49 protein-coding genes and 1 riboswitch (2 of these 50 only partly in view) are annotated in these 55,954 nt (G+C 69.7%); of the genes, 13 read left to right on the top strand and 36 right to left on the bottom strand.

From position 1 onward, the window contains the following. Positions 1-678, bottom strand: the 5' portion of a protein-coding gene (locus AC1DF3_RS03555) for a TorF family putative porin (protein ID WP_286535353.1). It extends 186 nt beyond the left edge of the window; the window shows 678 of its 864 coding nt (coding positions 1-678); the start codon lies at positions 676-678; its stop codon lies off the left edge, out of view. A gap of 165 nt (positions 679-843) precedes the next feature. On the opposite strand from AC1DF3_RS03555, the gene AC1DF3_RS03550 reads away from it, so the two are divergent. Continuing rightward, positions 844-2,388, top strand: a complete 1,545-nt coding sequence (locus AC1DF3_RS03550) for a YifB family Mg chelatase-like AAA ATPase (RefSeq protein ID WP_478138835.1) — start codon at positions 844-846, stop codon at positions 2,386-2,388. A gap of 14 nt (positions 2,389-2,402) precedes the next feature. Here the strand turns inward: AC1DF3_RS03550 and AC1DF3_RS03545 are convergent, their stop codons facing one another. Next, complete coding sequence (locus AC1DF3_RS03545; RefSeq protein ID WP_286521720.1) at positions 2,403-2,534, bottom strand: hypothetical protein; 132 nt, start codon at positions 2,532-2,534, stop codon at positions 2,403-2,405. 86 nt (positions 2,535-2,620) lie between these two features. Between AC1DF3_RS03545 and AC1DF3_RS03540 the strand changes: the two genes are divergently transcribed. The 4 genes from AC1DF3_RS03540 to AC1DF3_RS03525 all read left to right on the top strand — a co-directional run bounded on the left by AC1DF3_RS03540 (position 2,621) and on the right by AC1DF3_RS03525 (position 6,603). After that, entirely contained in the window at positions 2,621-3,646 is a 1,026-nt protein-coding gene (locus tag AC1DF3_RS03540; RefSeq protein ID WP_478138834.1) for a M14 family zinc carboxypeptidase, read from the top strand. Then, positions 3,643-4,410: an alpha/beta fold hydrolase gene (locus AC1DF3_RS03535; RefSeq protein WP_478138833.1), complete on the top strand. Its 768-nt coding sequence runs from the start codon at positions 3,643-3,645 to the stop codon at positions 4,408-4,410. Before AC1DF3_RS03540 ends, AC1DF3_RS03535 begins: the two co-directional genes overlap by 4 nt. A gap of 211 nt (positions 4,411-4,621) precedes the next feature. Then, complete coding sequence (gene aqpZ, locus AC1DF3_RS03530) at positions 4,622-5,365, top strand: aquaporin Z (RefSeq protein ID WP_478138832.1); 744 nt, start codon at positions 4,622-4,624, stop codon at positions 5,363-5,365. 29 nt (positions 5,366-5,394) lie between these two features. Further along, positions 5,395-6,603, top strand: a complete 1,209-nt coding sequence (locus tag AC1DF3_RS03525) for an MFS transporter (protein WP_478138831.1) — start codon at positions 5,395-5,397, stop codon at positions 6,601-6,603. On the opposite strand, the gene AC1DF3_RS03520 is transcribed toward AC1DF3_RS03525, so the two are convergent. From AC1DF3_RS03520 to AC1DF3_RS03465, 12 genes are all read right to left on the bottom strand, one after another. Then, positions 6,596-7,780 carry a fumarylacetoacetate hydrolase family protein gene (locus tag AC1DF3_RS03520; protein WP_286535181.1) on the bottom strand — a complete coding sequence of 395 codons (1,185 nt, stop codon included), beginning with the start codon at positions 7,778-7,780 and terminating at the stop codon, positions 6,596-6,598. The genes AC1DF3_RS03525 and AC1DF3_RS03520 overlap by 8 nt on opposite strands. A 63-nt stretch (positions 7,781-7,843) precedes the next feature. Continuing rightward, positions 7,844-11,542 (bottom strand): molybdopterin cofactor-binding domain-containing protein, encoded by a 3,699-nt coding sequence (locus tag AC1DF3_RS03515; RefSeq protein ID WP_478138830.1) that lies wholly within the window; start codon positions 11,540-11,542, stop codon positions 7,844-7,846. Further along, on the bottom strand, positions 11,539-12,018 hold the full coding sequence (locus AC1DF3_RS03510; protein ID WP_286535183.1) for a (2Fe-2S)-binding protein: 480 nt from the start codon (positions 12,016-12,018) through the stop codon (positions 11,539-11,541). Before AC1DF3_RS03510 ends, AC1DF3_RS03515 begins: the two co-directional genes overlap by 4 nt. A 13-nt stretch (positions 12,019-12,031) precedes the next feature. Next, entirely contained in the window at positions 12,032-12,748 is a 717-nt protein-coding gene (pncA, locus tag AC1DF3_RS03505; RefSeq protein ID WP_286535184.1) for a bifunctional nicotinamidase/pyrazinamidase, read from the bottom strand. 28 nt (positions 12,749-12,776) lie between these two features. Continuing rightward, positions 12,777-13,511 (bottom strand): ABC transporter ATP-binding protein, encoded by a 735-nt coding sequence (locus AC1DF3_RS03500; protein ID WP_286521712.1) that lies wholly within the window; start codon positions 13,509-13,511, stop codon positions 12,777-12,779. Further along, positions 13,508-14,311: an ABC transporter ATP-binding protein gene (locus AC1DF3_RS03495; protein WP_286535185.1), complete on the bottom strand. Its 804-nt coding sequence runs from the start codon at positions 14,309-14,311 to the stop codon at positions 13,508-13,510. Before AC1DF3_RS03495 ends, AC1DF3_RS03500 begins: the two co-directional genes overlap by 4 nt. Further along, positions 14,308-16,224: an ABC transporter permease gene (locus tag AC1DF3_RS03490; RefSeq protein WP_478138829.1), complete on the bottom strand. Its 1,917-nt coding sequence runs from the start codon at positions 16,222-16,224 to the stop codon at positions 14,308-14,310. The genes AC1DF3_RS03495 and AC1DF3_RS03490 overlap by 4 nt, the downstream gene beginning before the upstream one ends. 18 nt (positions 16,225-16,242) lie before the next feature. Next, positions 16,243-17,454 carry an ABC transporter substrate-binding protein gene (locus tag AC1DF3_RS03485; RefSeq protein WP_301804547.1) on the bottom strand — a complete coding sequence of 404 codons (1,212 nt, stop codon included), beginning with the start codon at positions 17,452-17,454 and terminating at the stop codon, positions 16,243-16,245. A 132-nt stretch (positions 17,455-17,586) separates the two neighbouring features. Beyond that, entirely contained in the window at positions 17,587-18,171 is a 585-nt protein-coding gene (locus AC1DF3_RS03480; RefSeq protein WP_286535189.1) for an amino acid synthesis family protein, read from the bottom strand. A gap of 25 nt (positions 18,172-18,196) precedes the next feature. Next, complete coding sequence (locus tag AC1DF3_RS03475) at positions 18,197-18,838, bottom strand: amino acid synthesis family protein (RefSeq protein WP_286372132.1); 642 nt, start codon at positions 18,836-18,838, stop codon at positions 18,197-18,199. 21 nt (positions 18,839-18,859) lie between these two features. Further along, the gene (locus AC1DF3_RS03470; protein ID WP_478138828.1) at positions 18,860-19,786 is read right to left on the bottom strand and encodes a UPF0280 family protein; all 927 of its coding nucleotides are present in this window, start codon (positions 19,784-19,786) and stop codon (positions 18,860-18,862) included. A gap of 5 nt (positions 19,787-19,791) precedes the next feature. Next, the gene (locus tag AC1DF3_RS03465; RefSeq protein ID WP_286535191.1) at positions 19,792-21,417 is read right to left on the bottom strand and encodes a 6-hydroxynicotinate reductase; all 1,626 of its coding nucleotides are present in this window, start codon (positions 21,415-21,417) and stop codon (positions 19,792-19,794) included. Between the two features lie 249 nt (positions 21,418-21,666). Between AC1DF3_RS03465 and AC1DF3_RS03460 the strand changes: the two genes are divergently transcribed. From AC1DF3_RS03460 to AC1DF3_RS03450, 3 genes are read left to right on the top strand one after another with little or no spacing between them, the layout of a single operon-like run. Further along, a complete protein-coding gene (locus tag AC1DF3_RS03460) occupies positions 21,667-22,440 on the top strand; it encodes a ferredoxin--NADP reductase (RefSeq protein WP_286535192.1) in 774 nt (257 codons plus the stop codon). Positions 22,441-22,453: 13 nt separating this feature from the next. Beyond that, complete coding sequence (locus tag AC1DF3_RS03455) at positions 22,454-23,224, top strand: TetR/AcrR family transcriptional regulator (RefSeq protein WP_286535193.1); 771 nt, start codon at positions 22,454-22,456, stop codon at positions 23,222-23,224. After that, positions 23,170-24,369, top strand: coding sequence for an amidohydrolase family protein (locus AC1DF3_RS03450; RefSeq protein WP_478138827.1), 1,200 nt, complete (start codon positions 23,170-23,172; stop codon positions 24,367-24,369). Before AC1DF3_RS03455 ends, AC1DF3_RS03450 begins: the two co-directional genes overlap by 55 nt. Positions 24,370-24,383: 14 nt before the next feature. Here AC1DF3_RS03450 and AC1DF3_RS03445 read toward each other — a convergent pair whose 3' ends face one another. From AC1DF3_RS03445 to AC1DF3_RS03415, 7 genes are all read right to left on the bottom strand, one after another. After that, positions 24,384-24,794: a hypothetical protein gene (locus AC1DF3_RS03445; RefSeq protein ID WP_286535195.1), complete on the bottom strand. Its 411-nt coding sequence runs from the start codon at positions 24,792-24,794 to the stop codon at positions 24,384-24,386. After that, the gene (locus tag AC1DF3_RS03440; RefSeq protein WP_286535196.1) at positions 24,791-25,078 is read right to left on the bottom strand and encodes a hypothetical protein; all 288 of its coding nucleotides are present in this window, start codon (positions 25,076-25,078) and stop codon (positions 24,791-24,793) included. Before AC1DF3_RS03440 ends, AC1DF3_RS03445 begins: the two co-directional genes overlap by 4 nt. A 118-nt stretch (positions 25,079-25,196) precedes the next feature. Beyond that, complete coding sequence (locus AC1DF3_RS03435; protein ID WP_478138826.1) at positions 25,197-25,598, bottom strand: GtrA family protein; 402 nt, start codon at positions 25,596-25,598, stop codon at positions 25,197-25,199. Next, a complete protein-coding gene (locus AC1DF3_RS03430) occupies positions 25,595-26,560 on the bottom strand; it encodes a glycosyltransferase family 2 protein (protein WP_286535198.1) in 966 nt (321 codons plus the stop codon). Before AC1DF3_RS03430 ends, AC1DF3_RS03435 begins: the two co-directional genes overlap by 4 nt. Beyond that, positions 26,553-28,319 (bottom strand): phospholipid carrier-dependent glycosyltransferase, encoded by a 1,767-nt coding sequence (locus AC1DF3_RS03425; protein WP_478138824.1) that lies wholly within the window; start codon positions 28,317-28,319, stop codon positions 26,553-26,555. Before AC1DF3_RS03425 ends, AC1DF3_RS03430 begins: the two co-directional genes overlap by 8 nt. A gap of 55 nt (positions 28,320-28,374) precedes the next feature. Then, complete coding sequence (gene metH / locus AC1DF3_RS03420) at positions 28,375-31,128, bottom strand: methionine synthase (protein ID WP_478138823.1); 2,754 nt, start codon at positions 31,126-31,128, stop codon at positions 28,375-28,377. Between the two features lie 21 nt (positions 31,129-31,149). After that, positions 31,150-31,242: riboswitch (S-adenosyl-L-homocysteine riboswitch) on the bottom strand. Positions 31,243-31,250: 8 nt separating this feature from the next. Next, the gene (locus tag AC1DF3_RS03415) at positions 31,251-31,688 is read right to left on the bottom strand and encodes a PACE efflux transporter (RefSeq protein WP_286535202.1); all 438 of its coding nucleotides are present in this window, start codon (positions 31,686-31,688) and stop codon (positions 31,251-31,253) included. Positions 31,689-31,790: 102 nt separating this feature from the next. Here AC1DF3_RS03415 and AC1DF3_RS03410 point away from each other — a divergent pair, with 102 nt between their 5' ends. Further along, positions 31,791-32,678, top strand: a complete 888-nt coding sequence (locus AC1DF3_RS03410; protein ID WP_286535204.1) for a LysR family transcriptional regulator — start codon at positions 31,791-31,793, stop codon at positions 32,676-32,678. A gap of 12 nt (positions 32,679-32,690) precedes the next feature. Here AC1DF3_RS03410 and AC1DF3_RS03405 read toward each other — a convergent pair whose 3' ends face one another. The 13 genes from AC1DF3_RS03405 to AC1DF3_RS03345 all read right to left on the bottom strand — a co-directional run bounded on the left by AC1DF3_RS03405 (position 32,691) and on the right by AC1DF3_RS03345 (position 46,804). Next, on the bottom strand, positions 32,691-33,551 hold the full coding sequence (locus AC1DF3_RS03405) for an SH3 domain-containing protein (RefSeq protein ID WP_478138822.1): 861 nt from the start codon (positions 33,549-33,551) through the stop codon (positions 32,691-32,693). Positions 33,552-33,709: 158 nt separating this feature from the next. Beyond that, positions 33,710-34,756: a homocysteine S-methyltransferase family protein gene (locus tag AC1DF3_RS03400; protein ID WP_286535206.1), complete on the bottom strand. Its 1,047-nt coding sequence runs from the start codon at positions 34,754-34,756 to the stop codon at positions 33,710-33,712. Positions 34,757-34,805: 49 nt separating this feature from the next. After that, complete coding sequence (locus AC1DF3_RS03395; RefSeq protein WP_478138821.1) at positions 34,806-35,939, bottom strand: histidinol-phosphate transaminase; 1,134 nt, start codon at positions 35,937-35,939, stop codon at positions 34,806-34,808. After that, entirely contained in the window at positions 35,936-36,757 is an 822-nt protein-coding gene (hutG, locus tag AC1DF3_RS03390) for an N-formylglutamate deformylase (RefSeq protein ID WP_478138820.1), read from the bottom strand. The genes AC1DF3_RS03395 and hutG overlap by 4 nt, the downstream gene beginning before the upstream one ends. Before the next feature lie 5 nt (positions 36,758-36,762). After that, a complete protein-coding gene (locus AC1DF3_RS03385; RefSeq protein WP_478138819.1) occupies positions 36,763-38,148 on the bottom strand; it encodes a formimidoylglutamate deiminase in 1,386 nt (461 codons plus the stop codon). Then, positions 38,145-39,389: an imidazolonepropionase gene (gene hutI, locus AC1DF3_RS03380; protein ID WP_478138818.1), complete on the bottom strand. Its 1,245-nt coding sequence runs from the start codon at positions 39,387-39,389 to the stop codon at positions 38,145-38,147. Before hutI ends, AC1DF3_RS03385 begins: the two co-directional genes overlap by 4 nt. Positions 39,390-39,394: 5 nt before the next feature. Beyond that, positions 39,395-39,988, bottom strand: coding sequence for a HutD/Ves family protein (locus AC1DF3_RS03375; RefSeq protein ID WP_478138817.1), 594 nt, complete (start codon positions 39,986-39,988; stop codon positions 39,395-39,397). A 12-nt stretch (positions 39,989-40,000) separates the two neighbouring features. Further along, positions 40,001-41,719, bottom strand: a complete 1,719-nt coding sequence (hutU, locus tag AC1DF3_RS03370; RefSeq protein ID WP_478138816.1) for a urocanate hydratase — start codon at positions 41,717-41,719, stop codon at positions 40,001-40,003. 35 nt (positions 41,720-41,754) lie between these two features. Further along, positions 41,755-43,305, bottom strand: a complete 1,551-nt coding sequence (gene hutH / locus AC1DF3_RS03365; protein WP_478138815.1) for a histidine ammonia-lyase — start codon at positions 43,303-43,305, stop codon at positions 41,755-41,757. 57 nt (positions 43,306-43,362) lie between these two features. Then, positions 43,363-44,160 carry a histidine utilization repressor gene (gene hutC / locus AC1DF3_RS03360; RefSeq protein ID WP_286535213.1) on the bottom strand — a complete coding sequence of 266 codons (798 nt, stop codon included), beginning with the start codon at positions 44,158-44,160 and terminating at the stop codon, positions 43,363-43,365. 23 nt (positions 44,161-44,183) lie between these two features. Beyond that, complete coding sequence (locus AC1DF3_RS03355) at positions 44,184-44,963, bottom strand: ABC transporter ATP-binding protein (protein ID WP_286508603.1); 780 nt, start codon at positions 44,961-44,963, stop codon at positions 44,184-44,186. Further along, the gene (locus tag AC1DF3_RS03350; RefSeq protein WP_478138921.1) at positions 44,963-45,805 is read right to left on the bottom strand and encodes an ABC transporter permease; all 843 of its coding nucleotides are present in this window, start codon (positions 45,803-45,805) and stop codon (positions 44,963-44,965) included. Before AC1DF3_RS03350 ends, AC1DF3_RS03355 begins: the two co-directional genes overlap by 1 nt. 33 nt (positions 45,806-45,838) lie before the next feature. Continuing rightward, positions 45,839-46,804, bottom strand: a complete 966-nt coding sequence (locus AC1DF3_RS03345) for an ABC transporter substrate-binding protein (protein ID WP_478138814.1) — start codon at positions 46,802-46,804, stop codon at positions 45,839-45,841. A 298-nt stretch (positions 46,805-47,102) separates the two neighbouring features. Between AC1DF3_RS03345 and AC1DF3_RS03340 the strand changes: the two genes are divergently transcribed. Beyond that, positions 47,103-47,564 (top strand): PaaI family thioesterase, encoded by a 462-nt coding sequence (locus AC1DF3_RS03340; RefSeq protein ID WP_478138813.1) that lies wholly within the window; start codon positions 47,103-47,105, stop codon positions 47,562-47,564. A 93-nt stretch (positions 47,565-47,657) separates the two neighbouring features. After that, positions 47,658-49,550: a DNA helicase RecQ gene (gene recQ, locus AC1DF3_RS03335; RefSeq protein ID WP_286535362.1), complete on the top strand. Its 1,893-nt coding sequence runs from the start codon at positions 47,658-47,660 to the stop codon at positions 49,548-49,550. Here the strand turns inward: recQ and AC1DF3_RS03330 are convergent. After that, positions 49,547-51,091, bottom strand: coding sequence for a S41 family peptidase (locus AC1DF3_RS03330; RefSeq protein WP_478138812.1), 1,545 nt, complete (start codon positions 51,089-51,091; stop codon positions 49,547-49,549). The two genes, recQ and AC1DF3_RS03330, sit on opposite strands and share 4 nt — an antisense overlap. Before the next feature lie 78 nt (positions 51,092-51,169). Further along, positions 51,170-53,491, bottom strand: a complete 2,322-nt coding sequence (locus AC1DF3_RS03325; RefSeq protein WP_286535217.1) for an ATP-binding protein — start codon at positions 53,489-53,491, stop codon at positions 51,170-51,172. Positions 53,492-53,612: 121 nt separating this feature from the next. Here AC1DF3_RS03325 and AC1DF3_RS03320 point away from each other — a divergent pair, with 121 nt between their 5' ends. Together AC1DF3_RS03320 and AC1DF3_RS03315 are read left to right on the top strand one after the other, a co-directional pair. Next, entirely contained in the window at positions 53,613-54,812 is a 1,200-nt protein-coding gene (locus tag AC1DF3_RS03320) for a threonine ammonia-lyase (RefSeq protein ID WP_286521677.1), read from the top strand. Between the two features lie 107 nt (positions 54,813-54,919). Beyond that, positions 54,920-55,954 carry the 5' portion of a capsule biosynthesis protein gene (locus AC1DF3_RS03315; RefSeq protein ID WP_478138811.1) on the top strand. Its footprint extends 243 nt past the window's final position, so 1,035 of the gene's 1,278 nt are visible here — the first part of the coding sequence; its start codon is at positions 54,920-54,922; its stop codon lies off the right edge, out of view.

Raw genomic sequence — 55,954 nt, 5'->3', positions numbered from 1 at the left:
GCCCACGTTGTAGTCCAGGTAGTCCTTGTAGCCCAGGCTCTTGATGTCGCTGGTGAAGAAGGTGTAGCCGATGGCCGTCTTGAAGGTCAGCTTGGGCATGATCTCCTTCGTGTAGGCCAGGTTCAGGTAGCCGGTGTTCTGGCCGTCCAGGTTCGAGCCACGCTGGTTGCCGGCGTAGTTGAAGTAGTCGTTGGAGACGGTCCAGGAGTACTTGGCAGTGAAGGCGCCGAACCTCTCGTCGGACCAGGTGCCCGCGCCGTAGATCTCGGTGGTATTGCCCGCGGTATTGCCGGGGTAGTAGTACTGATAGACGCCGACGTCCCAGTCGATCGGGCCGCCCTTGAATTTGTAGCCGCCGTAGAAGTCCATCTCGACCGAGTTGCCGGGCAGCCAGTTGACGCTGGAGTTCCAGTTGCCGACATAGAAGCCGCTGTCCCCGAAGGCATAGTCGATGCCGCCCTGGATGGCGGGCTTGAACCAGCTGGTCTTGGCAAGGCCGTTGTTGCCGATGACGTCCTGGTCCTGGCCACGGAACTTGTAGTTGGTCGTCAGCGCGACGTTGCCCGTGAGATTCGGCGCCGGTGCGGCAGCCGCGTCGGCCGCAGCCTGCGCGCTGGCGAGCATCGGCAGGGCGGCGAGCGCGCCCAAAGCCAGGATCTGGACGGATTTACGGTGCATCATCGAGCGGACTCCTCGTGTTTTGAAAAGTGGTTAGGAATCCTTCTCAAAGCAGGGAGCGTGCCAAAGCGCATCCTCCCGAGGAGGCAGGGTTCGACGCCCGATGCACTTGGTCACAATCAAGAACAAGAGATGGCACGCACCATCTTGGTGAAAGGGAGCGAAATGAGTCTGTGTTTGGTGCAGAGCCGCGCTTTGCTGGGCCTCGAAGCGGCCGAAGTCACGGTCGAGGTGCATCTGGCGAACGGATTGCCCAGTTTCACGCTGGTCGGGCTGGTCGACGTCGAGGTCAAGGAAGCCCGCGAGCGGGTCCGGTGCGCGATCCAGAATTCCGGGCTCGACTTCCCGACCAACAAGCGCATCACGGTCAACCTGGCGCCGGCCGACCTGCCGAAGGACTCCGGCCGCTTCGACCTCCCGATCGCCCTCGGCATCCTGGCGGCCAGCGGCCAGATCGAGGCCGCGCGGCTGGCAGGCCATGAATTCGCCGGCGAACTCTCCTTGTCGGGGCAGCTGCGGCCCGTGCGTGGTGCGCTTGCCATGGCGCTGGCCTTGCACCTGCGCGGCATCGGCGCGCGGCTGGTGCTGCCCGCCGAGAGTGCGCAAGAGGCCGCGCTGGTGCCGGATGCCGAGGTCTATGGGGCCCGCCACCTGCTGGACGTGGTGCGGCAGTTCCTGCCGGCCGACGCCGTGCCGCCGGCCCTCGACGGCGCCGGCGACGGCGAAGGCTGGGCCCGCGTACTGGCGGCGCCGCCCGGCCCGGCCTCGCGCCCGCCGGACCTGGGCGACGTCAAGGGGCACGCGGGCGCCAAGCGGGCGCTGGAGATCGCCGCGGCCGGCGGCCACAGCCTGCTGATGGTGGGCCCGCCCGGCTCTGGCAAGTCGATGCTGGCCCAGCGCTTCGCCGGGCTGCTGCCGGCGATGAGCGTGGACGAAGCGCTGGAGAGCGCGGCGGTCGCGAGCCTGGGCGGGCGCTTCGAGACCGGGCAATGGATGCGGCGGCCGACCGCCAGCCCGCACCACACGGCCAGCGCGGTGGCGATGGTGGGCGGCGGGTCGCCGCCGCGGCCGGGCGAGATCTCGCTGGCGCATCATGGCGTCCTGTTCCTGGACGAGTTCCCCGAGTTCTCGCGCGCCGCGCTCGAGGCCCTGCGCGAGCCGCTGGAGACCGGCACCATCACGATTTCGCGCGCCGCCCGGCGCTCGGAGTTCCCGGCGCGGTTCCAGCTGATCGCCGCGATGAACCCCTGTCCCTGCGGCTACCTGGGCTCGACGCTCAAGGCCTGCCGCTGCACGCCGGACCAGGTGGCCCGCTACCAGGGCAAGCTGAGCGGCCCGCTGCTGGACCGCATCGACCTGCACATCGAGGTGCCCGGGGTGTCGGCGCAGCAGCTGCTGGAGGCCGCGGCCGGCGAGGCAAGCGCGACGATCCGCGGCCGCGCGGTGGCGGCGCGCGAGCGTGCCCTGGCACGCCAGGGCGGGCCGAACCAGGCGCTCGCCGGCGCCGAGATCGACCGCCATGCCGCGCTGGCGCCGGCGGCGCTCCAGTTCCTGCAACTGGCCGCGACGCGGCTCGGCTGGTCGGCCCGCAGCACCCACCGGGCGCTCAAGGTGGCGCGCACCATCGCCGACCTGGCGGGTGCGGATGCGGTCGAGCCGGCGCACCTGGCCGAGGCGGTGCAGTACCGGCGGGCGCTGCAGCTGGCGTAGAAGCGCTTCGAACCCTAGCGCCCGGCGTGCAGCCGCGCCATCCAGCGCGAGCGTGCCAGGGCGACGAACTCGATCGCGCCCCAGAGCAAGGCGGAGCCGATGCCGCGAAGGAGCCGGCTGGCGGAACTGGAATGATTTCGTCGCATGGTCACGATACCGTAGCGCGGGCATGTGACGCTTTGATGGCCGCCCCCACCGCCATCCTGCGACCCACCCCCTCCGCCACGCCCGAGTGACCACGACCGAACTTCCCGAATTGATCGAGTTGCACCAGCTCGCCGAGCTGGCCGGCCCGCGCATGACGCGGCGCCGGCTGTGCGAGATCGAGGCGGACGGACAGCGCTTCCCGGTCGAGGCCTTCGTGCTGGGCAGCGCCAGCCCCGACGCGCCGGCGGTCGGCTTCTTCGGCGGCGTGCACGGCCTGGAGCGCATCGGCGCCGAAGTGACCATCGCCTATCTGCGCAGCCTGGTGATGCGACTGCCGTGGGACGACACGCTGCACCGCCAGTTGGAGACGGTGCGCCTGGTGTTCATGCCGCTGGTCAACCCGGGCGGACTGTGGCTGGGCACGCGCGCGAATCCGAATGGCGTCGACCTGATGCGCAATGCGCCGGTCGAGTCCGTCGAGCGCGTGCCCTTCCTGATCGGCGGCCAGCGCATCAGCGCCGCCATGCCGTGGTACCGGGGCCCGCTCGGCGCGCCCATGGAGGCCGAGAGCGCCGCGCTGTGCGAACTGGTGGAGACCGAACTGATGGGCCGGCCCTTCGGCATGGCGATCGACTGCCATTCGGGCTTCGGCCTCGCCGACCGCATCTGGTTTCCGTACGCCCACACGCCGCGGCCGATCGCGCACCTGGCGGAGGTGCATGCGCTGTGCGAGATCCACGACGACACCCTGCCCCACCACCGCTTCGTGCTGGAGCCGCAGAGCCGCCAGTACCTCACGCACGGCGACCTCTGGGATCACCTCTACCTGCGCGCCTGCGACCGGCCCGGCATGTTCCTTCCGTTGACGCTGGAGATGGGCTCCTGGCTCTGGATCAAGAAGAACCCGCGCCAGATCTTCTCGCGCCACGGCATCTTCAACCCGGTCATCGCCCACCGGCAGCAACGGGTGCTGCGCCGCCATGTCGCGTGGCTCGATTTCATCGTGCGCGCGGCCTGCAGCCACGCGCGCTGGGTGCCGACCGGTGCCCAGCGCGCGGACCATGCACGGCGCGCGCTGGCGCGCTGGTACGACAGCGGGGGGCCTCGATGACGACCTGGGTGCTGCTGCGCGGGCTGACGCGCGAAGTCGGCCACTGGGGCGAGTTCCCGCAGTTGCTGCGCGAGCGGCTGCCCGGCGCGCGCGTGCTGGCCATCGACCTCCCGGGCAACGGGCGCCTGAACCGCGAGACCAGCCCGCTGCGCATCGAGGCCATGGTGCAGCACTGCCGCGCGCAGCTTCGGGCCCTCGGGGTCGAGACCCCGGTCCACCTGCTCGCCATGTCGCTGGGCGGCATGGTGGCGGTCGACTGGGCCCGCCGCCATCCCCGGGAGCTGGCCGCCTGCGTGCTCGTCAACACCAGCCTGCGCCCGTTCAGCCCGTGGTACTGGCGCCTGCGTCCGGCGAACTACCACGCACTGCTCGGATTCCTGCGCCCATGGTTGAGCGATAGTCAGCGCGAGCAGACGATCCTGCGCATCACCAGCCGCCATCCGCCGCCGGACGACGACAGCGTCGGCCAATGGGTCGCGCTGCGGCGGGCGCGGCCGGTCAGCGGCGCCAACGCGCTGCGGCAACTGATCGCGGCCACCCGCTACCGCGCATCGGCAGAGCCGCCGGCCGTGCCGCTGCTGGTGCTGGCGAGCCGCTGCGACGCCCTGGTCGACGCGCGCAGTTCGCACAGCCTGGCGCGCCGATGGCAGGCGGACATCGTGGAGCATCCGACCGCCGGGCACGACCTGCCGCTGGACGACGGGCCCTGGCTCGCGCAGGCCGTCGGCGCGTGGTTGGCATCGCGTGGCGATTACAAAATTTAACGCCGTGTATCAGCGCCGCGGGCCTTCGGCACCCCTGCCGACGCCGCGGCAGCAAAGAAAACGCGAGCTTCCGTGAACAACGGCGCATCACCGCGGCCCGCTCCGCGGCGCCGGCTTTCTTGGTCCGCCCGGCTCCCTAGAATCCGGCCGCCCTCGGCCTCGGTCGACGGGCTTGTTTGTCACACATGAAGATTCAGGGATCAAAAAAAATATGGAACACAGTACCTTCAAGAAGCTGTCGGCCGAATTCATCGGCACGTTCTGGCTCGTTTTCGGCGGCTGCGGCAGCGCCGTCCTGGCCGCCGCCTTCCCAGGCCTGGGCATCGGCTTTGTCGGTGTCTCGCTGGCCTTCGGCCTCACGGTGCTGACCGGCGCCTATGCCCTCGGCCCGGTCTCCGGGGGCCACTTCAATCCCGCCGTGTCGGTGGGCCTGGTGGTGGCAGGGCGCTTCCGCGCCGCCGAGCTGCCCGGCTACATCGTCGCCCAGGTGCTCGGCGCCATCGCCGCGGCCTTCGTGCTCTACGCGATCGCCACCGGCAAGCCGGGCGCCGAGATCGGCGGCTTCGCGACCAACGGCTTCGGCGAACATTCGCCGGGCGGCTTCGGCTTCAAGGCGGCGCTGCTGACCGAGGTCGTGCTGACCGCCATCTTCCTGATCGTGATCCTCGGCGCGACGGCCAGGAACAGCGCCGCGGGCTTCGGCGGCCTGGCGATCGGCTTGTGCCTGACCTTGATCCACCTGGTCTCGATCCCGGTGACCAACACCTCGGTCAACCCGGCACGCAGCACCGGCCCGGCGCTGTTCGGCCCGGCCATCGCGGTCGACCAGCTGTGGCTGTTCTGGGTCGCGCCGATCATGGGCGCGGTCATCGGGGCGGTGATCTACAAGCTGCTGCTGGCTTCGGCGGCTGGCGAAGCACGCGCGGCGGCGTCGGCACTCGAAACCGCAGGCTGAGCGCGGACCCGGGTCGGTAGAGTCGGCCCATGGGCCTCTCCCCCTCCCCGCCGCCCCCCTACGACCGCCGCCTCGTCGGCTGGCTCTCCCTCGGCCAGCTCGTCACCTGGGGCAGCGTCTTCTACACCTTCGCGCTCCTGATGGAGCCGGTCGAGCGCGAGCTCGGCCTGAGCCGGGCCCAATCCTCGCTGGCCTTCAGCCTCGCGCTGCTGGCGGAGGGGGTCATGGCCTGGCCCGTCGGCCGCTGGATCGACCGCGGACACGAGCGCGCCGTGATGACCGGCGGCTCGGTGCTGATCGCCGCCGGACTGCTGCTGAACAGCGTGGCGCACACCGCCGCCGGCTTCTACGCGGCCTGGCTGCTGCTCGGCGCGGCGCTGTCGGCCACGCTCTACACGCCGGCCTTCGCGGTCGTCACGCGCCGCTTCCCCAACGACTTCCGGCGCGCCATCATCACGCTCACCTTCCTTGGCGGGCTGGCCAGCACGGTCTTCATTCCGCTCGATGCCTGGCTGATCGCGCAGCTGGGCTGGCGCCATGCACTGTGGGTGCTGGCCGCGGTCCACCTGCTGCTGTGCGCGCCGCTGCACGCGCGCATCCTGCGTCATGCGCCGAAGCGCAGCATCGCCGTGCCGGCGGCGGGCGCCACGGCGGCGCGGCGTCCCGTCGGCCACTACCTGCGCAGCGCACCCTTCCTGCTCATCGGCGTCTTCACCGTGCTGCTGATGGCCGTGACCGCCGCGCTGCCGCCGCACATGGTGAGCCTGCTGCGCGGCGCCGGGCTGTCGGAGACCTGGGCCATCGCGGTGCCGGCCGCGATCGGCATCGTGCAGGTGTTCGGCCGCGCCCTGCTCTACTTCTTCGAGCACCACTTCGACCTGCATCTGGCGAACCGGCTGATTCCCTGCCTGATCCCGATCGGCCTGGCGACCCTGCTGGCCGGCGCCGGGCATCCGGCCGCGGCGCTCGCCTTCGTGCTGTTCTACGGCATGGGCAACGGCATGCTGACGATCGTCAAGGGCACCGCGATCGCGCAGTACGTGAACCGCGAGCACGTGGCGACGCTGAACGGCGCCCTCGGCCTGCCGAGTGCGATCGCCCGCGCCATCGCGCCGCTGATGCTGGGCCTGCTGTGGACGCCCGCGGGCGGCTATACGGCCGGCCTGTGGATCCTGCTGGCGGCCAGCCTGGTCGCCGTGCTGGCGCTGCTCGGCGCCCAGCGGCGGCGCGTCAGATGATCCCTCTGCCGGCCAGGTTGCGCATCAAGGCGCCGATGCCGAAGGTCCAGCGCGGTGCCTGGTCCGCATGCACCACTCGGTTGTGCAGCGCGCCGAGTTCGGGCGCCGAGATCGTCACCCGGTCGCCGACCACGTGCGTGAAGCCCTGGCCCGGCCCGTGCCGGTCCTGGGTCGGCGCGAACATGGTGCCCAGGAACAGCATCAAGCCATCCGGATAGGCGTGGTGCGGGCCGATCGCCTGCGACACCAGGTCGAGCGGGTCGCGGCTGATCTTCGAAAGCGAACTCGCGCCGTCGAGCGTGAAGCCCTCGGGCCCGACCACCCGCAGCGCCACCGTGACGCGGCGCACGTCGTCGATGCCGAAGTGCTCGTCGAACAGCCGGATGAAAGGCCCGATCGCGCACGACGCGTTGTTGTCCTTGGCCTTGCCGAGCAGCAGCGCGCTGCGGCCCTCGAAGTCGCGCAGGTTGACGTCGTTGCCCAGCGCCGCGCCGAGCGTCCGGCCGCGGCTGTCGACCGCCAGCACCACCTCGGGCTCGGGGTTGTTCCAGACCGAACCCGAATGGATCCCGACGTCGGCGCCGGTGCCGACCGCGGCCAGCACCGGGGCCTTGGTGAAGATCTCGGCGTCGGGCCCGATGCCGACCTCGAGGTACTGCGACCAGGCGCCCTGCGCGATCAGCACGTCCTTGACCTTGGCGGCCTGCGGCGAGCCGGGCACGATGCCCGCCAGGTTGTCGCCCAGCACGCCGCCGAGCGCGGCGCGGATCGATTCGGCCTTGGAGGCATCGCCGCGCGACTGCTCTTCGATCACACGCTCCAGCAGGCTGGCGATGAAGGTCACGCCGCTGGCCTTGACCGCCTGCAGGTCGCAGGGCGCGAGCAGCCACGGGTGCTGCGCGTCGCGCCGGGTCTCGTCGCTGTTGGCCAGCGCCTGCTCGAGCGACGCCACGCGCTGCGTGCGCTCGTCGCGCAGGGCCTCGCGCACCGCGCCGACCGGATCGTCGAGTTCCAGCAACTGGCTTGCGGTGGCGGCGACCCGCGACAGGTCGTGCAGGCCGCCTTCGTGCACGGCGACCAGCACCGGGCCGATGTCGGGCTGCCAGAGGCGCCCGACCAGGGTGGCGCGCTCGGCATCGCGAGGCAGGGACTGGGCGGGCGAAAGCATCGAGGTCATGCGAAGGTCTCCAGGGAGCGGGCCGGCGATTTCGGCCTCTGCGCCCCGGATCGTACGGGACTCTCAGCGTCGCGGGGCGCTCGGCGTCTCGGCCCGCAGGCGGGCCACGCGCCCGGGCAGGTCCGCCCAGGCCGGTTCCTGCGGCGCGAAGCGGGCGCGCATGTAGCCGGCCAGCTCGGCGATCTGGGCATCGTCGAGCGCCTCGCGGAAGGCCGGCATGAAGCCGATGTCGCGCGCAGCCGGTTCGCGCACCCCGTCGAGGATGGTGCGCAGCAGGTTGTCGGGCCGCGCGCTCGTGAGGTTGCTGTTGAGCGCCAGCGGCGTGTTCACGCCCAGCAGCGTCGGCCCGTCGCCATCGTGGTGGCAGGCGGCGCAGGCGCTGTCGAACATGCGCTGCGCGGGCCCGAGCAGCCGGCCTTGCTGCGCCGCCGCCTCCGCCACTAGGCGCTGCGCCCGGGCCTCCGCCTCCGCCGGCGTGGTGGCGGTGTTGAAGGACGCCAGGTAGGTGGCCATGGCGCGGATGTCGGCGTCGGGCACCTGCGCCAGCTCGCGCACCACCTCGGCCATCGGACCGCCGGCGATGCCGTGCGCTTTCGCATGGCCGTGGCGCAGGTAGCCGTAGAGCGCGTCGGCGGTCCACGGCACGCCGGCGGTCGACAGCGCGGTCAGCGCCGGCGCCTCCCAGCCGTCGATCATCGCGCCCGACAGCGAGGCGCTGCCGCCCCGCTCGGCGCCGAGCGCATTGCGCGGCGTGTGGCAGGCGCCGCAGTGGCCCAGGCCGTTGACCAGGTAGGCGCCACGGTTCCATTCGGCGCTCTGGGCCGTCACCGGCCGGTAGGGCGCGGGGTCGTGGAACAGCGCGTTCCAGCCGGCCATCAGCGGGCGCAGGCCGAAGGGGAACTTGAGTGCCGCCGGCGGCGTCTCGGCGCGCACCGGCGGCAGCGACATGAAGTAGGCGTAGAGCGCCTGCAGGTCGTCGTCGCTGGTCTTGGCGAAGGCGGTGTACGGAAAGGCCGGGTACAGGTGATGGCCGTCGCGCGAGATGCCCTCGCGCATCGCCCGCTGGAAGGCCGTGAACGACCAGCGGCCGAGGCCGGTGTCGGCATCGGGCGTGAGGTTGGTGGTGTGGATGGTGCCGAAGGGCGTCTCCATCGCCCGGCCGCCCGCGTTGGGCGTGCCGCCCGGCGCCGTGTGGCAGACCGCGCAGTCGCCGAGCGCGGCCAGCCGGCGCCCGCGCTCGATCGTCGCCTCGCTGTAAGCCGGCGCACTGAAGCTGACCGGCGCGATCGCCGAGCGCCAGCCCGCGAGCCCCGCGACCACGCCGATGCCGCCGACGATGAGCGCGCCGGCGCCGGCCCACAGGCCGCGCCGCTTCGGCCATGGTGCGGAGGCCGGCAGCTGCCGCCGGGCCTCGGCGGGGGCGGTATCGGGCCCGGCCGGCGCCGGCAGCGGATTGAGCGCCGCCCGCACCACTTCGGGCGTGAACGGCGGCGAGCGGAAGCGCACGCCGGTGGCATCGAAGATCGCGTTCGCGATCGCGGCGGTGCCCGGCACCGAGGACGATTCGCCGGCGCCCAGCGACGGCTCGCCGGGCCGCTGCAGGTGCATCACCTCGATCACCGGCACTTCGCGGAAGTTGATGATCGGGTAGCTGCCCCACTCGCGGCTGGCGACCACGCCCGAAGGCGGCCGGCCGGGCAGCAGCGCCGACCCGGGCGCGGCCTGCGGCGCGAAGCGCACCTGCTCCTTGAGCGCGCGGCTGGTCGTCTGGATCACGTTGCCGTGGATCTGGTGCTCGACACCGGCCGGGTTGACCATCAGCCCGGCGTCATGGCCGACCACCACGCGCCGCACATGCACCTCGCCGGTCTTGCGGTTGACCTCGACATCGGCCACCCAGGCCGACCAGGCGGCGCCGAAGCCCGGCCACTTGCTGTGTACGTAGCGCGCATACGCGAAGCCCTGGCCGAACAGCACGTCGCCGCCCGGGCCGAGGCCGTTGTCGGCGTTCTCCTGCGGGCCCGTGCGCATGCGCCAGCCGGCCTTCTGCGCGGTCTGGCGCACCAGCTCGGCGGCGCGCGGATCGTGCAGATGGCGCAGCCGGAAAGCCACCGGGTCGACACCCGCGGCGGTCGCGAGTTCGTCGACATAGGACTCGTGGGCGAACGAGCTCGGCAGCGCCGACACCCCGCGCAGCCACGAGGCGCGCACGATCGGCGCCATGTCGTTGACCTTCACCCGCAGGTTCGGATAGCTGTAGGGCGGCCGCGCGGTGCGGTCGCCCATCTCGAAGGCCTGCGCCACCGGCTCGACGGCCCGGGTCAGCAGCAAGGCCAGCGTCGGCGCGCCGTTCGACGGGTAGGAGGTCTCGAAGTCGTAGGCCGCGACGCCGCCCTCGGCATCGAGCCCGCCCTGGACGCGCATCAGCTGCGCGGCGCCCTTGGGCTCCCAGAGGTGCTCCTGCTCGCGCGTGAGCTGCACCCGCACCGGGGCGCCGGCCGCGCGCGCCAGCAGGGCCGCGTCGGCCGCGACATCGTCGGCGCCGTTGCGGCCGTAGCAGCCGGCGGCCTCCATGCGCACCACGTCGACCGCGGTGTCGTCCAGGCCCATGAGTTTCGCGAGGTCGGCGCGCAGCACGTGCGGGTTCTGGGAGCCAGCCCAGACGCGCAGCGCGGCTCCGTCACCCGGCTGCCAGTGCGCCAGCGCGCAAGAGGGCCCGATCGACGCATGCATCTGATACGGCCAGACGTAGGTCCGCGGCATCGGCTGCGCCGCGCCCGCCAGCCCGCCGTCGACATCGCCTTCGTCGACCAGCAGGCGCTGCGTCGACGGGTTGGCGCTGATCGCGCCTTCGAGGTCGTCGAGCGGCGGCAGGCCGGGCCAGGCCTTCCAGTGCACGCGCAGTTCGCGCAGCGCCTGTTCGGCGTGCTCCTCGCGCTCGGCGACGATGCCGACGAAATCGCGGATCACGACCACGGCACGGATGCCGGGAATGTGCGCGATCGAGGCCTCGTCGACCGACTCCAGCGTGTTGCCGATGTAGTCGCCATGGTCCGCCCCCGCATACGGCGGCCGCACGACGCGGCCGTGCAGCATGCCGGGCAGGCGCATGTCGTGCACGAAGACGGTCTCGCCGGCCAGCTTGGCAGGGATATCGACGCGCGGCTGCGAACGGCCGACGATGCGGTAGTCGGCCGGGTCCTTCGGTTTCGACAACGTGTCCAGCTGCAGCACGCTGCGCCCGCCGGCCACCAGCTCGCCGATGCCGATGCCGAAGGCCGGGTCGTCGCGGTGCCGGACCCGGCCGTCGCGCAGGGTCAGCAGCGCGGGTTGCACGCCCAGTTGCTCCGCTGCCTGCGCGATCAGCCAGCCGCGCGCCTGCGCCGCCGCATGCCGCAGCGGAGCCGCGTGGATCTGGACCGAGGCGCTGGCGATCGTCGCCCCCTGGTTGGGCGCGCGCGCGGTGTCGCCGAGCACCATGCGGACCTGCGCCATCGGCAGGTCGAGCTCCTCGGCCACGATCTGCGACAGCGCGGTCTGGATGCCGGTGCCGAGGTCGACATGGCCGTTCAGCGCCGTGACGCTGCCGTCGTCCCAGACCGCGAGCAGCACCTCCGGCCCCTCGGCCGGATTGCCCGCCACCGCCGCCGGCTGGCCCGGCGACGGCGGCGGCGCCGGGGGCGTCTCGCGCACGACGACGAGAACGCCGTCGGCCTGGAGGAAATCGCTGCGCGTGCGGGGCAGGTCGGCGCGGCGCGTCACGTGCCAGCGCCTTCCGCGATCCGCAGCGCGGCACGCTGCACCGCGGCCAGGATCTCGACGTGGGTGCCGCAACGGCACAGGTTGCCCGACAGCTCGCTGCGGATGCGCGCCTCGCTCGGATTCGGCTCGCGCGCGAGCAGCGCCGCGGCCTGCATCACCATGCCGTTGAGACAGTAGCCGCACTGCGCGGCCTGGGCGTCTTCGAAGCCCTGCTGCACGGGATGCCAGTGCTCACGGGTGCCGAGGCCTTCGAGCGTGGTGATCTCGCGGCCGGCCACGCCGTGCGCCGGAATCACGCAGGCCCGCGCCGCCGTGCCGTCGACCCACACGGTGCAGGCGCCGCACTGGCCGAGGCCGCAGCCGAACTTGGGCCCGTTGAGTCCCAGGTCGTTGCGCAGCACATGCAGCAGCGAGGCCTCGTGCGACGCCCTGAGTTCGACGCTGCGTCCGTTGACCTTGAGTCCGAGCTCCGGCATCTTCCCGGGCGGCTCAGACGATGTCCGTGGACTGGATGCGCTTCACGCCCTTGGCCGCCATCTGCTTCCATGCCGCGGCCAGCGAGCCATTGAGGTCGATGGCGCGCGTCGCGTCCTCGATCACGTAGACCTCGAAGCCCGCCTTGCGTGCATCCATCGCGGTCCAGGCGACGCAGAAGTCGGTCGCCAGGCCGGTGACGAACACGGTCTTCACGCCCCGCGCCTTCAGGTAGCCGGCCAGCCCGGTGGCGGTCTTGTGGTCGGCCTCCTCGAAGGCCGAATAGCTGTCCATGTCCTTGTGGAAGCCCTTGCGGATGATGATCTGCGCGGTCGGCAGCTTCAGGTCCTTGTTGAGCGCGGCGTCGTCGGTGCCCTGCACGCAGTGGTCGGGCCACAGCACCTGCGAGCCGTAGCTGAGCTTGGTGGTCTCGAAAGGCTTCTTGCCGGCGTAGGTGCTCGCGAACGAGGCATGGCCGGGCGTGTGCCAGTCCTGCGTGACGACGATGTTCTGGAATGCATCGGCCAGCTTGTTGATGACCGGCACCACCTCGGCGCCGCCCTTCACCGGCAGCGTGCCGCCTTCGATGAAACAGTTCTGCACGTCGACCACGATCAGCGCCGCATTGGCCGCCGGCTTGATCTTCGCGGCCGCGAACAGCGGCATCGAGATGCCAAGGCCACTGACAAGGCCGAAAGCGGCCGCGGATTTCAGGACGGTTCTGCGTTGCATGGTGTCGCTCCTCGGGTTGAACAAAGACTCAGACGCTCAGGTAGGCACGGCGGACTTCGTCGTTGGCCGCCAGTTCGGCCATCGACGCCTGGTAGCGGATCTGACCCTTCTCGAGCACGTAGGCCCGGTCGGACACCAGCTCCGCGAAGTGCATGTTCTGCTCGGACAGCAGGATGCTCACGCCCTGCGCCTTCAGCTCCAGGATCATGTTCGCCATCTGCTCGACGATCACGGGCGCGACACCCTCCGAGGGCTCGTCGAGCAGCACCAGGTACGGGTTGCCCATCAGCGTGCGCGCCACGGTCAGCATCTGCTGCTCGCCGCCGCTCATGCGGCCGCCCGGGCGGTTCGGCATCTCGCCGAGGTTCGGGAACAGCTTGAACAGGCGTTCGGGGGTCCACAGCGGCGCGTCGGTGCCGTCGCTCCAGCGGCGTGCCGGCTGCCGCCCGACCTCGAGGTTCTCCATCACGCTGAGGTCGGTGAACACGCGCCGGTCCTCGGGCACGAAGCCCAGGCCCAGCCGGGCCGCCAGGTGCGGCTCGCTCTTCGAGATGTCGTGGCCGAGGAAGCGCACCGCGCCGCGGCGCTTGGCCAGCATGCCGATCAGCGCCTTGAGCGTGGTCGACTTGCCGGCGCCGTTGCGGCCCATCAGCGCCACCACTTCGCCGCGCCGGACTTCGAGATCGACGTCGTAGAGGATCTGCGCGGCGCCATACCAGGCGCACAGGGCCTTGGCTTCGAGCAAGGTCTCGTGTGAACTCATGCGTGCTCCCCGACCGCCGCGTTCACCGCAGCGGCCTTCTCTGCAATCTTCTCGAAGGTCTTGCCGCTGCCGAAGTACACCTCCTGCACCTTGGGATGGTCGCGGATCTCGAGCGGCTTGCCCTGGGCGATCAGGCGCCCGCGGGCCAGGACGATCATGCGGTCGGCGTACGCGAACACGACATCCATGCTGTGCTCGGTGAAGAGCACCGCCATGCCGCGGTCGATCACGAGCTGCTTGGTCAGCGCCATCAGCGAGTTGCGCTCCTTGGGTGCCATGCCCGCGGTGGGTTCGTCCATGAGCAGCAGCTTCGGGCTGTTGGCCATCGCGATCGCGAGCTCGACTCGCTTGACGTCGCCGTAGGCCAGCACGCTGCAGGGCCGGTCGGCTTGCGACTTCATGCCGACCTGGTCGAGCAGCGCCAGCGCCTCGTCGCGCTTGTGGTCCGAGGCGCGGCGCCAGGTCGAGAACAGCTTGTGGTCGTGCGACAGCAGCGCCATCTGCACGTTCTCGGCCACGGTGAGCGAGGCGAAGGTCTCGGCGATCTGGAAGGTGCGTCCCACGCCCAGGCGCCAGATCTCGCGCGGCTTGCGCCCCACCAGTTCCTGGCCGTCGAGCAGGATCGATCCGCGGTCGGCCTTGAGCTGGCCGTTGACCATGTTGAAGGTGGTCGACTTGCCCGCGCCGTTGGGGCCGATGAGTGCCAGCAGTTCGCCGGCCGCGAGCTCGAAGCTGATGCCGTCGACCGCCTTGACGCCGCCGAAGGACTTGCCGAGTTCGTTGACTTTGAGGAGGCTCATGCCTTCACCTCTTTCAGTTCGACCGCTTCGGCCTTGTGCCGGCGGCGATCGAAGAGCTGCTTGGCGAAGCCCGCGATGCCCTGCGGGAACAACAGCACCAGCAGCAGGATGATGCCGCCCAGCATCGCGCGCCAGTAGTCGGTGTTGCGCGCCACGGTGTCGTGCAGCCAGGTGAAGGTGACCGCGCCGACCACCGGGCCGGCCAGTGTCTGGATGCCGCCGAGCAGCACCATCACCAGCCCGTCGACCGACTTGCCGACGCTCAGCGATTCAGGCGAGATGCTGCCCTTGGAGAAGGCATAGAGCGCCCCCGCCAGGCCCGCCGCGGTGCCGGCGATCACGAAGGCGGCCCACTGCATGCGCTTGACGTCGATGCCGATCGCATCGGCACGCAGCTGCGAATCGCGGCCGGCGCGCAGCGCATAGCCGAAGGGCGAGAACAGCACGCGGCGCAGCCACCACACGCCCAGCCCGACCAGCGCCAGCGTGACCCAGTAGTAGGTCCGCTTGTCGGCCAGCCACTCGGAAGGCCAGACACCCGTGAGGCCGTTGCTGCCGCCGGTGAAGCTGTCCCACTGGTAGGTGATGGCCCAGGTGATCTGGGCGAAGGCCAAGGTGAGCATCGCGAGATAGACCCCGGACAGCCGCACCGCGAACCAGCCATAGACGAAGGCGCCCGCCGCGGCCACCAGCGGCGCGACGACCAGCGCCAGTTCCATCGGCATCCCGCTGGCGCGCACCAGCAGCGCGGCGCCGTAGGCACCGAGCCCGAAGTAGGCCGCGTGGCCGAAGGAGTGCATGCCGGCCGGGCCCATGATGAAGTGCAGGCTGGCAGCGAACAGGGCGGCGATCAGCAGGTCGATCAGCAGCACGGTGGTGTAGGGCGAGCCGGCGGTGAGCAGGGGCATCGCGACCAGCACCAGGCCGAACAGCGCGACCGCGATCACGTAGGCGCGGCTGGGCCGCCGCAGAGGCTCTTCCTGCATGCCGACGTAGCGGCTCGGCGCCTGCGGCTTGCCGAACAGGCCCCAGGGGCGCCAGACCAGCACCACGGCCATGACCAGGAAGTCGACCACCAGCGTGAGCTTCGAGAACGAGACCGGGATGCCGAACACGTCGACCACGCCGAGCCAGATGCAGATCGCCTTGATCTCGGCGATCAGCAGCGCGGCGGCGTAGGCGCCGGGGATCGAGCCCATGCCGCCGACCACCACCACCACGAAAGCCGCGCCGATGGTGTTGAGGTCCATCTCGAGCGTGGCGGGCTCGCGCGGCAGCTGCAGCGCGCCGCCCAGGCCCGCGAGCAGCGCGCCGAGCGCGAACACCGCGGTGAACAGCCAGGCCTGGTTGACGCCCAGCGCGCTGACCATCTCGCGGTCTTGCGTGGCGGCGCGCACCAGGGTGCCGAAGCGGGTGCGGGTCAGCAGCAGCCAGACCAGGCCGAGCACCACCGGACCGACCACGATCAGGAACAGGTCGTAGGAAGGAAACTGCCGCCCGAGGATCATGACCGAGCCGGCGAGGCCCGGCGCGCGCGGCCCCAGCAGCTCGTCGGGGCCCCAGAGCCACAGCACCGCGTCCTTGATGACCAGCACGAGCGCGAAGGTGGCCAGCAGTTGAAAGAGCTCGGGCGCCTTGTAGATGCGCCGCAGCAGCACCACCTCGATCAGCGCACCCAGCACGCCGACCGCGAGTGCCGCCATCACCAGCGCCGGCCAGAAGCCGAAGCCGGTGCCCAGCCGGTCGACCAGCGTGTAGGCGACGTAGATGCCGACCATGAAGAACGAGCCATGGGCGAAGTTCACGATGCGCGTGACGCCGAAGATCAGCGACAGCCCGGCCGCCACGAGGAACAGCGAGGACGCGCTCGCCAGCCCGTTGAGCAGCTGGACGATGAAACCTGAAAAGCTCATGACCCGTTCGTTCCTGGCTCAGTCGGCGGCGCGCGACTTCTTGATCTCGGCGGCGCTCGGCTGGTACTTGGCGTCGGCGCCGTCGAGATACACGTAGTCGACCATCACGCCCTTGCCGCCCTCGTTCTTGGTGCGGCCCACGAAGGCGCCCATGGTCGACTGGTTGTCCTCGGGGCGGTAGGTGATCTTGCCGAAGGGCGTGTCGACCTGCAGGCCCTTGAAGGCCGCGACCACCTTCTCGGTGTCGGTGCTCTTGGCCTTCGCGATGCCCGCCGCGGCCGACTTGATCATGCTGTAGCCGACCACCGAGCCCAGGCGCGGATAGTCCTTGAACTTGGCCTGGTAGGCCTGCTCGAATTTCTTGTGATCGGCGGTCGTGATGCCGTACCACGGGTAGCCGGTGACGATCCAGCCGTTGGGCGCCTCGTCCTTGAGCGGGTCCATGTATTCGGGCTCGCCGGTGAGCACGCTCACCACCTCGCGGTCCTTGAACAGACCGCGGGTGTTGCCCTCGCGCACGAACTTCGACAGGTCGGCACCAAAGAGCACGTTGAAGATCGCGTCGGGCTTGGCATCGGACAGCGCCTGCACCACGCTGCCGGCGTCGACCTTGCCGAGCGGCGTGGCCTGCTCGGCGACGAACTCGACATCGGGCTGGGCTGCCTTCAGCAGCGTCTTGAAGGCCGCCACGGCCGACTGGCCGTATTCGTAGTTGGGGTACACCACCGCCCAGCGCTTCTTCTTGAGCTTGGCCGCCTCGGGCACCAGCATCGCGGCCTGCATGTAGGTGCCGGGACGCAGGCGCACCGTGTAGGCGTTGCCGCCCTGCCAGGTGAGCTTGTCGGTCAGCGGCTCGCCGGCCAGGAAGAAGAACTTCTTCTGCTTGGCGAAGTCGGCCACCGCCATGCCGGTGTTCGACAGGAACGTGCCGGCCAGGATGTCGACCTTCTCGCGCGAGACCAGTTCTTCGGCCACGCGCACCGCGTCGCCCGGGTTGGCGTTGTCGTCGCGGCTGATCAGTTCGATCTTCTTGCCGTTGACGCCGCCGGCCGCATTGATCTCGTCGACCGCCAGCTCCATCCCCTTCTTGTAGGGCTCGAGGAAGGCGGGCTGCGCCTTGTAGCTGTTGATCTCGCCGATCTTGATGACGCCCTGCGCATGCGCCGGAGCGAGTGCGGTGGCGAGCGTGGCGACGGCGGCCGCGGTGAAGGCTAGGCGCATGGGATTCATCGGGAACTCCTTGGGATCGAACAGAAAGAAAATTTTGCGGCAATCAGGCCGGCGCCGGGCCGCCCCAAGGCGGCCTGCGGCCCCCTCGGGGGGCAGCGACACACGAAGTGAGGAGCGTGGGGGTCACATTCATCACCGGAGGCCGTCTTCGCCCTTGATCTCGGACACTTGCAGGCCGCCGATCCGCGGCAGCGGGCGGCCGCTATCGGTGACCGCCACCGCGACCACGATCTCGTTGGCGCGCGGCGCGTCGGACACCCGGGCCTCGATGGCATCGAAATGGCTGCGCACGAAGGCCGCGTCCTTGTGGCCCAGCGGCACGTCGATGGCGGTGCCGAGCGTGCCGCGCTTCTTGCTCGACGGCACCAGCGCGGCGCCCTTCTCGACCGCCACCCGCAGCGGCGCGCCGAGCTTCGGATGGAGGATGGCCGCGGCATGCTCGAGCTCGCCCGCCTCGCCGACGATCGCGGCCTTGCCGTAGCTCTGGGCCTGGCCGGGCGCGATGCCGAGCGCGGCGACGGCCTTCTGGCCCAGCAGCGCGCCGAGTTCCTCGCCGATCGCGATCAGCTCGTCGAGCGATTCGCTGTAGCGGCCGGCGTAGGGGTTGTCGATCACGGCGATGGCGACCGCGCGGCGCGTCGGCGGGTCGATCGCCTGGCCCATTTCCTTGCGGGTTTCGTCGACTTGGACGACGAGCTTGCGGATATTTGCACTCATGGTTGGTTCCTTGTCTCTGTCGGGTTCAGCGGAGGCCGTCCCACTTGGAAATGTTCTCGGCCCGCAGGCCGCCGACGCGATCATGCACGCGGTAGCCGGTGCTCATGGCGAGGATGAAGACGATCTCGTCGGCCGCCGGCGCGCCCGGCACGCGGACCTCGATGGCATCGAACTGGCCGCGCACGTAGCTGGCGTTGATGTTGGTCAGCGGCACGTCGAGCGCGGCGCCGGGCGGGCCCACCTTCTTGGTCGACGGCACGATCGACAGCGCATTGCCGGGCTGGCCGGTCTTCTCTTCGGCCTGGCCCTTGCGGTAGGCCTCGCGGTCGCCTTTCCAGCCGAGCAGCTCGCGCATCGCATAGCCGCCGGGCACGTGCCACAGCGCGCCGTGCTCGAGCTCGCCGGCGGCGCCGACGATGGCGCCCTTGCCGTAGGTGGCGATCTGCTCGACCGGCACGTCCATGGCGGCGCGCAGGCGGTGCGCCATGTCGACGCCGACCGGATCGAGCAGCGCCATCATCGGCAGGATGTCGGGCTCGTAGCGGCCCGCGAAGGGATTGGTCAGCACCGCGCCGATGGCGCCCCGCACCAGCGGCGTCGCGGCGCGCGGTCCGAACTCGTGGTGGATGTGCTCGACATGGGTGAAGACGCGGCGGATATCGATCATGAAAAGGTGTCCTGCTTTTCGTTAAGCAAATACTGAACCAACTGCATCGGCAGCGATGCTGCCCTCGCTCTGCGGCAGCAGCTCCGCAAACCCGGAGCTTAAGGGCTGGACGATCCGCCACTGCCCCTGGCAGACCAGCACCACGGAGGCCACGAGCCCGAGGCGCTGCAGCGCCTCGGCGCGCTCGACGCCCGCATCCAGTGCACGATGCACTTTCGAGGGCGCCAGCGTGCCGACGTCGACCGTCACCGGGATGTCGCCGAGGTCGCTGTCGTCCTTGCATTCGTTCGCCGGCCGGCGCTGGATGCCGGCATCGGCTACATCGACCGCATTGGCGATCACGGTGGCCGCGGCGTCGGCCTGGGCCGCGGTGGCGGCCAGCACCGTCACGCTGTCGGCGATGCCGAGCGAGAAGCTGCGGCCGCGCCAGCCGCTGGTGGCGACGCCGCGCACCGGATCTTCTGCGCGCAGTTCGAACTGGCCGTCGGTGGTGATGAGGCCCGGCGCGCGCAGGTCGAAGCGGGCGAGGTCGGCGAACAGGCCGATGCGCGCGCTCTGGCCGGGCGCCAGGTGCAGGGCGATGTCGCCGCCGTTGTTGATCCAGGCGCGCTCGATGCCCGGCCGGTGGTAGCAGGGGATCAGCTCCTGCGCCACCGCACCGGCGACCGCGGCCATCGGCGTGATGAAGCCGGCGCGAAACGGCGCGCAAGCCTCCCACATGCGGCGCGCGACCGGGCCGCGCAGCGGACAGTCGCCGTCGGCCACCGGCTGGCGCAGCAGGGGCAGCTCGGCCACCAGCTCGTCGAGCAGCACGGCGAAACGCCGCCACACATGCTCGTGCGCCACCGCGACCTCGACCGCATCGCCGTGGGCTTCGGCGATGAGGTCGATCGGGCCATGGTTCAGATGCCAGCGGCCACCGTCCAGCGCAGTGCGTTGTGCAGGCATGAAATTCAACCCAGCATCGGCGGCTGGCCGAGCGGCCAGGGATTGGCCGCATCCATGCGCAGCCACCGGCGCGCCAGCGGGGCGCCGTCGTCCTGCCAGGCACCGCGGGCCAGCGCCTGTTCGAGCGAGAACACATGCTCCATGTGGCCGCCCAGCGCGGCGTAGTCGTCGCGCCGCATGCTGAACTCGATCGGCGCGACGATCGCCGGAGTCGGCACGGTGCCGAAGCTGTTGTCGGGCATCCGCAGCACGTCGGCCATCACCGTGATGCCGCCGCCCGGCCACACGTAGGCCGGCGCGCCGCCGCAGGTCACGTTGACCAGTGCCCGCTTGATGGCCCGCGTGAGCAGCACCGGGTTCTCGGTCACGCCGGCGCGCAGGGACCCGCCGGCGCCGCCGAGGAACAGCACCGTGCACAGCGAGGGTTCGCAGTTCTCGCCGATGCGCTCGACGATGCGGCGCACCTCGGCCGGCATCGGCTGCTCGACCGGCTGCAACTGCTCGTCGAGCACATACCACTGCGCGTGCTCGCCGGTGGTGGACGTCATCAGCAGGCGCAGGCCCGGCCGGGCCACGCCCTCCTCCCAGCCCTCGATGATCGACAGCGGATCGTCGATGTCGGTGCCGCCCCAGCCATTGCCCGGATTCGCGACCTGGAAATAGCGCCCCGGCGTCGACTTGCGCCCGCGCATCTGGATGCCCGACGGCGCCATGTCGAGGCAGCGCCCGGCCTGGTGCTCGGTCAGCACGCCCGTGATGTGGTCGTCGACCACCACCACCTCGTCGGCGTGGCCGAACAGCTGGCGCGCGAAGATGCCGACCGCCGCCGAGCCGCAGCCCACGCGCATGCGCTGCTCCTCGACGCCATTGACGATCGGCGCGCGGCCGGCCTGGATCACCATGCTGGCGCCGCCGTCGATCACGCATTCGACCGCCTTCTTGTTGCCCAGCAGCTGCATCAGCTCGCAGGTCATGCGGCCTTCCTTCTTGCTGCCGCCCGTGAGGTGGTGCACGCCGCCCAGCGACAGCATCTGCGAGCCGTATTCGGCCGTGGTGACGTGGCCGACCACCTCGCCCTTGTAGCGGACGTTGGCCTGCTCGGCGCCGAGGAAGCGGTCGGTGTCGATCTTCACCTTGAAGCTGCAATAGCTGAAGATGCCTTCGGTGACGACCGTCACCATGTCGACCCCCTGCGCCTTCGAGGCGACGATGAACGGCGCCGGCTTGTAGTCGGGATAGGTGGTGGAGGAGCCCACGCCGGTCACGAAGACCTCGTCGGCATGCAGGAGATCGCCGTCCCAGTCGGCATCGGCCGCCGGCGCTTCGGCGTGCTCGGCCCCCTCGACCTCGTTGCCGATGCGCGCAAAAGGCACCAGCGCCGGCGATTCGCTCGCCAGCTCGCGCCGCAGCAGCACCACCGGGTCGACCCGCACCAGCACGCCGGCGCGGTTGGCGTAGCGGTCGCAGGCGCCGGTGCGGCCGTCGGAGATCTGGCACAGCACCGGGCAGGCGTTGCACTCGACCTTGCTGGTGCTCATGCGCTCGTTGCGCAGCGGCGCGCGGCCCAGGGCTTCGGGCACCACCGGCATGTCCATGCCGGGCAATCCATCTGTCTTGGTGTGTTCGGTCATCGCGGGGGTCTCGTGGCAGTCTGGGGAGGGAAGGCGAGCGGAGGTGCAACATCTGTGCCGGCCGCCCGCTGGCACCTTCTCTTGTGCTGGAACTGACGTTTGTGTAGCATTCCCTACACTTTCATGTGGTGAACGCTACATTTATTGATCTCAATGTAGCAAACGGGCCCGATGCTTGCATTGGGGTTTTCGCGGGCATCGCCGACAATTGGTGCATCCCTTGTTCGTTCATAACCATTCCTGACCCTTATGAGTGCATTCAGCGAAGAACGCGTGCTCAGCGTCCACCACTGGACCGACCGGCTGTTCACCTTCACCACCACCCGCGATCCGGCCCTGCGTTTCTCCAACGGCCACTTCACGATGATCGGCCTGAAGGTCAACAACAAGCCGCTGCTGCGGGCCTACAGCATCGTCAGCCCGAACTACGAGGAGCACCTGGAGTTCCTCAGCATCAAGGTGGAAGAAGGCCCGCTGACCTCCCGGCTGCAGCACATCCAGGTCGGCGACACGGTCATCGTGGGCCGCAAGCCCACCGGCACCCTGCTGATCGACTACACGCTGCCGGGCAAGCGGCTCTACCTGTTCGGCACCGGCACCGGCCTGGCGCCGTTCATGAGCATCATCCGCGACCCCGAGACCTACGAGAAGTACGAGCAGGTCGTCCTGGTGCACGGCGTGCGCCAGGTCGACGAGCTGGCCTACCACGACCTGGTCACCGACCATCTGCCCAAGCACGAGATCCTCGGCGAGATGATCGAGAAGCAGCTTCTCTACTACCCGACCGTGACGCGCGAGGAGTTCCGCAACATGGGCCGGATCACCGAGCTGATCGAAAGCAACAAGCTCACCGACGACCTCGGCCTGCCGGCGCTCAATGCCGCCGAAGACCGCGTCATGCTGTGCGGCAGCCCGGGCCTGCTGGTCGACCTCAAGCACATCCTCGAGGCCCGCGGCTTCAAGGAAGGCAATACCTCGACGCCGGGCGACTACGTGGTCGAGCGCGCCTTCGCCGAAAAGTAGAGCGAAGCCGCAGATGCCCGAGGCCAAGGCAGCCGCGCGCAAGAGCGCGCCCAAGCCCGCGACGCGCCGCACCGGCGTGCGCGAGGCCGCGGCGCAAGCCACCCGCGAGAGCATCCTGCGCGCGGCCACCAAGGTGTTCGCGAAGTACGGCTACGACGGCGGCAGCGTCGAGAAGATCTCGAAGGCCGCCAAGTCGTACGACCGCATGATCTACTACTACTTCGGCAGCAAGGAAGGCCTGTTCATCGCGGTGCTCGAAGGCATCTACCGGCGCATGGACGATGCCGAGGCCGCGATCGACCTCGATGCCTCGCGGCCGGTGGAGTCGCTCACGGCGGTGATCCGGTTCGTGCTCGGCTACTACCGCAGGAACCCCGAGTTCGTCACGCTGCTGAACACCGAAAACCTGCACAAGGGCCGGCACATCGCCAAGTCGCTGCGGGCGCGCGAGTACTCGTCGCGGGCCATCTCGATCATCAGCGAGATCGTCGCCGCGGGCGTCCAGCAGGGCCTGTTCCGCGACGACGTGGCACCGCGCGACCTGTACCTGCTGATCGCCTCGACCGGCTATTTCTACACGTCGAACCGGCACACGCTGACCGCGTTCCTCGGCGAGCCCCTGGAGACGCCGGAGGCGGTCGCGCATTGGGAAGACTTCGTGATCGAGACCGTGCTGCGCACCGTCGATGCCGGAGCTTCCGAGGAAGAATCCACTCACGAGGAAAAGAAATGGCAGAAGTCGCAACCGGCGCCAAGTCGGGCAAGGTCGTCATCCGGAACATAGGCCTGCTGCTGTCGGGCGACATCGACAAGCCCATCCTGGATGCCGACACCATCGTCGTCGTCGACGGGCTGATCGTCGCGGTCGGCAAGGAGAAAGACTGCGACCTCGAAGGCGCGAAGACCGTCATCGACTGCAAGAAGACCTGCGTCGCGCCGGGCCTGATCGACAGCCACGTGCATCCGGTCGCGGGCGACTGGACGCCGCGCCAGAGCCAGCTCAACTGGATCGAATCGAGCCTGAACGGCGGCGTCACCACCATGATTTCCGCCGGCGAGGTGCACTACCCCGGGCGCCCCAAGGACATCGTCGGGCTGAAGGCGCTGGCGATCACCGCGCAGCGCGCCTTCGATGCCTTCCGCCCGGCTGGCGTGAAGGTGCTGGCCGGTGCGCCGGTCATCGAGAAGGGCATGGTCGAGAGCGACTTCAAGGAACTGGCCGAAGCCGGCGTCGGCCTGCTCGGCGAGGTCGGCCTGGGCTCGGTCAAGGCCGGCTATGAAGCCAAGGAGATGGTCGCCTGGGCGCGCAAGTACGGCATCCAGAGCACGATCCACACCGGCGGGCCATCGGTGCCCGGCTCGGGCTACATCGACAAGGACACGGTGCTGGAGGCCGACGCCGACATCATCGGCCACATCAACGGCGGCCACACCTCGCTGCCGGAGGCGCATGTGTGCGAGTTGTGCGAGAAGAGCACGCGTGGCATCGAGATCGTGCACAACGGCAACGAGCGCACCGCGATCGCGGCGGCGCGGGCGGCCATCGAACTCAAATGCCCGCACCGCGTGATCCTGGGCACCGACGGCCCGGCCGGCTCCGGCGTGCAGCCGCTGGGCATCCTGCGGATGGTCTCTCTGATTTCCTCGTTCGCCAACATCCCGGCCGAGCTGGTGTTCTGCTTCGCCACCGGCAACACGGCGCGCCTGCGCCGTCTCAACTGCGGGCTGATCGAGGTCGGCCGCGACGCCGACTTCGTCTTCATGGACCGCGCTCAGCACACCGCCGGCAAGACCCTGCTGGAGAGCGTGCAGCTGGGCGACATCCCGGGCGTCGGGATGGTCATGATCGACGGCATCGTGCGCTGCGGACGCAGCCGCAACACGCCGCCGGCGACGGAGATTGCCGTGGTGGTGTCGGGGGGGCACTGAGCCGCGCCAACGGGTCACGCGCGTGCGGCCTGAAACGCCGCTTGCACGGCGCGCACGAGGGACGGATGCAGCACACCCAGTTTGGGAATCTGCCCGTGGGGAGCGGAAGGCGGCACCGAGAACCACTCGGTGCTATAGGGCAGATCCAGTGCCTGCTTGAGGTCGAACTTGGTGTCGTAGCTCAACCCCGCCGCTGCGTAGGCCGCCGGATTGCGCTCATGCAGGATGGAGAACTCGCCCCGGTGCAGCGTCGTCGTACGCTGGCTGGTCCCGTAGGCCACCCTGACCGCGAACTGCGGATCATCGTCGTCGAAAACAGCCAGAATCAGTGCCGGGCGGGGTTTCGGTCGAGGATGAATGTCGTCGGGGAAGTGGCACCAGACGATTTCGCCAGCGGTGGGCTCGCTCCACCACTGGTGGCTCATGTCGTTTCCACGTCGACCAAGCTCGAACGTATCGACCGTTTGCCGCCCTGCGGCGCCCGCTTCTTGATCTGGCGCATCTGGGCTGCCGTCAACGGACCGTCGTCGGCCTCGTACTGTGGCAGCACCCGCACGGCCATCTCGTGCAGCGCGCGGTGAATCGCCTGCGTCTCGTCGACGCCAAGGAATTCCGCCAGCCGCTTGGCGGTTTCGCGGGTCACGCCCGTGGCGCTGTCGACAGGTCGGTAGCGAAAGGCGATCTGGTTCACAGTGGCGCGGGCCGGCATGGAATGGCTCCTGAAAAGATATCTCAAAGATATCCAATTTCTCGCCCAAGGTCAACCCGCCGTCGCCCCGTTGACCGTCATGCTCGGATTGAGACCCTGAACCGCTTTCGGCCATCGCTCAACCCGCCTTGGTCGCTCCCTTGTACACCAGGAAACGCGCCGTCAGGAAGTTGACCGCCAGCCCGGCGCAGCTGCCGAACGCCACGCCGAGCGCGGGGGCCAGCGGCCCGCCCAGCCAGTGCAAGGTCAGCACGTACGCCCCGTAGTTGACCAGCGCGCCCCCCATCATCGTCAGCAGGTAGCGCAGGTACTCGCGCCCGATCGACGCGCCCGAATGCCTCCCGGCGAAGGTGAAGCGCCGGTTCAGCGCCCAGGTGACGGTGGCGGCAGCGAGGAACGACAGCACGCGCCCGCCATACCAGCCGAACGCCGGCGCCACCACGTAGAGCACGCCGAGGTCGACGACGAAGCCGATCGCGCCGACAACCGCGAACGACAGGAACTCCCGCCCGAGCTTCATGGCCGGCCGGCGGCGGAGCGGACGCCGGGAATCCCCAGGTAGCACAGCCGCTTGGCCTCGCGCCGGCCGATGGTCACGGTGTGCAGCACCACGCCGCAGACGAAGGACAACATCGCCATCAGCATCATCCCGGTGACCAGCACCGCGGTCGGCTGCCGCGGCACCAACCCGGTGTTCAGGTAGGTGGACACCAGCGGCTCGGCGAGAATCAGCGACAGCAGCACCAGCAGGCCCGCGGCACTGGAGAAGAACTGCAGCGGCCGCTCGCTCACGAACAGTTTGCAGATGGTCTTGAGGATGCGCCAGCCGTCGCGGTAGGTCGACAGCTTGCTTTCGGAGCCTTCGGGCCGCGAGCGGTAGGGCATCGGGACCTCGGCGAAGGGCATCCGCAATTCGAGCGCATGGACTGTCAATTCGGTTTCGATCTCGAAGCCCCTGGACAATGCCGGGAAGGACTTGGCGTAGCGCCTCGAGAAGACGCGATAGCCCGACAGCATGTCGGTCATCCGGCCGTCGAAGAGGCTCGCCACCGCGCCGGTCAGCAAGGCGTTGCCGAAGCGGTGGCCGCGCCGGTAGGTCTGCATGTCGGCGCCGTCGTCGACCCGCGAGCCGACCACCATGTCGAGGTTGCCTTCGACCATCAGTTCGATCAGCTGCCGCACCTCGCCGACGTCGTAGGTGGCGTCGCCGTCGACCATCACGTAGACGTCGGCCTCGACGTCCGCGAACATCCGCCGCGCCACGTTGCCCTTGCCGCGCAGCGGGACGTGCGTCACGCGCGCGCCGGCGGCCCGGGCCACGGCCGCGGTGTCGTCGGTCGAGTTGTTGTCGAAGACATGGATCTCGGCCTCGGGCAGGGACGCCTGAAACTCGCTCACCACCTGCGCGATGGCCAGCGCCTCGTTGAAGCACGGGATCACGGCGGCGATGCGCAGGGGGCGCGAGTCGAAACGTTCAGTCATTCTTGGCAGGCAGGATGCGGTAGGCCTTGGCACCGGCTTTTTCGTACATCAAGGCGAAATGGTCAAGGAAGCCGGGCTGGGCGGCGAGCATCGGCGCGGCGCTGGCGCCGACCGCGATCGCCTCGAAGCCGAGGCCCCGCAGTTTGCGCGCGAATTCGGCCGGCGGCAGCACGATGAAGTCGGCATAGCGCCAGGGCCCGATCGCATCGCCCCAGACCGGGGCCGGCCCATAGTAGATCGCTTCGCTGAGCGCGATCTGGTAGACCCGCCCGGTCGCGTGTTCGCGCAGGTAGTTCATGACCGCATAGCCGGGCACGTGGGCGTCGAGGAAGGCGGCGCGCTCGGCCGGCGTGGTCGCGATCGCCGCCACGCTGCGCCGCGTCATGTAGAACGAGCCGCCGACGCCCACCAGCAGCAGCAGCACGCCGAGCCAGCGGCCGGCGCGGTCGAGCAGGCCGCGCGCGTTCCACGCCGGCAGCGCGCGGCGCAGCCCGTCGGCCAGGCGGGCCAGCAATGCCTGCCAGCCGACCACCGACACCAGCGCGATCAGCGGCACCGAGGCGGCCAGGTAGCGCGGATAGCGCGAGGTCAGAGCCCAGACGCCCAGCGAGTAGAGGCTGAACACGGCCGCCGCGCGCACCGCCGGCGAGCGCTTCCATGCCAGCGCGAACGGCACGAACAGCACGCCCCACAGGAAGCCGTTCGGCCACGCGGCATGGGCGCGCACGTCGTCGAACTGGTTCTTGTAGTCGGCCGCGTTCCAGTTGGTGAAGCCGAACAGGCGCGCGCCGATCGGATTGAACGGGTCGCCCGTCATGACCGCGTTGCGCGCATACCAGTAGATGCAGGGGACCAGGAAGCACACCAGCGCCAGGGCCCAGACCTTGAGCCGGCGCTCGCGCCGGACCACGAACACGGCCACCAGCGGCAGCACCGTCAGGGCCTGGTACTTGGAGCCCGCCGCGACGCCGAGGAAGAAGGCGGCCAGCGCCAGCCAGCGCGCCCCGCGCGCCGGATCGTCGGACTCGCGCCACCACCACAGGGCGGTGCAGGCGGCGAGCACGAAGAGGGCGACGCCGATGTCGATCAGCGCGCTTTCGTAGTCGCCGATGCCGAGCCAGATCGCGGCCGCGACCAGCCCGGTCAGCCGGCTCGCATGCTGCGCACCCAGCCGGTAGACCATCGCCACCGACAGCCAGCCCGCGAGGGCGCTCAGCAGGTGCGGCAGGACGTCGTCGCCGACCGCCAGCGCGCCGGCATGGATCAGGTTGTAGTTGTACGGAAACCAGGGATAGCGCAGCCACTCATGGACGCCGAGCCGCCCGCTCTGCAGCACTTCGCGCGCATAGGGCAGGTGGTACATCAGCTCGTCGAACGCGGCCGGCGGCGCCAGCGGTTCGACCAGGGCCGGCAGCGCCGTCAGCACGAAGGCCAGCAGCGCCAGCTTCTCGACGAAGCCGAAGGGCTCTGACGGCAGCCGCGGGCCGCGTTCGCGCCGCCAGGCCGGCCACTGCAGCACGGCCGCCAGCAGGCCGAGCGCCACCGTGCCGATGACGGCGCCGCGGCCGAACAGCCCGGCGATCGCGATCGCCTGGAAGACGCAGACATGGAGCCCGAGCCCGGCCGCGGCCGCCATCGCGGCTTCGAGCGCGGCGTCGCGCCGCCCCGGCGGGCCGATGCGCGCCAGCAGCGCCCGCCCGAAGCCCCAGCAGGCGACCGCGAAGACCGCCATCGCCGCGTAGTGGGCGGCCCCGAACATCAGCTTTTGAATAGGAACTCCCGCTGGCCGGCGGTGCTCGCGACGGCGCTTCGTGTCACAGGTTCGGCGCCAGCAGGCGTTCGAGTTCGGCCTCGCTCTGGTGGCGGCGCGCTGCCTGGTCCTGCAGCTGGTCGTGGCCGATCTTGCCGACGTTGAAGTAGGTCGAGTCGGGGTGGCTCAGGTAGAAGCCGCTGACGCTGGCGGCCGGCATCATCGCGAGGCTTTCGGTCACGCTCATGCCGATCTCGGCGCAGTTCAGCAGGTCGAACATCGGGCCCTTGACGCTGTGGTCGGGGCAGGCCGGGTAGCCGGGCGCGGGCCGGATGCCGCGGTACTTCTCGTCGATCATGTCGGCGTTGCTGAGCGTCTCGTCGGGCGCGTAGCCCCACAGGTCGGTCCGCACGCGGTGGTGCATCGCCTCGGCGAAGGCCTCGGCCAGCCGGTCGGCCAGCGACTTCAGCATGATCGCCGAGTAGTCGTCGAGGTCGTCGATGAAGTACTTCTCTTTCTTCTCGATGCCGATGCCCGCGGTGACCGCGAACATGCCCACGTAGTCCCTGAGCCCGCTCTCGCGCGGCGCCACGAAGTCCGCCAGGCAGCGGCTCGGCCGGGTCACGCCGTCGATCACCTGCTTCTCGGCCTGCTGGCGCATGCCCCACCAGGTGAGCGCGGCCTCGCTGCGCGACTCGTCGGTGTAGAGCACGATGTCGTCGTCGCGCTCGGTGTTGGCGGGCCAGAAGCCGATCACGCCGCTGGCCGTGAGCCAGCGGCCTTCGATCAGGCGCTTGAGCATGCGCTGGCCGTCGGCATAGACCCGCACCGCCTCGGTGCCGACCACCTCGTCCTTGAGGATGGCCGGAAACGGCCCCGCCAGATCCCAGGTCTGGAAGAAGGGCCCCCAGTCGATGTACTTGGCGAGTTCGGTCAGGTCGAAGTTCTTGAACACGCGCCGTCCGATGAACTTCGGCACCGGCGGCACATAGCCGGCCCAGTCGACCGGCGTCTTGTTGGCCCGCGCCTTGGACAGCGGCCACAGCGTCACCTGCTTCTTGTTGGCGTGCTGGTGGCGCACCTTGTCGTAGTCGGCATTGAGCTCGTCGATGTAGCTCGCCGCCTGGTCGGACAGCAGCGACTGCGCCACGCTCACGCTGCGCGAGGCATCGGGCACGTAGACCACCGGGCCTTCGTAGTGCGGCGCGATCTTCACGGCCGTATGGACCCGGCTGGTGGTGGCGCCGCCGATCATGAGCGGAATCTTCTTGATGCGGAAGTGCTCGTCCTTCTGCATCTCGCCGGCCACGTACTGCATCTCCTCGAGGCTCGGCGTGATCAGGCCCGAGAGGCCGACGATGTCGGCGCCCTCGACCTTGGCGCGCGCCAGGATCTCGTGGCAGGGCACCATCACGCCCATGTTCACGACCTCGAAGTTGTTGCACTGGAGCACGACCGTGACGATGTTCTTGCCGATGTCGTGGACGTCGCCCTTGACCGTCGCGATGACGATCTTGCCCTTGGTGCGGACATCGCGGCCGGCGGCCTCGTCCTGGCGTTTTTCTTCCTCGATGTAGGGAATGAGGTGCGCCACCGCGGACTTCATCACGCGGGCCGACTTCACCACCTGCGGCAGGAACATCTTGCCCTGGCCGAACAGGTCGCCGACGATGTTCATGCCGGCCATCAGCGGGCCTTCGATCACGTGCAGCGGACGCCCGCCGGTGGCCAGGATCTGCTGGTAGGCCTCTTCCGTGTCTTCCACGATGAAGTCGGTGATGCCGTGCACCATCGCATGCGACAGCCGCTGGTTCACGTGCACTGGGTGCTCGGGCGTGCCGCGCCATTCGAGCTTCTTGCTCTCGTCCTTGGCGCCGCTCTTGGCGGTCTCGGCGACCTCGACCAGGCGCTCGCCGGCATCGGGGCGGCGGTTGAGCACCACGTCCTCCACCCGCTCGCGCAGCTCGGGCTCGAGGTCGTCGTAGACGCCGACCATGCCGGCGTTGACGATGCCCATGTCCATGCCGGCCTTGATCGCGTGAAACAGGAAGACGGTGTGGATGGCCTCGCGCACCGGGTCGTTGCCGCGGAAGCTGAAGCTCACGTTCGACACCCCGCCCGACACCTTGGCGCCGGGCAGGTTCTGCTTGATCCAGCGCACCGCGTTGATGAAGTCGACAGCGTAGTTGTTGTGCTCCTCGATGCCGGTGGCGATCGCGAAGATGTTCGGGTCGAAGATGATGTCCTCGGGCGGGAAGCCGATCTCGTCGACCAGGATGCGGTAGGCGCGCTCGCAGATCTCGATCTTGCGTTCGTAGGTGTCGGCCTGGCCCTTCTCGTCGAAGGCCATCACGACCGCCGCCGCGCCGTAGCGGCGCAGCAGCCGGGCCTGGTGGCGGAACTGGTCCTCGCCCTCTTTCATGCTGATCGAGTTGACGATGCCCTTGCCCTGGATGCAGCGCAGGCCGGCCTCGATCACGTCCCACTTCGAGCTGTCGACCATGATCGGCACCCGCGCGATGTCGGGCTCGCTGGCGATCAGGTTCAGGAAGCGCACCATCGCGGCCTTGCTGTCGAGCATGGCCTCGTCCATGTTGATGTCGATCACCTGGGCGCCGTTCTCGACCTGCTGGCGCGCCACCGCCAGCGCTTCCTCGAACTGGCCGTTCAGGATCATGCGGGCGAAGGCCTTCGAGCCGGTGACGTTGGTGCGCTCGCCGATGTTGACGAACAGCGCGCCATCGCCGATCTGCACCGGCTCGAGGCCGGACAGCTTCATCGGGGGCGGGGTCTGGGACGCGGAAGAATCGATTGGCATGGGCTCACCTGTGGAAACGGGGTCAGGCGAGCGTCGTTGCACTCCAGTGCCTGGAAGCCCAAGCCTGACGCGGCCGGCCAGACGGCCGGCGGCGCTGCAACGCTCCTTGGGAGCCGCGGATTTTACGCTGGCTGCGCGGCGCCGGCGGCCGATGCCGGCAAGCCGAAGACGGCGTCGAAGGCCCAGTTGAAGACGAAGGTGTAGACCAGGAAGAAAACCACCAGGCCGAGGTCCATCACCAGGGCGTCCCAGAGACTGACGCCGAGCCACCAGGCGAACACCGGCACCAGGAAGGCGATCAGGCCGCCTTCGAAGCCGATCGCGTGGGCGATCCGGCGGCGCAGGCTGCGGCCGCGCACCGCCTGGCCGGACTCCCAGCGCTCGAACAGGGCGTTGAACGAGAGGTTCCAGAGCACGGCGATGACCGAGGCGATCACCGCCAGCACGCCCGAATGGCCCAGTCCCTGGCCGGACATCAGCGCCAGGCCCGCGCTGGCCGCGACGATGGCGATGCCCTCGTAGAGGCTGATATAGACGACGCGGCGCTTGAGCCCTTGCATGAAATCGATCCTGTGTTGGTTGGCGTTGAGCTGGACTTTATGTTGGTTTACCTGATATAAAAAGTCATCTTCTTTCAGGTTCATTGATAGATCGGGGCGGCCGTGGGTTTTTCCAGCGACAGCGTGGCGGTGTTTCTCGCGGTGGTCGATCACGGCTCCTTCTCGGCGGCGGCGCGAGCGCTGGGCCGGGTGCCCTCGGCGGTCAGCATGGCGATCGCCAGTCTCGAAGCCGAGCTCGACCTCAGCCTGTTCGACCGCAGCGGCCGCGAGCCGCAGCCGACCGCGGCCGCGCGATCGCTGGAGCCGCAGGCGCGCCTGCTGGCGGCGCAACTCAAGCAGCTTCAGGTCCAGGCGCTGGCGCTGACCCAGGGGCTGGAGAACCGACTGACGCTGGCCATAGCGCCCGAGTTGCTGGCCGCGCCCTGGAGCGGGCCGCTGGCCGCTCTGGCGGCCGAATACCCGCTGCTGGAGGTCGAGGTGCTGGCGGCGCCGCAGGCCGATGCGCTGGCGCTGCTGCACAGCGGCAGGGCGCAGCTGGCCCTGGTGTTCGAGCGCCCCAGCCTCGACGGCCGCGAGGGTTTCCAGGAAGTGGCCAACGACACCATGGTGGCCGTGATGGCGCCCGACCATCCGGTGCTGGCCGCGGCGGGGGGACGGTTGCGAGAAGAACACCTGACGACCACGCGGCAGATCGTGGTCGCCGGACGCGACCTCGCCACCAGCGACCCGCGTTTCGTCTTCGCGCGCCATGTCTGGCGCACCGACAACGCGCTGGCCGCGCTGAGCCTGATCACCGCCGGCCTGGGCTGGGGCTGGCTGCCGCGCAACTTCGCGCGGCCGCACGTGGCGGCCGGCGCGCTGGTCGAGATTCCGTTCGAGAACCTGTCGAACGGGCTCGACCTGTGGGTCGATGTCGTGTGGTCGCGCGAGCGGCCGCTGGGCCTCGGGGCCCAGCGCTTCGTGGCGCTCATCGCCCGCAAGAAGGACTGAAGAAAGCGCCGGCTAGCGGTCGCGGCCTCCGCCGCCTCCACCATGGCCGCCGCCGTGGCCACCTCCGTGGCCGCCACCACCGCCACCTCCACCTCCACCTCCACCTCCACCTCCACCTCCACCTCCGTGGCCGCCACCGCCGCCTCCGTGGCCCCCGCCATGGCCATTGCGACCGCCATCCCCGCCACCGCCATGGTCGCCACCGCGGCCGCCTCCATGGCCGTGGTCACCCCCGCCCTGCCCCGGCGGCCGGCCGCCGGTCTGGAAGCCGGGCGGACGCGCACCGGGCGGCGGGCGCCAACCGGGTGCCGGCGGCGGCCGGAAACCGGGTGATGGCGGCGGACCGAAGCCCGGCGCCGACGGCGGACGGAAGCCCGGCGGATGCGGCGCATAGCCCGGCCACGGATTCGGACGCCAGCCCGGCACCGGCGGCGGCGGGGGGCGCCAGCCCGGGCCCGGCGGCGGCGGCGGGCGGCCGCCCCACCAGCGCGGCTGGTTGTACCAGGGGCGATCGCGGTAGTAGTTGGACCAGTAGCTGCCGATCGCGAAGGTCACCAGCGGCACGCCGATGATCGCGCCATAGGTCGCCAGCGGGACGCGCTGCTCCTGGTAGGCGTATTCGAGACTGGCCGCATAGGACCAGCCGCGAAGGCCGTCCGGCAGCACCACGTCGCACCAGCCGTAGCCGGCGGTGCAGCCCATCACCTGCAGCGACTGCCCCGGCCCCAAGGTGGCCACCAGCGGATAGCTGTCGCCGGGACCGGCACGCAGGTTGACCGGCCCGCGGGTGAATGCCTGCTGGGCCGAGGCGGCCAACGGCACCGCCAGGGCGATGGCGGCCAGGCCGGCCCATCGCATTGCCTTGTTGTTCATGAAGATTTCCTTTGCGGTCCAGGGTAGAAGGGGCTGCAGCCCGATGTCAATCAGCCACGGCCTTCAAACGAGAACGCCGCAGCGCGCGTGTTCGCGCACACGCGGAACGTCTGGAGACTTTCTTCATCCCGGCTTCACATGCGCCGGGCGCGGCGGCCTCAAGCGGCTTCGCTGTAGAAGGCCGCGCGATGCAGGCTGCGGCCGGCGAGCGGTGCCACCGCCTGGCCGATGGCCGCGATGTGCTCCGGCGTGGTGCCGCAGCAGCCGCCGACGATGTTGACCAGTCCCTCGGCCGCGAACTCGTGCAACAGGCGCGAGGTGACGTCGGGGGTCTCGTCGAAGCCGGTCTCGCTCATCGGGTTGGGCAGGCCGGCGTTGGGGTAGCAGCTGATGAAGGTGTCGTCGGCGACGCGTGCCAGCTCCTGGATGTAGGGCCGCATCAACGCCGCGCCCAGCGCGCAGTTCAGGCCGATGGCCAGCGGCCGTGCATGGCGCACGCTGTGCCAGAAGGCGGTCACGGTCTGTCCGCTCAGGATCCGGCCGGAGGCGTCGGTCACGGTGCCGCTGATGATCAGCGGCAGCCGCTCGCCGCTGGCCTCGAAGTACTCGTCGATGGCGAACAGCGCCGCCTTGGCGTTCAGCGTGTCGAAGATGGTCTCGACCAGCAGCACGTCGGAGCCGCCTTCGACCAGGGCCTCGACCTGCTCGTAGTAGGAAGCCCGCAGCTCTTCGAAGCTGACGTTGCGCGCCCCGGGATCGTTGACGTCGGGGCTGATGCTGGCGGTCTTGGGCGTCGGGCCGAGGGCGCCGGCGACGAAGCGAGGCTTGTCGGGGGTGCTGAACTTGTCGCACGCGGCGCGCGCCAGCTTCGCGGACTCGAGGTTCATCTCGCGCGCCAGTTCGGCCATCTTGTAGTCTTCCTGCGCGATCCGGGTGGCGCCGAAGGTGTTGGTTTCGATCAGGTCGGCGCCGGCCGCGAGATAGCCTTCGTGGATGTCGCGGATGACGTCGGGCCGGGTCAGCGAGAGCAGCTCGTTGTTGCCCTTGACGTCGCGCGGGAAGTCCTTGAAGCGCTCGCCGCGGTACTGTGCCTCGGTCAGCTTGAAGCGCTGGATCATGGTGCCCATCGCGCCATCGAGGATGGCGATGCGTTGGGCCAGGATGGCGGGAAGTTGCTGGGCGCGGGTGTAGACGACGGGCTTCATGACCCGATTGTAGAAAGCGACGCCGCGCCCGCCGCGGCGTCGGGTCTTGTCAGGCCTGCGCGCCGGCGATCTCGGTCAGCGCGCCGAGGAAGCGCGCGTTCTCTTCCGGCGTGCCGATCGACACCCGGATGAAGCTCTCGAAACCGGGCTCCTTCCATGGCTTGACGATGATGCCGCGCGCCAGCAGCGCTTCGTTGACCGGGCCGTTCGGACGCGCCAGGTCGATGAACAGGAAATTGGCCGCCGACGGCGCGACGCGCAGCCCCGGCCAGGCCATCGCACGCAGCGCCTGCGCCATCGCGTCGCGCCGCCGCACCGTTTCGGCCACCGCATGGAGCATGTAGGCCTCGTCGCCCCACGCCGCCAACGCGGCCGCCTGCGCCGCCAGGTTGACGTTGAAGGGCGTGCGCACCCGGTCCAGCAGCTGGACCAGCGCGGCATCCGATGCGATGCCGTAGCCGACCCGCAGGCCCGCCAGCCCCCAGGCCTTGGAAAACGTGCGCAGCACGATCCAGGGCCGCTCCTGCGCGCGCAGCGCGGCCAGCGCATCGGGAAAGCCGGGCGCGGTCCGCGCGTATTCGTAGTACGCCTCGTCGAGCACCAGCAGCGTGGCCGGCGGCATGGCGGCGAGCAGCCGGGTGAACTCGCCGGCATCGAACATGCAGCCCACCGGGTTCGACGGGTTCGCCAGCATCACCAGCTTCGGGCCGCGCGCCAGGGCCTCGCACCAGGCGTCGATGTCGAAGCCGAGCGCGGGCGTCAGCGCCAGCGCTTCGACCTGCGCGCCCATCATGCGTGGGTAGATCTCGTGCAGGCCGAAGGCGGGCCGCTGCGTCAGCACCCGGTCGCCGGGCGACAGGAAGGCCTGGCACAGCATCTGGAGGATGTCCTCGGAGCCGTTGCCGATCACCACCTCCTCGGGCCGGGCGCCGCTGCGCTGCGCGATCGCGGCGCGCAGCGCGCTGCAGTTCGCATCTGGATAGGTGCCGACCTGCAGCGCCAGGTCGACCAGCGCGCGCGCCACCGCGGGACTGGCGCCGAAGGGGTTCTCGTTGCTGGCGAGCCGCGCGATCTCGCTGACCCCGTAGCGCGCACGCACCGCCTGCGACGACAGGCCGGCGTTGTAGGCGGGCAGCGCAGGCACCTCGGGGCGTGCGAGTGCGTGGATGGCAGACATGTTCATAGATCGCGCTTCCGCTCGACGAAGTCCAGCACGGCTTCGAGCAGCCGCCGCACGTGCGGCTGGACGCGCTGCGCCACCTCGGGCAGGTAGTCGAAGGGCAAGGCTTCCTGCATGTAGCTGCACTGCGTCATCTCGAGCTGCACCGCATGCACGCCCTGCGCCGGCTGGCCGTGGTGGCGCGTGATGTAGCCCCCCGTGAAGCGGCCGTTGAGCACCGAGCTGAAGCCGTTCGCCTGGCCGGCGATCTGCTTCAGCCGCTGCGCCAGCGCCGGATCGCAGCTCACGCCGTTGGCGGTGCCGAGGTTCAGGTCGGGCAGCCTGCCCTCGAAGAAGCGCGGCAGCACCGAGCGGATCGAGTGCGCGTCCCAGAGCGCGGCGATGCCGTGCTGCGCCTTGAGGCGCGCCAGTTCGTCCGCGAGCTGGCGGTGGTAGGGCTGCCAGATGGCTTCCCGGCGTTCGGCGACCTCGGCCTCGTCGGGCACATCGCCGGCGGCGTAGATCGGCGTGTCGTCGAAGGTGTCGACCGGGCACAGGCCGGTGACGCTCTGGCCCGGATAGAGGCTGGCGCCATCGGGCGGACGGTTCAGGTCGACCACGTAGCGCGAGTGCGTGGCGACCAGCACCGAGGCGCCGAGTTCGTCCGCGAAGTCATAGAGGCGTTCGAGATGCCAGTCGGTGTCGGGCACCTGGCGGGCCTCGTCGGTGAGGCGCGCCGCGAGCTGCGGCGGCACGTGGGTGCCGACATGCGGCATCGAGATCAGCAGGGGCCGCTTGCCGGCGCGGAAGCGGAACGGCGGCTCGGTGGTGATGAAGCGCATGGGTCTCAATCCTTCAGAAGTTGGCTGCGCGCGGCGACGAAACCGGCCGCAGCATGGTCGTGCAGTGCATGCCGGCCGGCGGCGACGCGCGGCTGGCCGGCCACCCACACCGCATCGATCGCCGACGTGCGGTGGCTCGCGAAGACATGCGCCGAGAGCATGTCGGGCGCGTCGAGCCCTTGCAGTGCGAGGTGCGCGGCGTCAAGCACGACGAAGTCGGCCTGCTGGTCCGGCGCCAGGCCGCAGACCGCGCGGCCCGCGGCCTGCGCGCCGCCGTGCAAGGCGGCCAGCGTGAGCGCGGTCGCGACCTGCGGGTGCGCCGCATCGGCGCCGACATTGCGCTGGCGAGTGGCCAGGCGCTGGCTGTATTCGAGCAGCAGCAGCTCTTCGGCCGCGTTGACGCAGGCATGGCTGTCCGAGCCCACGCCCCAGGCCCCGCCATGGCCGCGCCAGGCCGCGAGGTCGAAGATGCCGTCGCCGAGGTTGGCCTCGGTCGTGGGGCAGAGGCCGGCGACCGCGCCGCGCGTGGCGGCGCGCTGGTACTCCTGCGCGTCCATGTGCGTGGCATGCACCAGGCACCAGCGCGCATCGACCGGCGCATGGTCGAGCAGCCAGGCGACCGGCCGCTGGCCGCTCCAGGCGACGCAGTCGTCGACCTCCTGCGTCTGCTCCGCGATGTGGATGTGGATCGGCGCGCTGGCATCGAGCGCATCGAGGCCGGCGAGCGCATCACGCAGGGCATCGGGCGGCACCGCGCGCAGCGAATGCGGCGCCAGGCCCAGGCGCGCGCCCTGCGCATCGCAGGCCGGCTTCAGCGCGTCGAGCAGGCGCAGCATCGACTCGGTCGAGCGGATGAAGCGGCGCTGGCCCGGGTTCGGCGGCGTGCCGCCGAAGCCGCTGGTCTGGTAGAGCACCGGCAGCAAGGTGAAGCCGATGCCGGTGCGCTGCGCGGCGCGCAGCAGCGCCAGGCTCAGCGTGGCGTCGTCGGCATAGGGGCGGCCGTCGCCGTCATGGTGCACGTACTGGAACTCGCAGACGCTGGTGTAGCCGGCTTCGAGCATCTCGGCATAGAGCCAGGTCGCGACGGCTTCCATCTGCTCGGGGCCGAGGCGCGCGGCGAAGCGGTACATCAGCGTGCGCCAGCTCCAGAAGCTGTCCTGCTGCTCGGCGCGGTGCTCGGTGAGCCCTGCGAACGCGCGCTGGAAGGCGTGCGAATGCAGGTTCGGCATGCCCGGGATCAAGGGGCCGCGCACGGTGGGTGCAGCGGACGGCCGGGGCGCATCGGATTGCACCTGCGTCAGCCGGCCGGCGTCGTCCCATGCCAGCAGCACGTTCTTCGCCCATCCGGTCGGCAGCAGCGCATCGGCCGCGAACAGGGTGCGCGTCGTCATGCGGCCGCCCCCGCCGCGATGCGGCCCTGGCGCACCACGGTGCGCAGCGGCCGCTGGCCGAACCAGTACGCGAGCTCGGCCGCGTCCCGGACGTTCCACAGCACGAAGTTGGCCGGCTGGCCGACATGCAAGGCGCCGTGCGTGTGCTGCAGGCCCAGCGCGCGCGCGGCATGGCGGGTCACGCCAGCCAGCGCCTCGGGCACGGTGAGGCGGAACAGGGTGCAGGCCATGTTGGCCATCAGCAGCAGGCTCAGCGCCGGCGAGGTGCCCGGGTTGTGGTCGGTCGACACGGCCATCGGCACGCCGGCGGCGCGCAGCGCGGCTATCGGCGGCAGGTGCGTGTCGCGCAGCGTGTAGTAGGCACCGGGCAGCAGCACGGCCACCGTGCCGGCCGCGCGCATCGCTTCGATGCCTTCGGCCGACAGGTGCTCGATGTGGTCGCAGGACAGCGCGCCATGGCGGGCCGCCAGCGCGGCGCCGCCCATGTCGGACAGCTGCTCGGCATGCAGCTTGACCGGCAGGCCCAATGCGCGCGCCGACTTGAACACGCGCTCGGTCTCTTCGAGCGAAAACGCGATGCGCTCGCAGAACACGTCAACCGCGTCCACCAGCCCTTCGGCCGCCAGTGCCGGCAGCATCTCGCTGCAGACCAGGTCGATGTAGTCACCGCTGCGGCCCGCGTATTCGGGCGGCAGCGCATGGGCGCCGAGGAAGGTCGTGCGCACCGTCACGCCATAGGCCTCGCCGAGCCGCCGTGCGACACGCAATTGCTTGCGTTCGTGGTCGAGCGCGAGGCCATAGCCCGACTTGATCTCGATCGCGCAGACGCCGTCGGCCAGCAGTTGCTCGAGCCGGGCCGCGGCCTGGGCGTACAGCGTGTATTCATCGGCTTCGCGCGTGGCGCGCACCGACGACACGATGCCGCCGCCGGCCTTCGCGACCTCTTCGTACGTGGCGCCGGCCAGGCGCATCGCGAACTCGTTGGCGCGCTGGCCGCCATAGACCAGGTGCGTGTGGCAGTCGACCAGGCCCGGCGTGACGAGCGCGCCCGCGCCATCGAAGCGCGGCAGGCCGGCATGCATCGCGGGCAGCGACGCACGTTCGCCGATCCATTCGATCCTGCCGTCGAGGACGACGATCGCCGCATCGGCGACGGCGTCCTGGTCGTCGGCCAGCGCGCCGGGCGCAAGCCGCAGGTGCTGCCAGACGCCGTCGGCGGAAAGAGACGCGGAATGAGTCATGGTGTTCAGGTGGAAGGAGTGAGCGCTTCTTCGAAGCGGACCGCGACCAGCGCGGCCTCGGCATCGAGGGGGGTCGCGTGCCAGCCGGCAGGGCCCTGGGCCCACCAGAGTCCCGCGCCGGGTTCGAGGGTGGTCGTGTCGCCGCCCTGCAGCTGCCATCGGCCGCGCAACGCGAGCAGCAGGCCGGCCGCTGCCGGCCCCACCTGGCTGTCGCCGGCCAGCACGCGCACCTCGGCGCGCAGGCGGCCGCGCCGCGTCATCACGTTGAAGTCCGTCGACGGGCCGCCGAGCAGCTCGCAGTCGAGCGCCATGTCGCCGGAAAAGGCGAACGGCGCGTGCGGCCGATCGAGCCGGTGTTCGATCCGGCCGTCGCCCGAGCGCAGCCGCACGCCGCTGCCGTCGAGCAGCATGATCACGCGGTCGACGCCGGCAAAGGCCGAGAACGGCCCAGCCTGGTCGATGGTCGCGATGCTCACCCGCCAGTCGAAGCCGTCGATTACGGCGCCTTGGGGCCAGGCGGCGATCTCGCGCGTCGTCCCGCCGCCGTTCTTCCACGGCGCGGCGGCCAGCGAGGCGGTGTCGAAGCGATGGATTCGCACGGCCTTGCCGGACTACTTGATCATCGGCAGGTTCAAGCCCTGCTTCTTCGCCGTCGCGATGGCGATGTCATAGCCGGCATCGGCATGGCGCATGACGCCGGTGGCCGGGTCGTTCCACAGCACGCGCTCGATGCGCTTGGCGGCGGCGTCGGTGCCGTCGCAGACGATCACCACGCCAGAGTGCTGCGAGTAGCCCATGCCGACGCCGCCGCCGTGGTGCAGGCTGACCCAGGTCGCGCCGCCGGCGGTGTTCAGCAGCGCGTTGAGCAGCGGCCAGTCGGAGACCGCATCACTGCCGTCCTTCATGCTCTCGGTCTCGCGGTTCGGGCTCGCCACCGAGCCGGTGTCGAGGTGGTCGCGGCCGATCACGATCGGGCCCTTGAGCTCGCCCGACTTCACCATCTCGTTGAAGGCCAGCCCGGCCAGGTGCCGCTCGCCCAGGCCGAGCCAGCAGATGCGCGCCGGCAGGCCCTGGAAGGCGATGCGCTCGCGCGCCATGTCGAGCCAGCGGTGGGTGTGCTTGTTGTCAGGGAACAGTTCCTTGATCTTGGCGTCGGTCTTGTAGATGTCTTCCGGGTCGCCCGAGAGCGCGACCCAGCGGAACGGCCCCTTGCCCTCGCAGAACAGCGGCCGGATGTAGGCCGGCACGAAACCCGGGAAGTCGAAGGCGTTCTGGACGCCCTCATCGAAGGCGACCTGGCGGATGTTGTTGCCGTAGTCGACCGTCGGGATGCCCATGGCCTGGAAGTCGAGCATCGCCTGCACGTGCACGGCGCAGGACTTGGCCGCCGCGCGGCGCAATGTCGGATGCTGCGTGGCGTCGGCCTTGGCGGCCTCCCATTGCGCCAAGGTCCAGCCGATCGGCAGGTAGCCGCTGGCGAGGTCGTGGGCCGAGGTCTGGTCGGTCACGAGGTCGGGCTTGAGGCCGCCCGCCTTGGCGCGCTTGACCAGTTCCGGCAGGATCTCGGCGGCGTTGCCGAGCAGGCCGATCGAGACCGCTTCCTTCGCGGCCGTGTGCTGCTTGATGAGCGCGATCGCGTCGTCGATGTCCTTGGCCTGCTTGTCGAGGTAGCGCGTGCGCAGGCGGAAGTCGATGCTGGCCTGCTGGCATTCGATGTTGAGCGACACCGCGCCGGCCAGGGTCGCGGCCAGCGGCTGCGCGCCACCCATGCCGCCGAGGCCGGCGGTCAGGATCCACTTGCCCGAGAGGTCGTTGCCGTAGTGCTGGCGGCCGGCCTCGACGAAGGTCTCGAAGGTGCCCTGCACGATGCCCTGGCTGCCGATGTAGATCCAGCTGCCAGCCGTCATCTGGCCGTACATCATCAGGCCCTTGCGGTCGAGCTCGCTGAAGTGCTCCCAGGTGGCCCACTTGGGCACCAGGTTCGAATTGGCGATCAGCACGCGCGGCGCGTTCTCGTGGGTCTTGAACACGCCCACCGGCTTGCCCGACTGCACCAGCAGCGTCTCGTCGTCGTTCAGTTGCTTGAGCGATTCGAGGATCTGGTCGAACGAGGCCCAGTCGCGCGCGGCGCGGCCGATGCCGCCGTACACGACCAGGTCTTGCGGCCGCTCGGCCACCTCGGGGTCGAGGTTGTTCTGCAGCATGCGGAACGGCGCCTCGGTGAGCCAGCTCTTGCAGCTCAAGGTGCTGCCGCGCGGCGATCGGATGACGCGGCTCGCGTCATGGCGGGGATCGGTGGCGGCGGCGAGGAATTTGTCGGGTGCGTTCATGGCGGGGTGTCCTTTCGATGAGCTGGATCGTTGATTCAGGCGTGGCTGGGGAGGATGGCCTGCACCGCTTCGGGCCATTGGCCCTGGCGTGCCCACAGGCGCATGGCTTCGATCGATGGCGCGAGGAAGCGGTCCTGGTCGATGAAGGCGACGCGTTCGCGGATGGCGGCGAATTCGGCTTCGAGCAAGGGCGAGCTTTTCGGCCCCCTCTTCAGTTCGATCCCTTGCGCGGCGGCCATGGCCTCGATGCCGACCACGACCGCGGTGTTGTCGACCATGTCGCCGAGCCGGCGGCCCGCGAAGGTCGCCATCGACACGTGGTCTTCCTGGTTGGCCGAGGTCGGCAGGCTGTCGACGCTGGCCGGATGGGCCAGCGACTTGTTCTCGGAGGCCAGCGCCGCCGCCGTCACCTGGGCGATCATGAAGCCGGAGTTGACGCCGCCGTCGCGCACCAGGAAGGGCGGCAGGCCCGACAGGCCGCTGTCGAGCAGCAGCGCCATGCGGCGCTCGGAGATGGCGCCGATCTCGGCCACCGACAGCGCGATGATGTCGGCAGCGAAGGCCACCGGCTCGGCGTGGAAGTTGCCGCCCGAGATCACGTCGCCGTTGTCGAACACCAGCGGGTTGTCGGAGGCCGCATTGGCCTCGATGCGCAGCACGCGCGCGGCATGCGCCAGGTTGTCGAGGCAGGCGCCCATCACCTGCGGCACGCAGCGAATCGAGTACGGGTCTTGCACCCGGCCGCAATCGGCGTGCGAGGGCACGATCTCGCTGCCTTCGAGCAGCGCGCGCACCGCGCCCGCCACCGCGATCTGGCCCGGCTGGCCGCGCGCGGCATGGATGCGGGCGTCGAAGGGCTTGATCGAGCCCTGGATCGCCTCGAGCGACAGCGCACCCGCCAGCAGGCCGGCCGCGAAAACGTCCTCGGCGCCGAACAGGCCGGCCAGCGCCAGCGCGGTCGAGACCTGCGTGCCGTTGAGCAGCGCCAGGCCTTCCTTGGGGCCGAGCACGAAGGGCGCGAGGCCGATGCGGCGCAGCGCGTCGGCGCCGCCGATGACTTCGCCGTCGGGCGCCGTGACTTCGCCCTCGCCGATCAGCACGCAGGCCAGGTGCGCCAGCGGCGCCAGGTCGCCCGAGGCGCCGACCGATCCCTTCGAAGGAATGCGCGGCAGCAGGCCGGCGTTCGACAGCGCCAGCAGCGCGTCGACGATCTCGGGCCGGACGCCGGAATGGCCGCGCGCCAGGCTCACGGCCTTGGTCGCCAGCACCAGCCGCACCACGCCGGCCGCCAGCGGCTCGCCGGTGCCGGCGCTGTGCGACAGCACCAGGTTGCGCTGCAGCTCGGCCAGCCGTTCCGGCGGGATGATGGTCTGGGCCAGCTTGCCGAAGCCGGTGTTGATGCCGTAGACCACTTCGCCGGCATCGACGATGCGCTGGACCGTGGCCTGCGCCGCGAGCAGGCCGGCGCGCGCCGCCGGAGCGAGCGCGAGCTGGACGCCACCGGCATGCACGCGGCGCAGGGTGGCGAGGTCGACATCGCCGGGCGCGAGGACGATCGGCGCGTGGGCGGAAGGGGTGGCGGTCATGGGTTCTCCTGTCTATACAAGTAGGTGCGCGCGAAATCGAAGGCGGGGCGTGCGCGTTCAGCCGAAGGAAGGGTTGCCGTCGGCCCGGAACCGGCTGCCGAGGCGATAGCGCGAAGCCGGGTGCAGGCAGCGCACCACCGTCACCGGCAGGGTGCGGGTCCAGGTGCGGCGCGTCAGCAGCAGGCAGGGGTCGGTCACCGGCATCGCCAGCCGTTCGGCCTGCTCGGGCGTCGGCAGCACGGCGTCGACCACATGCTCGATCTGGTCGAAGGGCACGTTGCGCACCAGGTACTCGCTCGGCGGGACCAGCGAGAAATCCTGGTCGAGGAAGTCGGGCACCACGCGCGGGTTCACGTAGCGGTCTTCGAGCTGCACCGGGATTTCGTTTTCCATGTGCAGGCAGACCGTGTGGAACACCGACTCGCCGGGCCGCAGGTCGAGCCAGACCGCGACGTCGGGCGAGGCGGCGATGCGCTCGGCCGTGAGGAACTCGCAGCGGTAGTCGTGCCCGCGGTCGCGGATCTCGCTGGCGATGTTGGCGATCTGCAGCAGGGTCGACTGCGGCTTGTCCTCGGCGACGAAGCTGCCGACACCCGCCACCCGCACGATGCGCCCCTGCTCGACCAGCTCGCGCAGCGCGCGATTGACCGTCATGCGCGCCACGCCGAACTGCGCCACCAGCTCGCTCTCGGAGGGCAGGCGGTGGCCGGCGCTCCAGGAGCCGTCCTGGATCTTGTGCGTGATGAAGGCCTTGATCTGCTCGTACAGCGCCAGCGCGGGCGACGTCGAGGCCGCCGCGCGCGCAGGCGCGGTGCGGTGGGCGTCGGTGGCTTTGCGGAGGCTGGCGGCTGTCATGGGGACTTTCTCGGGGCTGGGGATCAATGCTCGGCGGCGGCCATCGATTCGGCGCGGATCTCTTCGGTGAGCCGTGCCTTGATGTCCATGAACTCGGGCGAGGTCTTGATTGTGTAGTGGCGCGGATGGCCGAAGTCGACCGGGATCTCGGTCTTGATGCGGCCGGGCCGGGCGCTGAACACGGCCACGCGGTTGGCCATGAAGATCGCCTCGTCGATGTCGTGCGTGACGAACAGCACCGTCTTGCGGGCCGACTCCCAGATGCCGAGCAGCAGTTCCTGCATCAGCACGCGGGTCTGGTTGTCGAGCGCGCCGAAGGGCTCGTCGAGCAGCAGCATCTTGGGGTCGTTGGCCAGCGCGCGGGCGATGGCGGTGCGCTGCTGCATGCCGCCGGAGAGCTGCTTGGGGAAATGGTTCTCGAAGCCGCGCAGGCCGACCTTGGCGATGAAGAAATCGCTGCGCTCCTTCTGGTCGGCCTCGCTCATGCCGCGCTCGCGCAGGCCGAAGCGGATGTTCTGCGCGATCGTGAGCCAGGGGAACAGCGTGTAGCTCTGGAACACCACGCCGCGGTCGGCGCCCGGGCCCTCGATGGTCTGGCCGTCGAGCAGCACCCGGCCTTCGGTCGGGTAGTCGAGGCCGGCGACGATGCGCAGCAGGGTGGACTTGCCGCAGCCCGAGGGGCCGAGGATGGTGACGAAGTCGTTCTCGCGCACTTCGAAGTCGATCGGCAGCAACGCCTGCGTGGTCTGGCCGCGCGTGCCGGTGAAGGTGCGGGACACGCCGCGAATCGAAAGCTGGTTCATCAGATCGTGCTCCAGGCGAAGAGACGGCGGTTGAGCGCCTTGAAAGCGAAGTCGGAAATGAGCCCGATCACGCCGATGACGATGATCCCGAAGATGATCTGCCCGGTGTTCAGCAGCGCCTGGCTGTCGGTGATCATGTGGCCGATGCCGGACGACGATCCGATCAGCTCGGCCACGATCACGTAGGTCCAGGCCCAGCCCAGCACCAGGCGCAGCGTCTCGGCGATGCCCGGCGCGGCACCCGGAATCAGCACCCGCAGCACGATGCCGCGACTGTTGGCGCCCAGCGTGTAGGCCGCCTCGACCAGGTCGCGCCGCGCGCTGCCCACCGTGACCGCCACCATCAGCGTGATCTGGAACACCGAGCCGATGAAGATCACCAGCAGCTTCTGGGTCTCGCCGATGCCGGCCCAGAGGATCAGGAGCGGGATGAAGGCCGAGGCCGGCAGGTAGCGGCAGAACGAGACGAAAGGCTCGAAGAAAGCCTCGACGCTCTTCCAGGTGCCCATCGCGATGCCCAGCGGCACGGCCACGATGGTCGCCAGCACGAAGCCGCCGAACACGCGCCAGACGGTCATGCCGATGTCGTGGCCGAAGTTGAACTCGGTGAAGAGCAGCACGGCTTCCTTGACCATCGTGACCGGGCTGGCCAGGAAGGTCGGCGACACGAAGCCGCCGAGCGTGAAGAAGCCCCAGACCGCCACGAACAGGACGAAGAAGCCGACGCCCAGCAGCCAGCGCGCCCGGGCGCCGACCGGTTCGAGCGGCGCCAGCGCGCGGCGCCGGCGCGGCGCCTGGGGGGCGGCCGGCGCGGCCGAGGCCGCCGGCGTGGAGGAGTGCATGACAGGCGTCGCGCTCATGATCGTCCGTGCCTCTTACTTGACGAAGCTGGTGTCGAAGGTGGCGGCCAGGTCGTCGGGCGCCTTGCGGATCACGCCGGACTCCAGCAGGATCACCTGCGCGTCCTTCATGAACGGGAGGATGTCGTTGGCGAAGAACTTCTGGTTCGCCGCCTTGTCCGACCAGCGCAGGTTGGCCGACGACTTGGCGAACTGCTCGCCGCTCTGCTTGACCGCCGCGCCCATGATTTCGTTCGCCTTGGCCGGGTCGGCCTTGATCATGTCGAGGGCCTCGAAGTACGAATTGGCCAGCGCCTGGGCCGCCTTGGCGTTGGACTTGAGCCAGGTCGGGGCGCAGCCGACGGTGTCCATCACCATCGGGTAGTCGAGCGTGGTGGCCAGGATCTTGCCGGCGGCGGGGTTGGCGCGAACGGTCGAGAGATACGGCTCGTAGGTCATCGCGCCGTCGTTCTGGCCGGCCACGAAGGCCTGGGCGGCGGGCTGCGGCTCGAGCGAGACCAGCTTCACGTCCTTCATGCTCATGCCGTTCTTGTTGAGCATCCAGGCCAGGCCGAAGTACGGCGCGGTGCCGGGCGCGCTGACGCCGATCGCCTTGCCCTTCAGGTCGGCGAAGCTCTTGACGTCGTTGCGCACGGCCAGGCCGTCGGCGCCGTAGGACTTGTCCATCTGGAAGATCTGGACGATCGGCACACCGTTGGCGTTCCAGGCCACGTGCGTCTCGACCGTGGTGGCCGCGCACTGGATCGCGCCCGATGCCAGCGCCAGGTGGCGGTCCTTCTGCGGGATCATGCGCAGGTCGACATCGAGGCCGTTCTTCTTGAAGATGCCGGCCTTGTCGGCCAGCGTCAGCGGCGCGAAGCCGGTCCAGCCCGACATGCCCAGCGTGATCTTGGTGTCTTCGGCATGGGCGCTCGCCGCCATGCCCGCGACGCATGCACCAGCCGCCAGCAGCGAGGCTATTTTTCCGACCGTCTTGACCATTCAGGTTCTCCTGTTGCGTTTCAAAAGTTTCGGCTAGCCGGGCAGGAAAAAGTATTCGTAGTCCAGCAGGGCAGCCGAGTTTCATTCCCCGCGCTGCACCTGTATATACAGGTTAACCCGGAATTCGGGTTGATGGCAAGTGGCGCTTTGCACTTCCGCAGTGCGCGAAAGCGGTTTCATGCACCAAAAGTTGTCTAGACAGGAGCAGGCGCGGCGAATATGGCCATGGTTTGCAAGCGCCGTGCCAAGGGCGGGACGGCCATAATTCACGTTTACGTAAACGTCAATCCCATCACCCATGCCTGCCACCGCCTTCGTTCCGCCGGACCCCGACTACGCGCAGCGCGTGCGCCAGAGCTTCKAGCGCCAGGGCGCCATGGCCACCATCGGCGCGCGGCTGGGCGAGATCGCGCCGGGCCGCGTGGCGATCGAGCTCGACTGGGCCGCCGGCCTGACCCAGCAGCACGGCTTCCTGCATGCCGGCATGGTGGCGACCGCGCTCGACTCGGCCTGCGGCTACGCCGGCTTCACGCTGATGCCGGCCGACGCCGCGGTGCTGACCATCGAATACAAGATCAACCTGCTCGCACCCGCCAAGGGCCAGACCTTCCGGATGGTCGGCAGCGTGGTCAAGCCCGGGCGCACGGTGACGGTCTGCGAGGGCCATGCCTACGCCCTGGATGAGGGCCGCGAGAAGCTGGTGGCCACCATGGGCTGCACGCTGATGGCGGTTTTCGGCCGCGAAAACATCCGCAGCTGACAGCCGGGAGGCGCCACCAAGCGACAATGAAGGCCGGCCCGCCGCGGCATCCCTGGCGGGCCGGCCTTCATCCAACGCCGAACCGTGTCCGCCTTGCCCCTCGCCTCTTCCGACTCCGCGCCTTCGTCCGGCGCCGACGATCCGCAGTCGATCCTCCACGAGATCTTCGGCTACGCGCAGTTCCGCGGCCCGCAGCAGTCGATCGTCGACCACGTCGTGGCGGGCGGCGACGCCCTGGTCCTGATGCCCACCGGCGGCGGCAAGTCGCTGTGCTACCAGATCCCCGCCATCGCGCGCCAGCGCGCCGGCCACGGCGTGACCGTGGTCGTGTCGCCGCTGATCGCCTTGATGCACGACCAGGTCGGCGCCCTGCACGAGGCCGGCGTCGATGCCGCCTTCCTCAATTCCACGCTCGACTGGGAGCAGACCCAGGACGTCGAGCGCCGCATGCTGCGCGGCGAGATCACCTTGCTGTACGCGGCGCCCGAGCGCGTCAACACGCCGCGCTTCCTGTCGCAGCTCGACTCGCTCAGGGAGCGCGGCAAGCTGGCGCTGTTCGCGATCGACGAGGCCCATTGCGTGAGCCAGTGGGGCCACGACTTCCGGCCCGAGTACCGCGCACTCACGGTGCTGCACGAGCGCTATGCCGGCGTGCCGCGGATCGCGCTTACCGCCACCGCCGATGCGCTCACGCGCGCCGACATCGTCGAGCGGCTGCAGCTCGAAGAAGCGCGCCAGTTCGTCTCCAGCTTCGACCGGCCGAACATCCGCTACACCATCGTCGAGAAAAAGGAAGCCACCACCCAGCTGCTGCGCTTCATCGAGCGCGAGCACGAGGGCGATGCGGGCGTGGTCTATTGCCAGTCGCGCAAGCGGGTCGAGGACGTGGCCCAGACCCTGGTCGACGCCGGCATCAACGCCCTGCCCTACCACGCGGGTCTCGACGCCGCAGTGCGCCAGAAGCACCAGGACCGCTTCCTGCGCGACGAAGGCATCGTGATGGTCGCGACCATCGCCTTCGGCATGGGCATCGACAAGCCCGACGTGCGCTTCGTGGCCCACCTCGACATGCCGAAGAACATCGAGGGCTACTACCAGGAGACCGGCCGCGCGGGCCGCGACGGCGCCCCCGCCGACGCCTGGATGGCCTACGGCCTGCAAGACGTCGTGAACCAGCGCCGCATGATCGACGAGAGCCCGGCCGGCGAGGAGTTCAAGCAGGTGATGCGCGGCAAGCTCGATGCGCTGCTGTCACTGGCCGAGGCCAGCGATTGCCGGCGGGTGCGGCTGCTCGGCTATTTCGGCGAGAAGAGCGTTCCCTGCGGCAATTGCGACAACTGCATCACGCCGCCGCAGGTGTGGGACGGCACCGATGCGGCGCGCAAGCTGCTTTCAACCATCTACCGGGTGCAGCAGCAGAGCGGCATCAGCTTCGGTGCCGGCCACATCATGGACATCCTGCGCGGCAAGGCCACCGAGAAGGTCAAGCAGTTCGGGCACGAGCGGGTCAGCACTTTCGGCATCGGCGACGAGTTCAGCGAGGCGCAGCTGCGCGGCGTGCTGCGCCAGCTGATCGCCACCGGCGCGCTCTCGGTCGACGCCCAGGCGTACAACACCTTGCAGCTGACAGACGGCTCGCGGGCCGTGCTCAAGGGCGAGGTCCAGGTGATGCTGCGCGAATCGATCTCCGCGCCGGCCGAACGCAAGTCGCGGCGCGAAAAGACCGCGCGCGGCGCGCCCTCGCCGGCCGCCGCCACTCTCGACGCAGCCGGCCAGGCCCGGTTCGCGGCGCTCAAGGCCTGGCGCGCCGAGGTCGCGAAGGAGCACAACCTGCCGGCCTACGTGATCTTCCACGACGCCACTCTGGCCGCGATCGCCGAGCGCGCGCCCGCGACGCTCGAAGACCTGCAGGGCATCAGCGGCATCGGCACCAAGAAGCTCGAGGCCTACGGCACCGACGTGCTGCGGGTCTGCGCGGCGTTCTAGGGGCGTGAAATGATCCGGTTCTCGCGCAGCGGCGAGCGGATCAGGTAGGGCGTTCCGGTCGCCTCCGCCTTGCCGAGCGCGCCACCGCCCCGGGCCTGCGGCGCGGCCGGGCAAGCGCCCGTGCTGCGCAAGGTCAGCGCGGCGGCGAGCCGGCTCTCGGCGGTGTCGCCCAGCGCATGGCCGAAATCGTCCGCCACCGCGCAGGTCGGCACGAAGCCGTCGCCATAGTCGCCGAAGCCCTGCTGGTTCACGCCCTGGAACTGGATCGCGAAATAGGTCGTGCCGCAGTTGTCCTGCGGATAGAAGCCGTAGGGCTTGCCACAGGTGCCGCCACCGATCAGGTTCACCGTGATCCCGACCCCGCGCAAGCCGTTGACGACCGATTCGCTGGCCGAACAGGTGTCGGGGCCGGCCAGCACGGTGACGCGCGACAGGCCCAGTTGCGGCAGCGGCTGGCCGGCCGACACCGAGAAGCCGCGCGTGGTCGCATGGAAGGGCACGGTGGCCTGCGCCGCGGTGATCCGGAACGGGTTCTTGCTGTTGAACTGCAGCGCCTCGAAGACCGTGCCGCGGGTGGCCGCCGGCGTGGCGACCATGTAGGCCAGTTCGCTGGCGATGTCGAGAAAGCCGCCGCCGTTGTAGCGCATGTCGATCACGAGGTCGCTGACCGACGCCGCCTTGAACTGATAGACCGCCGCGATCAGCTGCGCTTCGGCGCCGGCCGTGTGGTCGTTGAACAGCATGTAGCCGACCGGCCCGCTGTCGGTGGCGATGGTCTTCACGTTCTGCACCGAGGTGCGGGTGACAGCGGCCGCCGTGAGGCTCACGCTGCGCAGGCTGCCGTCGGGCGCCTGCAGCTTGAAGTTGTGCGTTTCGCCGATGCGGGTGGGCGACAGCGCCGCGTTGAGTGCCGCCACGTCCGCACCCGCCACCGCATCGATGCCGTCGATCTCGACCAGCTTGAGGCCGCGATCGAAGCCCGCCTGCGCCGCCGGCGAGCCGGGCTCGGTGAAGGCCACCCGGATGTCGCGCGGCGGCGCGGCGCTCAGGAAGGCAAGTTCGAGTCCGTAGCCGATCAGCACGCCGTCTTGCGACAGGCCCCGGTATTGCGCCGTGTCGACCGTGAAGTGGAAGCGGTCCTTGGGCCTGCCCGAGGGGGTCGACAGCGGTGTCTTGAGGACGTTGAAGTAGGCGAGCGGGGTCGCGTATTCGCCGGCCACCAGCGTGCTGGGGATTTCGGCGTACCAGAGATAGGTCTCGTCGATCCAGGCCCGCAGCCAGCGCTTCTCGGTGGTCGCCGAGCCGGGCTGGTCGGGGAACGCCGCGCCGGTGTCCGGGTCGATGCCGCCACGCGGCGCGGCGCACTGGCCTTGCACGCTGGACGAGGCGACGATCGGGTCGTCGCCCGGCGCCAGGGCGGCCGGCGCGGCCAGCGGCAACGCTGCGCCGCCGCCGCCCCCGCCCCCGCCACCGCCGCAGGCACCGAGCAGACCCAGCAGCGCCAGTGCGGCAGCGCCCAAGGCGCAGCGCGCCGCGTCCATTCTCCGGGCAGTCCGGACAGCCCTCATCGATCGCTCTCCCCCGCGCGCGGCGACCCGCGCCTTTTCTTGTGTGGAACCTTACTGGACGAAGCCGATGCCGCGGGACTCGCGCACCTCGGGCTTGATCCGGTGCTCGGCATCGAGCTGCTCGAGAAACTCGTCGGCCGAGAAGGCCACCGCCAGGATGTCGGTCTGGCGCTTGACGGCCGCGAAGTCGCCCGGACACAGCTGCGGCAGCCTGGCGAGCCGCAGCTTGATCTCGTGGGTCAGCTGGGCCGCATCGCCGGCCAGCGCCTCGGTGACAAACATCCGCTCGCGCTGCTCGCCGGTCAGCGGCATGAACTTGATCTTGAAGGTGAAGCGGCGCAGCGCCGCCTGGTCGAGCCGGTCGAGCAGGTTGGTGGTGCAGACGAAGATACCGTCGAAGCGTTCCATGCCTTGCAGCATCTCGTTGACCTCGGTCACTTCGTAGGTGCGCTGGGCGCCGCGGCGGTCCTGCAGGAAGCTGTCGGCCTCGTCGAGCAGCAGCACCGCCTTCTCGGCCTCGGCCTCCTTGAACATGGCGGCCATGTTCTGCTCGGTCTCGCCCACGTACTTGCTCATCAGGTCGCTGGCCTGCTTGATGATCAGCGGCCGGCCGATCGCCTTCGCGATGTGCTCCGCCAAGGCGGTCTTGCCGGTGCCGGGCGCGCCGTAGAAGCACAGCGTGCCGTGGCCGCGCGCCTTCAGGGCCTCGACGATGCGCGGGATCTCGAAGCGGGTCTCGACGTTGAGCATGTCGAGGTCGTAGGTCGTGACGCTGCGGCGCGCGCCCAGGGCATCGGGCGTGCCGAGCGCGAGATCGGCGTTCTTGAGCTGGCGCTCGATCAGGTTCTCGACCGAGCCGCCCTCGGTCATGGCGAGCTCGGCGAAGCGCACCGCGGTGCGGATCTGCGCCGGTGTCAGGCCCTTGCGCCCGGCCAGCTTGGCGGTGAAGGCCTCGGACACCGAGACGCCTTCGAGTGTCTTGCGCACCAGCTGCTCGCGGGCGCCGGGCGGCGGCGACTTGAGCTCGAGGTGGTAGGCGAAGCGGCGCCGGAAAGCCGGGTCGATCTGCTCGATGCGGTTGGTGACCCACAAGGTCGGCACCGCGTTCGATTCGAGGATCTGGTTGACCCAGGCCTTGCCGCTCACGCTGCCGCTGGCCGGCGAGGGAATCTGCTCGGCGCGCGCCATCAGCTGCGCGGCCTCGGTGCTGATGGGCGGGAACACATCCTCGACCTCGTCGAACAGCAGCGCCGACTGCTCGCTGCCCTTGAGGAACACCTGCGCGATCTGCAGCGAACGGTAGCGGTCGCGGCCCGACAGCGAATTGCCGTCGCGGTCTGCGTATTCGACCTCGAACAGCTCCAGCCCCGCGGCCTGCGCGACCACCTTGGCGAGTTCGGTCTTGCCGGTGCCGGGCGGGCCGTAGAGCAGCACGTTGACGCCGGGCTCCTTGCGCGCCACCGCCGCCCGCAGCAAGGTGACCAGCATCCGGGCCTCGTCCTCGACGAAGGAGAAATCGTGCACGGAGAGGCTGCTCTTGGCGGACGGGCGCGTGAACACGGCCATCAGTTCGTTGCGGTCGCGGTACTCGCGCATCAGCACCGGCGGCAGCTTCTCGCTGACCTTCATGAGGTCGGCCAGGTCGGTGATGTTGTGCTCGGAGATCAGGTTCTCGACCAGCCCGATGCGCTCGAGCCGCGAGCCCGCGCGCAGCGCCTCGCCGACTTCGCTCGCATTGACGCCGGCCACCTCGGCGATCGCGGCGTAGGCCTCCGGCGCGTTGTTGACCTTGAACTCGACCAGCAGCGAGCGCAGGTCGCGCTGGTAGCGCGCCAGGGTGCCGTAGAGCAGCAGCGCGCGCTCGGCCTTGTTGAGCTGCAGCAGGCCGGCCAGCGCATCGATGTTTTTCTCGACCAGGGTCGACTGCTTGCGCAGCGCATGGGTGAGCCAGTCGCGCGTGACCGACAGCACCGACAGCAGGTCCTTGGGCTGGTCCTTGGCGTATTCGTCGAGATAGAAGAACAGCGTGCCCTCTTCGTAGGGGCCGCGCCAGACGCCGTGGCGGTCGAGCAGCGTGCGGCCGTCGAAACCCTCGACCCCCTTCCAGACCTCGTTGCCGACGCAACGCCGGCCGAGGAACTCGCGCAGCCGATGCAGCACCGGGAGCGGCCAGACCAGGTGGCGGCCGGTGAGCGACAGCAGGCCGTTGAGATCCCGGCGCACGTTGAAGCGCGGGCCCTGCTTGGCCGCGAGCGTGAGCACGAAGTGCGAACACATGAGTTCGAGCACCGGCGCTTCCTTGAGTCCGGGCGACGGCAGTGCATGGCCGCGGGAAGCCGCAGCCACTGCATCGACACCGGAACGCTTGACCATCTGGCAACCTCCCGCGAGGGGATGTGTGAATCTGGAAGCGACCATAACGCAGAGTATTGGCTTCGGGAAGCCTGCGGACACGAAATACCAGGATGTTGCGATTCCGTCCACAATGACGCCGATGGTTGGAATCGAAGACATTGAGCGCGCGGCCCTCCGTCTCCACGGGCAGTTGCTTGAAACCCCCTGCGTCGAATCGCGGACCCTGTCCGAAATCGTCGGCGCCCAGGTTTTCCTGAAGTTCGAGAACCTGCAGTTCACCGCCTCGTTCAAGGAGCGCGGAGCCTGTAACAAACTGGTCGACCTGGCCGAAGGCGGCACCCGTGGCGTGATCGCCATGTCGGCCGGAAACCACGCGCAGGGCGTGGCCTACCACGCGCAGCGCCTAGGGCTGCGGGCCCTGATCGTCATGCCGCGCTTCACGCCCGGCGTGAAGATCGAGCGCACGCGCGGATTCGGCGCCGAAGTGGTGCTGCATGGCGACACCCTCGAGGCGGCCCGCGCGCATGCGCTGGCGCTGGCCGAACGCGAGGGACTGGCCTTCGTCCATCCCTACGACGACGAGGCGATCATCGCCGGCCAGGGCACGGTGGCGCTCGAGATGCTCGATGCGGTCCCCGACCTGGACGTGCTGGTGGTGTCGGTCGGCGGCGGCGGCCTGGCCGCCGGCATGGCGCTGGCCGCCAAGGCGCGCAAGCCGGGCATCCGCATCGTGGGCGTCCAGACCTCGCGCTTCCCGGCCATGGTGAACGCGGTGCAGGGCACCCACCACCCCCAGGGAACCAGCACCATTGCCGAAGGCATCGCCGTGGGCACGCCCGGTGTGCTGACGCGCGAGATCATCGCCCGGGAGGTCGACGAGCTGCTGCTGGTCGACGAGGGCGACATCGAGCAGGCGGTGCTGATGCTGCTCGAGATCGAGAAGACGCTGGTCGAGGGCGCCGGCGCCGCCGGACTGGCCGCGCTGATCCGCCATCCCGACCGCTTCCGGGGCCAGCGCGTCGGCCTGGTGCTGTCGGGCGGCAACATCGACCCGCTGCTGCTGGCGGCGATCATCGAGCGCGGCATGGTGCGCGCCGGCCGGCTCGCGCGCGTGCGGGTCAGCGCCCGGGACGTGCCGGGCTCCCTGGCCCATATCACGGCCACTGTCGCCGAAGCGGGCGCCAACATCGACGAAGTTCACCATCAGCGGGCCTTCACCATGCTGGCGGCGCAGAACGTCGATGTCGAACTGGTGCTGCAGACCCGGGGGCGGGAGCACCTGGCGGCCGTGCTGGCGGCCCTGACGGCAGCCGGGTTCGAGGCCGTCGAGCAGCGCTGAGAACGGGTCAGCCAGCCCTTCGGAAATTTCTGTTCGTTCGCCCTGAAAGGGATCGATCGCACCGGACCATTCGGGTTGGCGCCGCTTCGCCATTAGCCTGCGGGCGAATGATCGAACGCGGAATCCACGCCTTCCGAGGACAAGGCGTCCTCTTGCTGCAAGGCCCGGTGGGGCCTTTTTTCAGCCGCCTGGCCCACGACCTGCAACTGGCGGGCGCCCGTGTGTTCAAGGTCAACTTCAATGCCGGCGACCGCCTGTTCTATCGGCGCGGCGCCTTCTCGTTCAAGGGCGCGATGGCTGAGTGGCCGGCATGGCTGGACGCCCTGCTCGATCGGCTGGACATCGACGTCATCCTGCTGTTCGGCGACTGCCGCCCGATCCACGTGGTGGCACGCGAGATCGCCATGCGGCGCGGGCTCGAAGTCGGCGTGTTCGAGGAAGGCTACCTGCGCCCGCACTACATGACCTTCGAGCGCCACGGCGTGAACGGCCACTCGCAGGTCCCCCGCCAGCCGTCGTTCTACCTGGCGCAGCCCGAGGCCGCCCGCCCCCGGCGCAGGGATCTGGGCAACACCTATTGGCACATGGCCTGGTGGGCTTTCCTGTATTTCTCGATCGGCAGCCTGGGCAAGCCTTGGTTCCCCCGCTATGCGCATCACCGGCGGCTCGCACTGACCGAGGCCTGGCCCTGGATCCGCTCGGGCTGGCGCAAGCTCAAGTACCGGGCGCTGCAGCACGGCATGCTGGAGCGGCTGTGTACCCGCTGGGACAGGCACTTCTTCCTGGTGCCGCTGCAGGTCTTCAACGACGCGCAGATCTTCGTGCATTCGAGCTTCGACTCGGTGGAGGCCTTCGTCGAGGAGGTGCTCGGCTCCTTCGCCCGGCACGCCCCCGCGGACACCGCCCTGGTGATCAAGCACCACCCGATGAGCCGCGGCTATACGGATTACGCCACGCTGGTCCGGCGACTCGCCCGGGCGCACGGCATCGCCCACCGGTGCTTCTATGTCCACGACCAGCACCTGCCGACGCTGCTCAAGCACGCCCGCGGCGTGGTGGTGGTCAACAGCACGACGGGGCTGCAGGCGCTCGAGCACCATGTCCCGGTCAAGGCCCTGGGCGAGGCGATCTACGACATGCCG

Source organism: Variovorax sp. 10N432 (assembly GCF_056394465.1).
The sequence above is the reverse complement of the archived record's forward strand: the minus strand, read 5'-3'. Positions and strand labels throughout refer to the sequence as shown.

What these genes read in the sequence shown, in the direction of transcription:
- AC1DF3_RS03470 (WP_478138828.1), bottom strand. Translation starts at nt 19,786, where the DNA reads ATGCCTGCACAACGCACTGCGCTGGACGGTGGCCGCTGGCATCTGAAC.
- AC1DF3_RS03445 (WP_286535195.1), bottom strand. Translation starts at nt 24,794, where the DNA reads ATGAGCCACCAGTGGTGGAGCGAGCCCACCGCTGGCGAAATCGTCTGG.
- AC1DF3_RS03430 (WP_286535198.1), bottom strand. Translation starts at nt 26,560, where the DNA reads ATGACTGAACGTTTCGACTCGCGCCCCCTGCGCATCGCCGCCGTGATC.
- AC1DF3_RS03455 (WP_286535193.1), top strand. Translation starts at nt 22,454, where the DNA reads ATGCCCGAGGCCAAGGCAGCCGCGCGCAAGAGCGCGCCCAAGCCCGCG.
- AC1DF3_RS03355 (WP_286508603.1), bottom strand. Translation starts at nt 44,963, where the DNA reads ATGAACCAGCTTTCGATTCGCGGCGTGTCCCGCACCTTCACCGGCACG.
- AC1DF3_RS03405 (WP_478138822.1), bottom strand. Translation starts at nt 33,551, where the DNA reads ATGAACAACAAGGCAATGCGATGGGCCGGCCTGGCCGCCATCGCCCTG.
- AC1DF3_RS03460 (WP_286535192.1), top strand. Translation starts at nt 21,667, where the DNA reads ATGAGTGCATTCAGCGAAGAACGCGTGCTCAGCGTCCACCACTGGACC.
- AC1DF3_RS03425 (WP_478138824.1), bottom strand. Translation starts at nt 28,319, where the DNA reads ATGTTCGGGGCCGCCCACTACGCGGCGATGGCGGTCTTCGCGGTCGCC.
- hutI (WP_478138818.1), bottom strand. Translation starts at nt 39,389, where the DNA reads ATGACTCATTCCGCGTCTCTTTCCGCCGACGGCGTCTGGCAGCACCTG.
- metH (WP_478138823.1), bottom strand. Translation starts at nt 31,128, where the DNA reads ATGCCAATCGATTCTTCCGCGTCCCAGACCCCGCCCCCGATGAAGCTG.
- AC1DF3_RS03495 (WP_286535185.1), bottom strand. Translation starts at nt 14,311, where the DNA reads ATGAGCCTCCTCAAAGTCAACGAACTCGGCAAGTCCTTCGGCGGCGTC.
- AC1DF3_RS03325 (WP_286535217.1), bottom strand. Translation starts at nt 53,491, where the DNA reads ATGGTCAAGCGTTCCGGTGTCGATGCAGTGGCTGCGGCTTCCCGCGGC.
- AC1DF3_RS03485 (WP_301804547.1), bottom strand. Translation starts at nt 17,454, where the DNA reads ATGAATCCCATGCGCCTAGCCTTCACCGCGGCCGCCGTCGCCACGCTC.
- AC1DF3_RS03525 (WP_478138831.1), top strand. Translation starts at nt 5,395, where the DNA reads ATGGGCCTCTCCCCCTCCCCGCCGCCCCCCTACGACCGCCGCCTCGTC.
- AC1DF3_RS03330 (WP_478138812.1), bottom strand. Translation starts at nt 51,091, where the DNA reads ATGGACGCGGCGCGCTGCGCCTTGGGCGCTGCCGCACTGGCGCTGCTG.
- aqpZ (WP_478138832.1), top strand. Translation starts at nt 4,622, where the DNA reads ATGGAACACAGTACCTTCAAGAAGCTGTCGGCCGAATTCATCGGCACG.
- AC1DF3_RS03500 (WP_286521712.1), bottom strand. Translation starts at nt 13,511, where the DNA reads ATGAGTTCACACGAGACCTTGCTCGAAGCCAAGGCCCTGTGCGCCTGG.
- AC1DF3_RS03350 (WP_478138921.1), bottom strand. Translation starts at nt 45,805, where the DNA reads ATGCACTCCTCCACGCCGGCGGCCTCGGCCGCGCCGGCCGCCCCCCAG.
- AC1DF3_RS03345 (WP_478138814.1), bottom strand. Translation starts at nt 46,804, where the DNA reads ATGGTCAAGACGGTCGGAAAAATAGCCTCGCTGCTGGCGGCTGGTGCA.
- AC1DF3_RS03400 (WP_286535206.1), bottom strand. Translation starts at nt 34,756, where the DNA reads ATGAAGCCCGTCGTCTACACCCGCGCCCAGCAACTTCCCGCCATCCTG.
- AC1DF3_RS03520 (WP_286535181.1), bottom strand. Translation starts at nt 7,780, where the DNA reads ATGACCTCGATGCTTTCGCCCGCCCAGTCCCTGCCTCGCGATGCCGAG.
- AC1DF3_RS03490 (WP_478138829.1), bottom strand. Translation starts at nt 16,224, where the DNA reads ATGAGCTTTTCAGGTTTCATCGTCCAGCTGCTCAACGGGCTGGCGAGC.
- hutC (WP_286535213.1), bottom strand. Translation starts at nt 44,160, where the DNA reads ATGACAGCCGCCAGCCTCCGCAAAGCCACCGACGCCCACCGCACCGCG.
- AC1DF3_RS03395 (WP_478138821.1), bottom strand. Translation starts at nt 35,939, where the DNA reads ATGAACATGTCTGCCATCCACGCACTCGCACGCCCCGAGGTGCCTGCG.
- AC1DF3_RS03385 (WP_478138819.1), bottom strand. Translation starts at nt 38,148, where the DNA reads ATGACGACGCGCACCCTGTTCGCGGCCGATGCGCTGCTGCCGACCGGA.
- AC1DF3_RS03475 (WP_286372132.1), bottom strand. Translation starts at nt 18,838, where the DNA reads ATGATCGATATCCGCCGCGTCTTCACCCATGTCGAGCACATCCACCAC.
- AC1DF3_RS03450 (WP_478138827.1), top strand. Translation starts at nt 23,170, where the DNA reads ATGGCAGAAGTCGCAACCGGCGCCAAGTCGGGCAAGGTCGTCATCCGG.
- pncA (WP_286535184.1), bottom strand. Translation starts at nt 12,748, where the DNA reads ATGCAACGCAGAACCGTCCTGAAATCCGCGGCCGCTTTCGGCCTTGTC.
- hutU (WP_478138816.1), bottom strand. Translation starts at nt 41,719, where the DNA reads ATGAACGCACCCGACAAATTCCTCGCCGCCGCCACCGATCCCCGCCAT.
- hutH (WP_478138815.1), bottom strand. Translation starts at nt 43,305, where the DNA reads ATGACCGCCACCCCTTCCGCCCACGCGCCGATCGTCCTCGCGCCCGGC.
- AC1DF3_RS03480 (WP_286535189.1), bottom strand. Translation starts at nt 18,171, where the DNA reads ATGAGTGCAAATATCCGCAAGCTCGTCGTCCAAGTCGACGAAACCCGC.
- AC1DF3_RS03550 (WP_478138835.1), top strand. Translation starts at nt 844, where the DNA reads ATGAGTCTGTGTTTGGTGCAGAGCCGCGCTTTGCTGGGCCTCGAAGCG.
- AC1DF3_RS03465 (WP_286535191.1), bottom strand. Translation starts at nt 21,417, where the DNA reads ATGACCGAACACACCAAGACAGATGGATTGCCCGGCATGGACATGCCG.
- AC1DF3_RS03510 (WP_286535183.1), bottom strand. Translation starts at nt 12,018, where the DNA reads ATGCCGGAGCTCGGACTCAAGGTCAACGGACGCAGCGTCGAACTCAGG.
- AC1DF3_RS03415 (WP_286535202.1), bottom strand. Translation starts at nt 31,688, where the DNA reads ATGCAAGGGCTCAAGCGCCGCGTCGTCTATATCAGCCTCTACGAGGGC.
- AC1DF3_RS03320 (WP_286521677.1), top strand. Translation starts at nt 53,613, where the DNA reads ATGGTTGGAATCGAAGACATTGAGCGCGCGGCCCTCCGTCTCCACGGG.
- hutG (WP_478138820.1), bottom strand. Translation starts at nt 36,757, where the DNA reads ATGCGCTTCATCACCACCGAGCCGCCGTTCCGCTTCCGCGCCGGCAAG.
- AC1DF3_RS03545 (WP_286521720.1), bottom strand. Translation starts at nt 2,534, where the DNA reads ATGCGACGAAATCATTCCAGTTCCGCCAGCCGGCTCCTTCGCGGCATC.
- AC1DF3_RS03535 (WP_478138833.1), top strand. Translation starts at nt 3,643, where the DNA reads ATGACGACCTGGGTGCTGCTGCGCGGGCTGACGCGCGAAGTCGGCCAC.
- AC1DF3_RS03440 (WP_286535196.1), bottom strand. Translation starts at nt 25,078, where the DNA reads ATGCCGGCCCGCGCCACTGTGAACCAGATCGCCTTTCGCTACCGACCT.
- AC1DF3_RS03435 (WP_478138826.1), bottom strand. Translation starts at nt 25,598, where the DNA reads ATGAAGCTCGGGCGGGAGTTCCTGTCGTTCGCGGTTGTCGGCGCGATC.